The following is a 57,671-nucleotide window of genomic DNA, read 5'->3' as shown; positions in this document are numbered from 1 at the left end:
AGTCTTGATGTCCCGGTAATAACAATCGAAGGGAATGACCCGGGAAATATTGATGCCCGGACAAAAATCAGATTGGAATCATTTATAGAAATGCTCAGTGAGAAAAAGGTCTGAATTATTTAATTAAGTATATATTTTTTTGAGGTAAGAATGGTTGATGTAGGTATAGATTTAGGCAGTAGATTTGTTAAAGTTGGTTTGAAAAAAGGGGATTATTTAGAGTTTAAGCTTTTTGATACAGTTACGTTTTATAGGGATTTTGTAAAAAGGGAAGGGGAAAATATAAAGATAAATCTTGATTTTTTGGATGATAAACCGGGGCGTGTGGTTGCTACCGGCTATGGAAGAAATATTTTATCCTTTGCCAATGCTGAAATTATTTCTGAAATTAAGGCTCATTTTAAAGGTGCAAAAGTGCAGACCGGCTGTGATAATTTTACTTTAATCGACTTAGGCGGGCAAGATAGTAAGGTCATTAAGGTCGTTGACGGGTTTATAGAAGATTTTATAATGAATGATAAATGTGCCGCAAGCACCGGAAGATTTTTGGAAAATGCAGCAAATATCTTAAAAATGGATTTATCTGACATTGCAAATAGTGTGGAAAATCCTGTAAAATTAAATTCTACCTGTGCAATATTCAGTGAGAGCGAGATAATCGGCAAAATTGCTGAAGGTGTCGATTTTAAAGAGATAGCTGCAGGTGTGTGTGAGTCAGTTGCAAAAAGGATAACCCCACTTGTAAAAAGGTTAAAATCTGATAGATATTTTATTTCAGGCGGAGTAGGCAGTATTTATTCAATAAGATATTTTTTAGAAAAAGAGATAGGTCAACCTATTGAGCCTCTTGAAAATTGTCAGTTTAACGGATGCATAGGCTGTCTTAATTATTAAAAAAGCCGGGTAACCCCGGCTTATATATTAGAATTTTACTTCTACTTCACTTTCCCAAAGACCATGAATGTTGCAGTAACTAACAGCAACAAGTTTACCCGGCTCATCTAACTTTACTTTAAAGCAAGCTACAGGGTTAGTGTATGCAGGCCCTTGATTTGCACCTTTAGCAGATTCGCCGTGAGCAAGAAATTCAGCTCTACCAAGATTATAAACATTACCTTCGGCAGGTTTGAAATATAGAGCAATCCAATTAATAAAATGCTCTGTAGTGTTTGGGTGAGGAATATCCTTACCGACAGTCACAACTACATCACAAAATTCACCTTTTTTAAGTCCACTTGGACACTCAATAACTGGTACATGTTTTTCATTTTTAAAATCAGCACTTTTTACAAATTCACTAATTGCCATAGCAACCTCCTAATTGATAGTATATTTTATTATAACATACTTTTTATTTTTTTGCCGATTTTTAATTTAGAATGGTTATAAGTAAAAGTCAATATTTTTATGGGATATTTATTATTTGTTAGTAATGATTGACTTGATATTTTTAAACATTTTTGAAAATATGTCTTTTGTGGTTTTAAAAATTGCTGTAAGCTGAATAAAATTTTATGAGGTTTGCCATGTATAAATTTTACTCTTCTAACGATATGCTGTCCTTAATTGATTATAAGGAACTTATTGGTGAGATGAAAAAAGCTATGTCTAATTTGGCATTAAATGAGATAATTGTCCCTTTGAGAGAGCATATTGAGTCAGGTGAATCCGTATTTTTATTTATGCCGGTATTAAGTGAAAAACTGAAGAAGGTAGCTTTTAAATATGTAGGTGTTTGCCCTGAAAATTTGAAGATTAACCTGCCAAGTATAAATGGATTTGTAATGATTGCAGATTCTAATACAGGGATGCCTCAGGCATTTTTTGACGGGGCTACACTTACTGCTATGAGGACAGGGGCAATAGGTGGAGCAGCCGTCGATATGCTTTCTTCAAAAAAAGCGGAAACTATGACTGTTTTTGGGACGGGTGCTCAGGCTGAAACTCAAATTTTAGCGGCACAATCTGTAAGAGATATAAAAAAAATATATATTTGTGGCAGAAATAAACCAAAAACAGAAAATTTCATAGAAAAAATTAAAAAGTTTACAGACGCAGATATTAGCCTGTATAAGTCAGAGGAAAATCTTTACGAAAGTGATATAATCATTGCTGCTACTAATAGTCACAAACCTTTATTTTTAGCCGATTTAAATAAATTTAAAAATGATGTTCATATAAACGCTATAGGCTCATTCAGGCCGTATATGCAGGAAATTGATGAAATTATTTATGCAAATTTTAATGTATTTATCGACAGTAAGTCTGCACTTATTGAAAGCGGTGATTTAACTATTCCTATTAAAAGAGGCAAAGTTAAAAAAGAAAATATCCGAGAATTAGGTAAAATTATTAGTGAAACAGGGGTTAAATTTAATAATACAAAAACTATATTCAAGTCTGTAGGTAGTGCTGCTTTTGATTTGTATACAGCTAACTATTTTATAAATAAGCCTTAAATAAACTGTATAATTCTATATTTTAACTTGAATAATTTTTTAATTATGCTATATTCTTCGCTCTTTTAAAAGACAAAGAGGTGAAAGATGGAGCAGTTGCATAATATTATTTTGACTCTTGATGGATATGTTTGGGGGCCTGTAATGCTTGTCCTTCTTCTTGGCACAGGTGTTTGGCTTTCAATATCACTTGGTTTTATTCAAATTTTTAAATTACCTAAGGCATTGTCACTAATCCTTAAATCTAACAAAAGTACAGGGGAAAAAGGGGAAATCACGCCTTTTCAGGCACTTACTACCGCATTGTCAGCAACTGTGGGGACAGGAAATATTGCAGGTGTTGCAACAGCTATTGCATCAGGTGGCCCCGGCGCTGTATTTTGGATGTGGGTTACGGCATTTTTTGGTATGGCTACAAAGTATGCTGAGGCTGTTCTTTCTGTACATTTTAGAAAGCAGTTAAGTGACGGGTCAACGATAGGCGGCCCAATGTATTACATTTCTGAAGGATTAAAACAAAAATGGCTTGGTGTGCTGTTTGCAATTTTTGGTATTTTTGCTTCTTTTGGGATAGGTAGTATGGCTCAGAGTCACTCCGTTGCTCAGGCCGTTAATAATGCTTTTGGTCTTCCTAAAATGGTTGTAGGGATATTTTTGGTAGTTATTACTGCACTTGTAATTATCGGCGGTATCAAAAGGATTGGAAAGGTTACAGAAAAGCTTGTACCTTTTATGGCAGTTTTTTATGTCACAATTTCACTTATTTTAATTATTGCTAATTTTGCAGAAGTGGTTATGGCATTTAAATTAATTATAAGTCTTGCATTTTCTCCTGCTGCTGCTACCGGTGGCTTTGCCGGCTCAATGGTAAGAGATGCTATCAGGTTTGGTGTGGCAAGAGGCGTATTTTCAAATGAAGCCGGTCTTGGTAGTGCTCCTATTGCACATGCTGCAGCTAAGACTGACAGTGCCGTAAAGCAAGGGCTTATCGCTATGACAGGTGTCTTTTTTGATACAATTATTATTTGCTCTATGACAGCACTTGTAATCGTTTCTACCGGTGCGTGGGAATCGGGCAAAAGTAGTACAGAGCTGACTGCGCTTGCCTTTAGTAGTATGTATGGTAGTATGGGTGATTGGTTTTTAGCGATTTCATTGATATTTTTTGCATACTCTACAATACTTGGTTGGTCTTATTACGGTGAGCAGTGTATGAAATATTTAACCGGCGGTAAATTTGCACTTGTTTATAAATTAATTTTCTTATTTACTGTATTTTTTGGCTCATTTAGAAAAACAGCTTTTGTTTGGGATATTTCAGACCTATTTAATGGGATGATGGCAATTCCAAACCTTATAGGCCTTTTGGGTTTATCCCTTTTACTTAGAAAATTGACTAAAGAGAATATAAATAACATAAAATAGGGCGATTTTTTCGCCCTATTTTTACATTTAAGATAAGGGGTTTGTTGTGAAGCTTAGGTTTAGTTTAGCATTTACTTTTTTGCTGTTATCATCACTTTTGACTGCTGCACATTTTCTTAGAGGTGGTGAATATATTTTCGTAACAATTTTTGTCATTTTGCCTTTTTTATACTTTTTCAAACATAATATAACATACTATATAATTCAGTTTTTTTTACTATTTGCCACAGTTGAGTGGGTAAAGACTGCTTATTTGGTAATTAAATATAGAATAGCGTATTCAATCCCGTATTTCAGGTTTTCAGTGATTCTTTTTGCTGTAATATGCTTAGTCGTTTACTCTATGTTTTTGATAAGGAGAAGTAAAAGGGTAAATAACAAGTAGGTGTGATGTCTTTACTTTTTAGATTTTAACTGACTTAACATCTGTTTTAAATTTTCCATCGAGAAGGGTTTTGGAAGATAGAAATCAAAGCCAAATTCCTTGTAATTTGTTATTATTTCACTGTCTGAATATCCTGAAGATACTACAAATACAGAATCAATTCCTTTGTCTCTAAGCGCTTTAATGGTATCTTCTCCGCTAAGCCCACCTTTTATGGTTAAATCAAGGACAATTATATCAAAATTTTTATTTTCAACCTCTTTTAACGTCTCTTCTCCATTTTTTGTAACTGTAACCTTGCAGTCAAATAGCTCAAGCATTGTTTTAAATGAGTCGCGCAAATCATCTTCATCATCCATGTATAAAATATTAATCTTCTCGGGCTGTAATACGTTGTCAGGTTTGACAATATTGTTTACAGTGCATTCAGTCTTAGGCAGATAGATTTCAAAGACACACCCTTTGTCAAGATTTTTAAAAGTGATATGTCCATTGTGCTGCTTTATAATTGAATATGCTGTAGCAAGCCCTAAACCGTTACCTGTCGTTTTGGTAGTAAAAAAAGGCTCAAAAACTTCTTTTGCTATACTGTCAGGTATCCCCGGCCCAAAATCTCTGATAGATATTTTTACATAATCTCCTTCGGGTAAATTAAACTTGTTATCTTTTTCAAAATTAGCTGTATCTATTGAGATATCAATTTCTCCATTATCATTCATTGCTTGTTTGGCATTGATAACAATATTTGTTATTACCTGAGTGATAAAATTGTCATCTACTTCAGCGCAAAATTCTAACTCTTCACTACCTTTACTATTAAAATTTAAAGTTATACTACTCCCTTTAAGTGCAAACTCTGCAGCATCCTTTACAATTTTGCAAATATCAACATTTTTAATTTCAAGGCTACTCCCCTTTGCAAATGTGAGGAGTTGCTTTGTCAAATGTCTGCTTTTTTGGATAAGATTTTCGATTTTAGGTAATTCTTCTTTAAAGTTGTCTTTAGCCTTTATAGCCAAGACATAATTTGATATTGCTCCGAGGTAATTGTTAAAATCGTGAGCAATACCTGCAGCAATCTTGCCTACTGTTTCAAGCTTGTCTATTTTTGATTGAATTTGAATATTCTTCATAGTTGACGTAATATCATTAATCATTATTACGTAATCAAAATCGTTATTATCTTCATTTTGAATTTTTGTTATAGAAATTTCAGCTATTATTTCACCTCTAAGTGTGTTTTTAATGAAGTAATAATCTGCAAGCTTTTCTAAATGTAACAAATCTTCAAAATTTATACTTTTTTTATTGTTATCTTGCATAGGGTATGTCCAGTCATAAATTGTTTTACCAAAATCTAAATTATCAAAAGTATTTTTTGCAGCTTTATTAAAAAATTCTACCTGAAAATTGTTGTTAAACATCATTATAGGCTCATTTAAGTTGTTTAATATTTTTATTAGCTTTTTCCGTTCATTTTTTAGCTGTGCTGTTGCCTTGGCAAGTTTGTAGTTGAAAATAAAGATTATTAATGATGCTATAACAACAAATGAAAGGAATAAGATAATAATCTTTATATAATTTCTTACTAAAAAGGTAATGATTGGATTGTGAAGAAAATACCCTTCTGAAAAATATTTTAATCTTTTATAATAGTAAGAGTTTTCATCAGAAAGAAGATTATTAAGCTCATTATCTATTTTTTCTGTGACTGCCTTATTTAACCCTTTTCTGTAAGCAAAGTGAGTATTTATAGGTTTTACTATTATATTAGTTAAATATAATTCAGTGTTAAGTAATGAGAAAGTATAGCTTCTTGCTATGAGTGCCAAGTCAACACCTTTATTTAAGACGGCATCTATTGATTCATTATAATTATCTACAAAATAGTATTTAGGAGTTATGTTAAGTCCTTCAAGAATTGAGGCAAGACCGTCGTTAGCTACCAAAAATATATCATTAAATTGGACAGCTATGGTTTTGCCTTCAAGGTCATAAAGTGAGCTAATTTTAATGTCTTTTCGAGCAACAACTTGCCCCCAATTTTCAAAAACTGGAAATTTTGAAAAGTCCATGTATTGAAGTCTATATTCAGCGTAACCAATAGGAAAAAATATATCTATTTTCCCCTTTGAAATATCCGAATAAAGCTCACTCCAACTGCCATAGACAAATTCATAATCGATATTATTTTTTTCTGCTATATATTTAAAAATGTCTACTTGAAAACCTTTATATTCACTATTTTCAAAATATGACAAAGGGTTATTATCCCAAAAGCCTACCTTTAACTTTTCGGCAAATGAGTTGATTGAAATAATAAAAAAGATTAATGAAAATATTATTAGCTTATTTTTCATTTTTTATCTAACATATTCCGTATTGTTTTTAGCATTTGAGTTGGCCTATAAGGTTTGTCCATAAATTCTATTTCACATAATGACTGCAGACGCTTAAATTCATCTTTTATCTTATACCCCGTAGTGATGATACATTTTAAGTTTTTATTTATTTTAAGTGCCTCTAAAATCATTTTGTCTCCGTTTAATTCGGGCATATCGTAGTCGGTAATGACAGCATCGATTTTGTTATTTTTTATGATTTCAAGCCCCTCTTTTCCATTAGTAGCTTTAAATACTTTATAACCGTTACTCTCAAAAAAGTTTACAAGTAGAGTAAGAAGCCCTTCTTCATCTTCTGCAATAAGTATACTTTCACTGCCTGCTAAATCGTGCATTGATGGGCTTTTTGTTGTTTCAATCTGTTTTTTGGCTTTATCTTCATTTTTGGCACAGGGCCAAAGTATATCTATTCTCGTGTATTCCCCTTCTACGCTGTCGGCAAAAATGTAACCGCCATTTTGCTTGACTATCCCGTAAACACTTGCAAGCCCCAAACCAGTCCCTTTTCCCACATCCTTTGTGGTAAAAAAAGGCTCAAATACTTTGAGAAGATGTTCTTTTTTTATTCCTATGCCGTTATCCTCAACCGATAACTTCATATAATTGCCATCCTTTACATAACTTAGGTGAGAATATGTTGCCCCATCAACATTATCAAGCGTAATTTTTATTGTTTTGTTTTCCTTCTCAACTACCTCAAGGGCATCCCTTGAGTTTATTATAAGATTCATAATTATCTGATTAAATTGTGTTTTATCTATGTTTATCATACATTCGTCATGTGAAAGTATTTCGAAAGTCAGATTGATATTTTCAGGGATAACCCTTCTAATCATCTTTAAGTTATCATTTATTAGAGAGCTAAATCTTTGAATCTCAGGGATTATAATTTGCTGTCTGCTGTAGCCCAGCAGGTGAGATACAAGTGTGGCAGCTTTATCGGATAACTCTTTTAATTTGTCCAATATATGTGAGCTATTTTCATTTTGTATTTGGTATTGTAATACTTCAAGATAAGCATTAAACCCTGTCAAAATATTATTGAAGTCGTGGGCTACCCCTGCGGCAAGCTGTCCTACAGTTTCAAGTTTTTGCATTTTAAAGAGTGTTTCTTCAAGCTGTTTTTCTTTCGTAATATCTATTTTAATTGCTGCATATTTGATAGTTTGATTATTATCATCTTTTAAAGGGAATATTATCCCATCTTCATAATAAATCTCTCCATTCTTTTTTTTGTTTATTAACGTATCAGCAAATGTATTTCCGGAAGTAATTGTGTCCCTCAGCTTTTTGTAAAATTCTCTGTTTAGCTTACCACTTTTTAATATTCGTGGATTTTGACCGAGTAATTCAGACTTTTCATAGCCTGTTATTTCACAATATCCATCATTGATATACTCAATATTACCGTCTAAGTCGGTTATTACAAAGCCTGTTTTTGACTGCTCAATCATTTTCACGATAAAGGGGAAGTTTAATATTGCAAGATTGCTGTCTGTAATTTCCTCAAATACAAGCATTGTCCAGTATTTTGAGTCATTGTTTATTTTAAAAGGATAAACCTGAATTTGAGCTAATATGGTATTGCCATCTTTTTTTAGATATTTTGTGCATAGGTTTCTATAGATTTTACCATCTATTTGAGATTTACATACAATACATTCATCTTCAGTTTCCAAGCTTTTATGTACAAGAAAATGAAAGTCTTTCCCCAAAAGCTCAGATTTATCATTATAGCCTAAGATGTCTAATGCAGGATCATTTGCCAAAATAACATTTTTATACGTGTCAAGTATACAAATCCCTTTTTGACTTGAATTAAGCACTATTTCGAGAATTTTATTTTCAATTATTTCATCCATCTGTTATCTACCTTAAGATTTTTATTGATTTCTGCCACTAAATCATCTGTTGAGAAAGGTTTTTTTAGAAATGTATAATTGCTTTTTATACTCATAATTTCATCATCATCTTCATAACCTGAGATAAAAATTACAGGTAAGTGCCCATATTTTTCCTTTATAGTTTCATAAAGCTTTCCCCCTGTCATACCGGGCATCCTGATATCTATTACTGCTATATCGATTAACGGGAAATACTCTTTTAATTTTTCAAGGGCATCTTGCGGATTGTTTGACTGAATTAGATTAAATCCTCTTTTTTCAAGATTAGCTGCAAATGCTTCTCTTATTATGTCATCATCATCCACAAAAAAAACGGTTTTGTTACTATCTAACTCATCAAAAAGCTCCAATTCGTCAAAATGTTCGTTTTCTTCTTCGTTATTTAAAACGGGCAGAAGTATTGTCACGGTAGTACCCACTCCGTAAATACTTTCAATCTTTATGTCCCCGTTTAACGCATTTATGATAGAAAGGATAACAGGCAGACTAAGGCCTTTCCCCTTGCCGGCTTTTGCGGTATATTCTACGGAAAATATATTTTGTAAATTATCCTCCTTAATACCTATTCCGTTGTCTTTGATAATTATTTCTATATATTTGCCGTCAGATAAATATGTGTGACCTTTGATATCTTTTTCATTCAATATAATTTCTATCTTCCCTTTCTCTTCACCTTTGGCCATTATCGCTTCGGCACTGTTTTGCAATATACTTGTAAATATTTGAAGTATTTGAGTATAGTCACTCATTATTGTTGCATTTTCAGTATTTAATACTAAGGTAATGTTGAGGCTTTCAGAGAAAATCTCTTTGAAAAGTTTTTTGTGCTCAAGAAGAAAATTTGCAAGGTCTATCTTCTCCCTTGTAATATTATCGTCAGGAAAAAGATTTTCATATTTGCCTATCAATTTTGACATATTTTCAAGCAATGATTCGCTTTTGATGAGATATGCATTGCCATTATGAGTCATTTGCAACAAGTCATTTATCACCAAAAGCTCAGTCAGTTTATCTTTCATGTCAGAGATTAGATTTCTTATTAGTTGAGCATTGTATTTCATAAGCTCAAGGTTTTTTAGTTTGTTGGTAAGCCCTATTAAATCGGTAATATTGACTAACGTGCCTTGGTGCAATATTTCACTGTCTTCATCATCCCACATTTCGACATTTGCAAGGACATCGATAATCTTATTTTTTGCCGTCTTAAATTTAATATGGTAATTTTTGAGCTTTTTATTTTTTTGAAGGGCTTCAAGAAATACTTTTCTATCATCTATATTGAAATAAAAGTCCTCGATTTTTTTGCCGATTAGATTATTAAGGTCAGTTTCAAAAAGCTCGGCTGCAGCCTTGTTAGCTTCTAATATCTTACCATCTTTTGAGATAGTGTAGATTGGTATTCCGGCATTTTCAAAAATTATTTTGTATTTTTTCTCTATATTTTTGTTACACATAGGCTAACCTCTTTTTAAGTGTTGATTTTTAAATTATAATTTATATATAATTAAACTTCAATGAGAAATTACTTGTTATTGTGCTATAATTTATTATTAAATGCATTCGGGAGTGCTTAATTGGGAGAGCTTACAAAGACCAGAATATATGCTAAAAGCATAAATGAAGGGTTTGAAAAGGCTAAAAAATATTTTAATAAGGATTTTTCTGAGCTTGAATATAAGCTTATTTCATCAGACGGTGAGGGGGATAAAAAATATCTCCTTGAATTTTCTCTAAAATCTTCAAATATCGGAAAGTCAGGAAAACTTTTTGAAGAAGTTTTTTTAGATGATTTTGAGGTAATGATTACAAAAAACAAGATGAAGGCTTATATTTTAGTCCCTCCAAAGCCCAAAAAAATTGACAGAGATTATATTTTAGAGCTTTTAAATGAAAATGGTGTAAAAAAAGGGATTATGGAGGATAAGATTGACCTCCTTGTGCACCTTGTCAATTCAGAGAGTAAAAAAATTGAATCTACATTTTTGGTGGCTGAAGGTAAGCCTGCTGTTAACGGTTATAATGCGGAAGTGCTGCTTAAATCGGATGAGCAGCAGGAAGATTTTTTCGTCGAAGAGTCGCTTGATAGGATAGATTATAAAAATATTAAGAAAAATAAGCTTGGAATTGTGAAGAAGGACTCGCCTGTCGCATATTATAACCCACCTACAAAGGGGAAGTCAGGCTTTTTAGTCACCGGAGAGATATTAGAGGCAAAAGACGGCGAGGATATTATAGTAAAGCTCAATGAAAATGTACTAAAAAAAAATAATATATTTTACAGCACTATTGACGGCCTTTTGGGGTATAAGTTTATTGGGAATGTGGTAGAGCTTGAAGTATCAAACGTATATTTTGTAAGAGGGAATGTTGATTACAAAACGGGTAATATTGAGTTCCCCGGCTCTGTTATTATTACAGGGGAGCTTCAGGCAGGTTTTACCGTAAAGTCGGGTGAAAATATTATTGCCAATACGATATCAGGTGAAGCGCATGCAAAAGGGAATATTATTGTCAAGGAAGGGATTATAGGGAGTAGCCACGCTAAAAGGTGCAAGGTAAGAGCCGGTAAGTCTGTTGAGGCTACATTTATACAGTTTGCGGATGTAGTGGCAAATGAAGATATTGCTGTTAAAAATCTTATTAGAGATTCCATGGTGGTCACAGACGGTAAGATAACCTGCCTTGGTAAGCCTGGTAACATATACGGCGGTGTATTCTATGCCACAAAAGGTTTGGAAGCAAATATCCTTGGTTCACCGTCATTTACAAAGACAAAAATAGTAGTAGGTGCTTCCGCAAAATACGTATCAAGGCTTTCAAAGCTTACCGAGGAAAAGAATAATTTGGAAAAATCGTTGCAACAAATATTAAATTTTTTGGGTAGCATTGAGCAGAGGATGGACTCACTGGATGAAGAAAAGAGGAAAGTTGTTAATAGGCTAATAGAGGAAAAGAAAAAAGTTAGAAGAAACCTTTACCACATTTATCAAAGTATGGATGAAATAAAATCAAGGCTGAAAGAGGGGGTTGACAGTGAGATAATTTTTCATAAAGAGGCAATGCCAGGCGTGATAGCTGCAATTGGAGAATATTATTTAGAATTAAATAAGCTAGTGAGGGCGGGTAAATTTATTTTTAATCCGGAGAAAAAGGAAGTGGAAGTAGTAAGTTTAAAATAGTTGGTAAAATGTAATTAGTAAACAGTAAGAAAAGTAGTAAATAATGATAAAGGCTTAATATTCAAATATTTAAACTTTAACATGTTGTCGCGAATTGTCTATTAAGTTCAAATTATTTAATCTTTAACGCAAACAGCCTCAACCTCGATATCAACATCTTTGGGGAGTCTTGCTACTTCCACAACTGCGCGGGCAGGTTTATGGCTGCCAAAAAATTCTTCATAGATAGCATTTATTTTGGCAAAGTTATTCATATCTTTAATAAAGACAGTTACCTTTGCAACTTCGTTTAAGCTGAATCCTGCATGCTCAATAATATTTTTTAGATTGTTAAGCACAAGTTTTGTTTCATCTTCTATGTTTGTTAAGACAAGCTCACCTGTTTGAGGATTTATAGGTATTTGACCTGAAACAAAAAGCATATTGTTTACCTTAACAGCTTGAGAATATGGACCTATTGCAGCAGGTGCATTTTTTGTGTTTATAAATTCCATATTTTCCCTCCGTTTTAAATTTTTAAGGCTCTGATTACCCGCCAAGATAATGTGTATTTTTTATTTGCGGTCTCTATCGGTTTAAAAAATGATTCAAAAAATTCGTTATCCTTGAAAAGGGGGTTAAAGTAATTGTCATTTCCAAAAATCGCCTTTATCTCCTCAAGAGAAGTTTCCTGCATTATAGTTTCCTCTTTGACATCTACAAATATATTGCTCAATGAATTTTTTAATGTCACAAACCAGCGGTTTAACTTTTCTTTTACTGCATTTTGGGATATCTGACTCAGACCGTTTAAGATATCTTTGCCATATTCGTCATAAATATCGGGATAAACTACAAGTATTAGTCTGCCGGCGAGGTTTAGACATCTATGAAGCGAATGTATTACATCGTATAAAGGCTGAAATTTGTATGTTCCGCCCATAGATATCAATAAGTCGCATTTCAACCTATTTATGGTAAAAGCAAGATTCCCTTGCACAGGGACAGATATTATTCCGTCAATAGTTTTTATATTGGAAAAAGCCACATTATAGATTCTACCGAAAACCTTTTTTTCTTTAAGATAACCAGCTGTCAAATAATCGTTAAATGATATATCACAAACAGTGAGATTTTTATTCCCCTGAATATTAAGTCCGTCAAAAATCTTGAGATAAGTTAAAAATTTTTCTTCAGCTTTCGTAAAATTCATAAACATCCTTTACTAAAAAAAAATCTTAATGTATATTCGCCTAAAAATTATAGGCAGTTTTATATATTTATCAATACCCAAAATTTAAATTTACAAGAGGTGTGAGAATATAATGGATATTAATTATGTTTATCAGATGATTATGCCTGAAATGGAAAGTGTTGAAAAGGAGCTTATTAGAAACCTTGATTCTGATGTTGAGATGGTTAATGAAGTGGCCTCTTATGTATTTGAAAGTGGCGGCAAGAGGTTAAGGCCTGTGTTTATGGTGTTAGCTTCAAAGTTGTGTGGTTACTCCGGAGATAGAGCCACAGTTTTAAGTGGTGTGGTAGAGTATATTCATACTGCCACTTTGCTTCATGATGATGTTATTGACGGGGCAAAATACAGACGTGGCAGAAAAAGCGCAAATAATGTTTTTGGTAATGATATAACCGTGCTTTGCGGTGATTTTCTTTATTCAAGAGCCTTTATAAACCTTGTAAAGGATGGAGATGCAAGGGTGCAGATGATATTGGCAAATGCAGCTAAAACAATGAGTGAAGGGGAAGTATTTCAGCTGGTCAAAACTGCAGAGTTTAGCCTTAAAATAGAAGATTATTTAAAGATTATTTTTAGTAAGACAGCTGTCCTGTTTTCTGCTTGCTGTGAGATTGGTGGGATTTTAGGTGGCTTGGAAGATGAAAAAGTAAAAAATCTTGCTGAGTTTGGCAAAGTGGTTGGGCTTGCCTTTCAGATGAGTGACGATATTCTTGATTATCTTGGTGACCCTGAAAAAACAGGTAAAAAACCAGGTACTGATTTGAATGAAGGGAAGATGACTTTACCTCTTATTTTGTTAAGAGATATGGCTGACAAGAATGAAAAACAGAGATTAAGGGATATTATAGTCTCTGAAAATGCCAGCGAGGAAGATTTAACATATATTATCTCCTTGATGAAAAAATATGATATCAAAACCGCTTCGGAAAGGTATGTGGATGATTATGTAAATAAATCAAAAGAGCTTTTAAATATATTTCCTAAAAATGAATACAGGGACGCCCTTGAATTTTTGGCCGAATATGTCATAAAAAGAGACAGGTAAATGTTAAAACTGGCAAGTTATTTTGAATCACTTGCTGAAGATGGGGCTGTAAGATGTAATTTATGCCCCCATAGATGTAAAATCAAAAAGGGTGGGGCAGGGTTATGCCTGATAAGAAAAAATATAGATGGCAGACTTTATCAGACATCCTACGGTGAAGTTACATCCGTTAATATTGACCCGATTGAGAAAAAACCACTGTATCACTTTTATCCTACTTCTAAGATTTTATCCATTGGTACAAATGGTTGCAATCTGAAATGTGAATTTTGCCAAAATTATACAATCAGCACACAGGAAACTTTTAGAGAGGAAGTGTCAATTTCAGATTTGGTAAATTTGGCGAAAAAACATAACAGTATAGGGATTGCATACACTTATAACGAGCCTACAATATGGTTTGAATATGTGTTAGACTGTGGAAAAGCTTTTAGAGATAATGGCTTGAAAAATGTAGTTGTCAGTAATGGCAATATAAATAAAGAGCCACTGTTAGAGCTTATTAAGGTAATTGATGCTGCCAATATCGATTTGAAGGGGTTTACCGATGAGTTTTACAAATGGGTCAAAGGGGACCTTGAAACAGTCAAAAATACAATAAAAACTCTATTTGAAAATAATATCCATACGGAAGTTACTTTCCTTTTGATACCTAATAGAAATGATAATATAGATGATTTTAGGCGTATGTGTAAATTTTTAAAAGATATAAGTGTTGATATACCCCTTCATATTTCAAGGTATTTTCCTACTTATAAATGCACTGAGCTTCCCACAAGTATTGAAAAGATGATAGAATTTTATAAAGAAGCAAAAATATATTTAAATTATGTTTATTTGGGCAATGTCAATGCAGGTGATAATGGTAACAGCTATTGTCCTGATTGCGGCAATTTGCTTATCAAAAGGGATGGTTATTACACTGAAGTTATAAATAAAAGGGATTTTTGCGAAAAATGTTCAAAAAAATTGTATTTTCAACTTTAGCCCTATTGTTAATTACCGCCTGTAATCAAACATTTGTATCAAAGACCGGCTTTTGGATGGGCACTATCGTAGAGGTGACCTTTGATGCAGATAAAAGTAAAGAGGTGGATGAAGCATTAAGGTATCTTGAATCGCTCGAGAGCAAAATAAATAAATTTACCCTTAATTTAGATGAAAAAGGTGCAGCAGAATATGATGATGATATAAAATACCTTTTAAGTCGTAACGATTATTTTAAAACACTTTCAGGAGGAAGGTTTGATATTTCAGTAGGCACAATCGGTTATCTTTACGGGTTTCCTGAAGGGCCATATAAAGTGCCGAATGAAAGTACTTTAACTGAGTCACTTGAAAAAGTTCATAAAAATAGATTTTTAATCAAAGATGGCAAAATTATAAAAAGTGAAGATATTAGGATAGATATGGGTGCTTATGCCAAAGGCTATATTGTGGATAAGGCAAGCGGGTATCTTAAGCAGAAAGGTGTAAACAACTTTATTTTTAATGCAGGTGGTGACCTTTTTGCATCAGGAAACAAGAATGGGAAAAAATGGAAAATAGCAATCAAACACCCTGATGGTGAAGGCAAATTTTTAAGTGTAATCGGTTTGAGTGACAAGGCTGTAGCTACCAGTGGAAATTATGAGCGTTATTTTGAAAAGGATGGTAAGCGATATATCCACATATTTGATGCCTTAAGCGGTGAAAATGCAAACAATTATAAGAGTATAAGTGTTATCGCTGAAAATGTGGAAAAAGCTGATGGCCTTGCTACCGTATTTTTTCTTCTCTCAAAAAATGATATAAAAAGTATATGTGCCAAAGAAAACACTCCTGTAATGATTTATACACTTGATAATAAACTATTAAAATATTGCGGTTGGGAAAATTTTGAAATTAATTAAGCCGTTTGACATTGTTATTATCGCAGTATTGCTTTTGATTTCTTTGTCTATGATAATCTTAAATATCAAGAGTAGCGGAGAGAAACATTTTTTTCTTTATATAGATGACAAAAAGATTGAAATTAAAAATAGGGAAGGGCTTATCGATTTAAAAGATTACGGCAAAAATGTTATTGTTGAGATAACAGACGGAAAGGCAAGATTTGTTGAATCTGACTGTCGGGATAAAATTTGCATAAAGACAGAATTTATTGAGAGGTGTAAAGAGGTTGCCGTATGTCTGCCAAATAAGGTAGCTCTTGAAATAAAATGTATTGAGAATAAATTTGATGCAATTTCACAATAAAAGTGCCCTTGTCGGAATATTGACAGCTTTGTGTATAGTATTAGGATTTATGGAGATATTTATTCCAAGTCCCATCCCCTTTTTAAGACTTGGACTTGCAAATATTCCCATTATGATAGGGATATTCATCTTTGATGAAAAAAAATATGTTGTATACATAGCTTTATTAAAGTCATTTTTGCTACCTATTATTTCAGGTAACTTTTTTATAAAGATTATAGTTAGTATGCCATCTACAATTATTTCTACTGTAATAATGTTAATTATATATAAAATATTTTCAAAAAAGATTACTGCTGTTTCAATAGGTGCAGTAGGAGGATATTTTCATATTATTGTTCAACTTATTGTAATTAAAGTTTTTTTTATAAAATATCTTGATATTTATAAAATTATCCCTTATTTTTCACTACTTGGTCTTATAACCGGAATTTTAACGGGTATAATTGTTGAATATACAATAAAAAATATTATGAAGGTGAATGATGTTACAGAAAATTATTCTGGCTAGCGGCAGCCCGAGGAGGCGGGAGATTTTTACAAAGTTAGGTATAAATTTCCAATATGTTACTTCAGAGGTAGAAGAAAAGTTTGACGAGAATACTAATGTTGAAGAGCAGGTTATGAAAATTGCCGCTATGAAGGCGTATAGGGTTGCAAGTATCTATGATGAGGCTTTTATTGTGGGGGCTGATACAATTGTATATCTTGATAACCAGATAATTGGTAAGCCTAAAGATGCATACGATGCTCAACGTATATTAAAACTTTTAAGTGGAAAAATGCATGAAGTTATTACCGGTGTGGCTGTCGTAAATAAAAAACATAAAATATGTGAAATGTTTTATCAAAAGACGGAAGTATATTTTAAGAAGCTTAATGATGAAATAATCAATTGGTATATCGATTCTGAAGAGCCCCTTGATAAAGCAGGCGCTTACGGAATTCAAGGGAAGGGGAGTTTGCTCGTGGAAAAGATATATGGTGATTATGACAATGTAGTGGGGCTTCCTGCCGGTAAGCTACTTGAAACATTTGGAAAGCTTGGAATAAGACCTTATGGAGGATTTCATGAATTATAAAAGTATAGCGGATATGTTTTTGACTATTGCTAAGAAAAAGGGGTCAAAAAAATATATATTTTTTGAGGATAAGGTTTATAAATTTTCTCAAACAAGAGATTTGGTAATAAAATATGCTAACGCCTTGAAAGAGCAGGGTTTGAAAAAAGGTGATAGGGTAGGTGTGCTTCTTGAAAATTCCCCGGAGTTTATATTTTCAATTTTTGCTATATTTTTAAATGGTGCTGTTGCCGTGCCAATAAACACATTTTTGAAAGATGAAGAGATAAGCTATATATTAAATAACTGTGAAGCAAAATTTTTGATTACTTCAGACAATTTTTGGAGTGAAGTAAAAGAATTAAATGTGCCTTCACTTGTCAATAAATTTTCTTTTCAGGATGGCAATCTGACTAATCTTAGTAAAGTTGCCGAAGGCCAGACTCTTGATTTTGAAGTGCCTGAGATGGATTTAGAAGATATCGCTATTTTAATCTATACTTCAGGGACAACAGGTAATCCCAAAGGGGCTATGCTTACTCATATGAATCTATTGTCAAATGTAGATGCTTGCAACAAAGCTTTCAAAATTAAAAATAATGACAGATTTTTATTATTTTTACCTATGTTTCATTCATATGCATTTACTACTTGCATTATGCTTCCCACTTATGTTGGGTGTTCGATAATTATATTAAAGTCAGTAATGGAGCTTAAAAAGAAGAGCTTTAAAAATGTCCTTCTTTTCAAACGTCCTACCTTTTTTCTTGGTGTGCCGCAGGTATATACTGCTTTAAGTAAAGCAAAGCTTCCAGGCTGGTTTATAAAATTTTTATACCCTGTGAGGATACATGTAAGTGGTGGAGCACCGCTTCCTGAGGAAATATTGAAAGAATTTGAGGGTAAATTTAAAAGACCGATAATTGAAGGGTATGGGTTATCTGAAGCTTCCCCTGTAGTGGCAGTTAATCGCCTTGAGGAGCAGAGAGCTTATTCTGTTGGGCCAGCTTTGCCTGGGGTAGAAGTGAAAGTGGTAGATGATAACGAAGAAGAATTACCAGTAGGTGCAGTGGGGGAATTAATTGTGAAAGGTCCAAATGTTATGAAAGGTTATTGGGGCCTGCCTGAAGTAACAAAGATGACAATTAAAAATGGATGGCTTTTTACCGGGGATATGGCAAGGCTTGATGAAGATGGATTTATTTATATTGTTGATAGAAAGAAAGATTTGATAATTGTTAAAGGGATAAACCTTTATCCGAGAGAGATAGAAGAATTGTTATATACCGTTGACGGGGTTGAGGCTGCTGCTGTTATAGGTATTCCAGATAAGGCAAGCGGAGAAGTCCCGGTAGCTTATCTTTTACCAAAAGAGGGAGCAAAACTTGACCCTGCTGCAATTAAAGAGTTTCTAAAAGAGCATTTGGCAAATTTTAAGGTGCCAAGACATATCTATGTTGTTGATGAGTTACCTTTGACTGCTACGGGCAAAGTGTTAAAGAGAAAGCTAAAAGAGCAAGTGCTTTCAAAAGGTATGAATGTATAAAAATTATATGATATTACTAATTTAGCACCTAATATTGGGTGCTAAATCTTTTGTAGTCATGTCATATGCGATTAAAAAAAAGTTTGACATAAGTAAAAATTTTTTTTAAATAAGTCACATACCCAAAGTATTTATATTTATTAAAAAAAGATGTGTGGAGTGCTATGGATATTAATGAGTGCTATGATACTTTGGGTTTGACAAGGGATGCTTCGTTTGAGCAGGTCCATAAACGATTTATAGAGCTATCAAAAAGATTCCACCCGGACAGTAAATTTAACATAAGTGATACAGATAAAGTTTACTATCAGGAAAGGTTTAAAGAGATTAATGAAGCTTATCAGACTATAAAAAGTTCTTATGATGGTAAAACGATAGCTATTACAGAAAATAGAAACAGAAACTTGAGTAATTATGATATTGCTAAAGCTTACTATGCAAAGGGGGTGAATTTCCTTAAAGAGGGGGATATAAATAATGCCCTTGATTGCTTTTTAAATGCATACAGGAAAGACGAGACCAATCCGAGATATCTTCGCAATGTAGTAAAGTGCCTTATGGAAAAACCAAGAAGGCTTCATGAGTCAAAAGAATATTGTATGAAGCTGATTAAGCTTGAAGATTACAACGGTGAAAATTTCTTTTTGCTTGGCAAAATTTATTATAAAGCTGAGCTGAAAAGTGCAGCCTTAAATTATCTTAAAAAGGCTAAAATGTTAAATTATAAAAATAGTGAGCTTGATACTCTTCTTGAAGAGCTTGACGGAAAACCCGGATTTGCAAGGAAAGTGTTTTCAATTTTTGGAAAAAATAAAGATTAACTTTAGGGCAGGTAAACCCAGAAGATTTTGGCTACTTTATTGCTTATGTTTTTTACTTTGTGCTTTTTGGATGAGTTAAAATAAAAATACTCATCTTTTTCTAATTCATGAGTTATACCATCTAATGACAGCTGAATCTTCCCTTCAAGTATGTACCCTTGCTCTTCCCCCTCATGCTTTAATTCTTGCTCGTATCCACCATTTGGCATTAATTCTACGAGGTAGGTTTTCATTTTTAGTTTTGGGTTGTCAATGAGAAGATAAAGATTGTACTCCCCTTTTTTGGAGTAAATAAGCCTCGCATCATCAGCTAATTTAAAAACCTCTTTATTAATATGCAACCTATTATCTTCATCTTCAAAAAATTCAGCCAAAGTAAGGCCAAAAAAGGATGCAATCTGTTTTAGTGTTGATATGGAAGGGGTAGCTTTATTGTTTTCAATCATGGAAATATAGCTTTTAGTCTTCCCAATGGCATTGGCAAGCTGTAAAAGGCTTACCCCTTGAGATTTTCTTAGTGATTTGAGCTTTATGTGAAAATTTTTCTGAATCATATGGCAAAAAAAAGAGCCCGTATGGGCTCATCTTTTTATTAGTTTAAAGAGTCTTTAAAAAGTTTTCCTGGCAAAAACTTTGGAGATTTTTTAGCTGGAATTTCAATTGTTTCGCCAGTTTGAGGGTTTCTACCTTTTCTTGCTTTTCTCTCAGAAACGGAAAAAGTACCAAAGCCAACCAATGTAACCTTGTCTCCCCCTTTAAGAGCTTCAACCACTGACTCTTCGAAAGCTTTTAATACTCTTTCGATATCAGCCTTTTTTACAGTACCAGCTTTCTCTGCTACCTTTTCAATCAATTCTTTCTTATTCATCTATACCTCCTAGATTTAAAAATAACCGCCATTACTGTATAGCCTATGTTTACAAACATTTCAAACATTTTTTTTCCCTAAAATGAAAAAAAGCTCTCTTATAATTTTTGCTGCTACAATTGTTGATACGCCTGATTGATCATAGTGAGGTGAGAGCTCAACAACATCACAGCCTATTATATTCATATCATGCAGATTTCTTATTTTTTCCAGAAGTTGGATGTAAGTATAGCCTCCCGGTTCAGGAGTGCCTGTCCCAGGGAATATTGATGGATCAAGAACGTCAAGATCAACAGTTAAATAGACAGGTGCGTTACCAATAATTTTTTTGATATCATCAATCGGTCTGTTTAAAGTATTGTGTTTTTTTATAAGCTGATATTCTTCTTTTGTACCGCTTCTAATACCGTATTGGAATATTTTACCAAAACCTGTGATATCAGAAATTCTTCTTATAACCGTTGCATGAGATAAAGTGTCGCCTAAATAGTCGTCCCTTAAATCCGCATGTGCATCAAAATGGATTACATAAAGTTCAGGAAATTTGTCATACAATGCTTGAAATACCGGCAATGTAACAAGATGTTCTCCTCCAATGGCAAATACCTTTTTGTCTGATAAAGATTTTGTTTTTTCATAAATCATGGATAATGTTCTTTTAACATCGCCAAAAGGGAGCTCAATGTCACCTGTATCGCAAACCGATATATTTTCTTCTAAATCCGCATCAAATACAGGTGAGTACGTTTCTAACCCGTAAGATGCCTCTCTGATAGCATTTGGAGCAAATCTTGAGCCAGGCCTGTAACTACTAGTTCCATCGTAAGGCAGGCCGATTAAAGCAATCTCAGCTTCTTTTAACTCTTTGTTACAACCGATAAAACAGTTAGATATTGCCATATTTACCTCAATAAGTTTTATAGTTTTCCATTAGATAATTTGTAACATAGTCCTTTATAGATTCCTCTAATGTAGAAAAATCTTTTTCGTATCCCACACTCTTGAGCTTATCCATATCTGCTTCAGTAAAATATTGATATCTGTCTCTTAAATCTTCCGGCATATCAAAATATTCTATTTGACCATCTATGCCACTGTATTTAATAACACTTTCAGCCAAATCGTTAAAAGTCCTTGCAGTACCTGTTCCAAGGTTGTAAATATCTGATTTTGTTTGTTTTTCATAAAAAAATGTCAAGACTTTGCAAACATCAAGCACGTAAACAAAATCTCGTTTTTGCTCACCATCTTTATAACCGTCTTTGTGGGATTTAAAGAGACGTATCTTTTTTGTTTCTTTTAATTGGTTGTAAGCATGGAATATAACGCTTGCCATTCTTCCTTTATGATATTCATTTGGACCAAACACATTGAAAAACTTAAACCCTGCCCAGAAAGGTGGCTTGTCATTTTGCCTTAAAACCCACTCATCAAAAATCTGTTTGGAAAAACCGTAAGGGTTTAAAGGGCGAAGTTTGTTAATGAATTCGGTGTTGTCTGAATATCCGTATTCGCCTGCACCGTATGTTGCTGCACTGCTTGCATAAATAAATGGTATTTTTTTATCTTCGGCATATTTAAAAAGCTTTTTACTGTAGCCAAAATTTACGCTCATTAGATAATCAAGGTTTAATTCCGTAGTGTCTGCGCAAGCACCAATATGGAAAATAAATTTGATGTTATTAAAATTTCCAAGATTTTCAATAAAATAGTCCCTGTCAACAAAATCGATATATTTTTTCCCAAGTAAATTTTTCCATTTTTCTTTTGCTCCCAGCTTATCAACAGCCAAGATTCTATCTTCACCAAGCTTATTCAGATATCCCATCAGATAGCTGCCAATAAATCCTGCTGCTCCTGTAATAAGTATCATATAAAACCCCTTTAATTTTGATTTAGTAATGAAATAAACTTTAACACATTTAAAATCAAGATATTTGTTTTCAATATTGTTTGATTTTTTAAAAGGATTAAATATTTTATTTTGGAAAGTATGAATAAAAAAGGCATCCTTGCGGATGCCTTGAGTTATTTTATAAAGAGCTCAGCAATCTGAATAGCATTAAGTGCAGCACCCTTTCTTAATTGGTCACCAACAACCCAGAAACTCAAACTATTTTCAGCAGATATGTCTTTTCTTATTCTTCCCACATAGCAGTCATCTTTGCCTGCTACAAAAAGTGGCATAGGGTATTCATTTTTGTCTGGATTATCTATAATTTGTAAACCTTTAGCTGAAGCAAAAAGTTCTTTTGCCTTTTCAACAGATATCTCTTTCTCAGTTTCAACAGTGACAGCTTCTGAGTGTGCAGATAAAACAGGCACCCTGACACAAGTAGCACTTACCTTAATTGTATCGTCACCCATTATCTTTCTTGTTTCATTAAACATTTTCATCTCTTCTTTTGTGTAGCCGTTTTCAGTAAATTTATCGATATGTGGAATTACGTTAAATAGCAGTTGATGGGCAAAATTTTCTACTTTTAATTCCTTGCCTGCAGCCCAATCTCTTGTCTGTTTCATGAGCTCTTCCATTGCCTTAGCCCCTGCACCGGAGGCAGACTGATAAGAAGAAACTACAACCCTTTTAATCTTTGAATAGTCATGAAGTGGTTTGAGCGCAACTACCATAATGATTGTTGTGCAGTTAGGATTTGCAATAATTCCGTTGTGTTTGAAAGCATCTTGTGGGTTTACTTCAGGCACAACAAGAGGTACATCCCTATCCATCCTGAATGCAGAGCTGTTATCAATTACAAGTGCACCTGCTTTAGCTGCTGAAGGAGCAAATTCAAGACTTCTTGAACCGCCCGCAGAGAAAAGGGCAATATCTACATCCTTGAAAGAATCGTGAGTTAGTTCTTCTACTGTATATTCATTACCCTTAAACTTCAACTTTTTGCCAACAGATCTTGCAGAAGCAAGGAGTTTTAAGTTTTTGATAGGGAAATTTCTCTCTTCTAAAATTTGTAAGAAAGTTTCTCCGACTGCACCGGTGGCACCGGCAATTGCTACATTGTATGCACTCTTTTTAGTAAAATTAGTCATATTGCACCTCACCTTAGGTTTATAAATTTGAACTGTTATTACTATTAGACATAAATGTCAATAATTTTTAGAAGATAATTAAAAATAAAATTATTTTATTAGGATTTAATAGGTTATAAGATAATTTTTGTTTTGCAAACTGTATCAATTCAGTTGAAAAATATTTGTGCAGCTGTTACAAAGTCGCATGGAAAATAAAAGATTCACTTACACAATAAACAATAGAAAGTTTGTAATATCAAACGGTGCATTTGGCAGCGGTGAACACGAGACCACGAAAGGGTGTCTGAAATTAATTGGGGAGATGAATTTAAATGGTAAGTCTTTTTTAGATATTGGTTGTGGCACAGGGATATTGTCGATAGCAGCTTCCATGTGCGGTGCTGAAAATATTGTGGGTTTTGATATATCTTATAAGGCTTGTGTGACCAGTAAATTGAATATCATAGCCAATAATCTTGATAATATTTATATAGCTTGCGGAGATAACAACTGTATCAAATCAAAGTTTGATGTAATTGTGGCAAATATTTATGTAGATATAATTCTTAATCTACTCGAATATAATTTTCAAAGTTTAAAATCGGAAGGGGAGCTTGTTTTATCAGGCATCCCCATTGAGGATGCCTATTTTGTGAAATCTAAATATATAAACAGTGGATTTAAGTTTATAAGAGCCATTTATCACGAGGATTTTGTGACAATGCTTTATAAAAAGCTATGATAACCTGTTTTTGTAGTCAAAATAATCAAAATCCTTTTGATACGTTATAGTATAATCTTTGTCAAAGTAGATTATTGAGGGAAGTTCTATCCCATTAAATGTGGTATTTTTGACGAAAGAGTATAACGCCATATCAAGCAAAACCAATCTATCACCAACTTTCAGCGGGTTTTTGAACGTGTATGTACCTATAAAATCACCTGCCAGGCAAGATATCCCTCCAAGCCTGTAAGTGTATTTGTAAACACCTGGTTTGTCAGCTCCAATTATTTTTGGAGTATATGGCATTGCTAAAACATCAGGCATATGTGTTTCAGCGGAGCAGTCAAGAATAGCTATGTCAATTCCATTATAAATTATATCAAGCACTTCAGTGACAAATACACCAGCATTGAGCACCACTGCTTCACCCGGCTCGAGATATACATTGATGTTATTATGTTTTTTTCTAAATTTATTTATAGTTTCAATCAATAAATTGATATCGTAATCTTCACGAGTGATGTGATGACCTCCGCCAAAATTTACCCATTTTAACTTATCAATATATTTTCCAAATCTATTTTCAAAACTTTCAAGCACCCTTACAAGTACATCCGCATTTTGCTCACACATCGCATGAAAATGAAGGCCGTCTAACTGAGCAATATCAAAGTCAGTCAAATTTTCAGGGTTGACGCCAAACCTTGAGCCGACAGCACAAGGATCGTAAAGCTCAACTTCAACTTCAGAGTATCCGGGATTTACTCTCAAGCCCACTTCTTTCCCGTTCGATTTTGCCAAGTGTGCATATTTGTTAAACTGGTTGACAGAGTTGAATATTATGTGATCAGAATATTGTAAAACCTCATCAAATTGTTTTTTTGTAAAAGCGGGAGCAAAAGTATGTACCTCTTTTGAAAATTCTTCCCTTCCAAGTCTTGCCTCAACTGGACCGCTGGCACAGACTCCATGGAGATATTTTTTTATTATGTTAAATCCATAAGGTTGTGCAAATGCTTTTAAAGCAAGGAGTATTTTCGCTCCTGTCTCTTTTTGAACATAATCTAAAACTTGACAATTTTCCTCAATTTTCTTTTCACTGATAAGGTAGCAGGGTGTTTTAACCCTGCCGGTTATCTTTGTGGGAAAATATGTTTCTGCAATATCTACAAACTTTTTCATTCAGGTAATTTCCCGTCAAAATCGGTTACCTGCCATGGTAGACCGTATTTATTGAGCGCTTCCATAAATTTATCAGGGTCAAGTTGCTCTACATTAAATACCCCTTCACCTTTCCACTCACCGGTTAGAAACATCATAGCACCGATCATAGCAGGTACTCCGGTAGTGTAAGATACAGCTTGAGCTTGTACTTCTTTGTAGGCTTCTGCGTGGTCACATACATTATAGATGTATTTTTTAAATCTCTTGCCACCCTTTATACCGTCAAAAACGCAGCCGATTACAGTTTTCCCTTTATAGTTTTCCCCTAAGCTACCAGGGTCAGGCAACAGTGCTTTTAAAAATTTCAGTGGGACTACTTTACACCCTTCGTAATCTACTTCATCAATTCTTGTCATTCCAACATTTTGTAAAACTTTTAAATGAGTAAGGTAATTATCTGAAAAGGTCATCCAAAAGCGAATCCTTTTTAATCCTTTTATATTTTTTACAAGGGATTCCATCTCTTCGTGATATAAAAGATAGCTTTCTCTTGGTCCTGCTTCAGGATAATTAAATGTAAAATGAACGGAGCCATCTTCAATAATAGGTGGTGTTTCTACCCATTTACCTTCATTCCAATGTCTAACAACTTGGGTGACTTCCCGTATATTGATTTCAGGGTTAAAATTTGTCGCAAATGGATGCCCGTGGTCACCGGCATTGCAATCTAATATGTCAATATAATTAATTTCATCGTATAAGTGTTTTTGTGCATAAGCACAGAAAATATTTGTAACCCCCGGGTCAAAACCACAGCCTAAAATAGCCATTAACCCTTTTTCTTTAAATTTATCCTGATAAGCCCACTGCCAACTGTATTCAAAATGAGCTGTATCGATAGGCTCATAATTTGCAGTGTCAAGATAGTTTACTCCTGCTTCAAGGCAGGCATCCATAATTGTCAAGTCTTGATAAGGGAGTGCAACATTAATTACCAAATCAGGGTTATACTTTTTAAATAGTGCTACCAAATCCTTAACGTTATCAGCATCAACCTGCTCAACATTAATATCTACATTATAATTTTTCTTTACCTCTTTTGCTATTTGCTCACATTTAGATAATGTCCTGCTTGCCAGGCATATTTCTGTAAATACATTCGGCAAACTTGCACATTTTTTAGCAACAACGTTTCCAACGCCTCCAGCGCCAATAATAATTACTTTTCCCATAATTGCTCCTTTTTAGTCATTTTTACATCCTGCAATGGTTTTAAGATAACAGTTTTCACTCAGGAAAACATATAGTTTACCTAAAATATAGCTCCTCATATCATCATTTATCTTTTTTGATTCTTCTATTTTTTGTTTTAATCTTCTTTCAACATCTTTTATATCATAATCCATATCATCAAGTATATCCAAAATATTTTGGGCTTCAATGATATTTTTTATTTCGTAATTACCTTCTTCATCAAAATCCACAGTTAATTCAGTCGGATGGGTGAATAGGTTATGCTGCATCCCCATTGTTTCTTGATAAGCTCCTACAAGAAAGAAGCATAAAAAGTAATCTTCCTCAATGAGATTTACATCGTGTAAAAATAGAGGCTTTTGAGTATCAAAAGATATTTCCCCATCACTATCACAAGTTATATCCCATAAGCTTGCAGATCTTGTTGGTTTTTCATCTAATTTTTCAAGGGGCATAACTGGGAAATTTTGTCCGAGCCCCCAATAGTCGGGAAGGCTTTGGAATATTGAGAAATTTAAAAGGTATCTTTCTTGAATCATATTTTGAATATTTATTATGTCAGTTAGATCTTTATTCCTTAATAAATCCACAGCTTTTTTGATAATAAGGTGAACAAGTATCTCGGTATTACTCCTGTCTATCAAATCAATGTAACCAAGATCAAAAAGGGTTAAGAGGGATTCCATGTGATCCAAACTGTCATGTAAAAATTCTATGGCATTATTTTCATTCATTATCTTATACAGCTCGTATAATTCATCAATTAACGGTGGATTTTTTTCTTTAAGATTCAACTCTTTTTGATCGTATTCCTGAGAAAAAAGCTCAAGGACAGGTGCTACCACAATGGCATGACTTGCCGCTATAAATCTTCCTGCTTCTATGTATATATCAGGTTCTGGAACCTTTTTATTTTGTGCAATCATTTTCAAAAGATATACAACGTCACTTGTAAATTCTTCCAATGTATAGTTTTTTTCATATATTCCTTTGTGTTGGCTATATTCAACGGCAAGTCCGCCCCCAAGGTCAACAGAGTTTAAGTTTGTTGCCCCCATTTTGTAAAGTTCAGCATAAATGTTACCAGCTTCACGCAACGCCTTTTTCATTGGTGAAATTTCGCTAATTTGTGAGCCGATATGAAAATGTATCATTTTAAAATTTTCTAGCATATCGGCTTGTTTTAACATTGTCATAGCCTCTACAAGCTCCGCAGAAGTAAGTCCAAACTTTGAGTTTATGCCGCCACTTTTGGCCCAAATGCCGATACCTGAGCTGTGTAGTCTGATTCTTAGGCCAATATTGGGGTAAGGTGATCCCATCTCTTTTGCTACTTCCAGTATTGTTTCAAGCTCATTAATACCTTCTATTGTGATTGTGATATCGTGCCCCATTTGAGCAGCAATAAATCCAAGTGTTATCATTTCTTTATCTTTAAAACCATTAACAATTATGGGGCTGCCGAGATTTGTGTAGCTCATAGCAATGATAAGCTCAGGTTTACTGCCCGCTTCAAGCCCGTAGTTATAACCTTGGGAGATTTCGGTTAATGGTATTACAAAATTTGGGAATTGATTAACTTTAAGAGGGAATACACCGTTAAATTTCCCATTATATGAATATTCTTTCATCGATTTTTCAAAACTCTCAAAGAGTGTGTCTATCTGATTTTTAATGAGATGTGGAAATCTTATTAGCAAAGGACCTTTGTAGCCTTCGCTTCTGACATCTTTTACGATATCCACTATTGCAGGCTTTTTACCATGATTAATAATTACTTTACCGTCTTTAATTTTAAAATAATTCTTGGACCAAATTTTTATTCCATAATCCATATATTTACCTCAAAAAAGGATTGGTTTTCTTTTCAAAACCTATAGTTGTTTTATCCCCATGTCCTGGTATTACTACTGTCTCACTTGGCAACTTAAATAATTTATTTTTAATCCCGCTTACCAGCGCATCGAAATCTGAGTAAGGAAAATCAGTCCTCCCTATTGAGAGGTAAAAAAGGGAGTCCCCCGATATTAGAATATGTTGATTCTCAATTAGATAACACATACCCCCTGGAGTGTGCCCCGGGGTTGCAATAGCTCTAATTTTGACCCCCTCAATTTCAAAAATATCACCGTCCTTGACATCTTTGTCTATAATTGGAGCTTTTCTTGGGGGTAGGCCGAAAATAACAGCCTGTTTAGCAGAGTCTTCCATAATTTGCTCATCCTTTTTTGAGACGTAAAATGGAATATTATATTTTTCTTTTATTTCATTTACAGCGCCAATGTGGTCAAAATGACCGTGTGTGTTTAAGATAAATAACGGCGTCAGTTTATTCTTTGTGAGATACTCATCTATTTCTTTAAAATCATCACCCGGGTCAAATATTATACATTTGTCATTAACTGAAAAAATGGAGCAGTTTACATAAAGGGGGCCTACATTTAAAATCTGAAGTTTCATCTCTTCTCCCATGAAAACTTATTTTTCTTGTTTTTCTAAGATTATAGTTACAGGGCCGTTATTTACAAGGCCAATTTTCATTTTTGCTCCAAATACACCTGTTTTAACTTTACTCTCTCCAAGTATATTTTTGCATTTTTCTATAAATTTTTCATAATATCTTACAGCTTTTTCAGGATGCATTGCATTCATAAAATCAGGTCTCATCCCCTTTTTAACTTCACCTGCCAGAGTAAATTGACTTACTATCAATAGCTCTCCCTCAATATCCTGAACGGATAAGTCCATCTTCCCAGAATCATTTTCAAAGATACGAAGTCCGCAGACCTTTTTTGACATAAAATCGATATAAGATTCTTCATCATTATTAAAGAAGCCCACAAGGACCAAGAGACCTTTTTCTATTTGAGAATATATTTTTCCATCTATTTCAACGTAAGCGGAATCAGCCCTTTGGATGCAGCATTTCACTTGAGTACTCTCCTTATATTAACTTTTAGTACTGCTAAACAAAGAAAGTAAGTCATAGCAGAAATTAAAATTACAATCAATAGGTTTAAACTGTAATGTTTTAATATTGTTACAACTGTAGCCATTATTGCAGAAGCTGAAACTATTTTCAAAATAATTGCCAAGTTGTTTTTAAAATTAAAACTATAATCTCTGATATATGCATACAAAAGAAATGCATTGATTCCAGCGGCAAACGAGGATGCAAGTGCAATGCCTGCGTGAGAAAACCATTTTATAAACAATAGCATGAAAATTACATTACAAATAAATGAGATTGCTGCTATTTTTACGGGAGTTTTTGTATCTTTTCGCGAATGGAAAACTTTTGTAAAAAGGTTTACAAAAGAAAAGAATATTAATCCGGCTGAATACATAATGAGAGCTGAAGCAGTTTGCGCTGCATCAAGTGCTGTAAAGTGGTTTCTCTGATAAATAAAACGTGTAATTTCGTCAGATAGTAAGATAAGACCAATTGTTGCAGGGAGTATTATTAAAATGATGGCAATAAATGCTTTGTCAATAAGGTTGTGTTGTTTTGATTGTGTATCAATTATGTCAGTTTTGCTAAGTTCGGCAAGTGCTACCCCGCTTAGTGCAACAGAAAATACACCAAGTGGGAATTGAAAGAGGCGATTTGCATAATATAGATATGAAATGCTCCCCTCATTTAAAAAAGAGGCTATAATTCTACCAACGGTAAAGTTTAATTGGCTAATGCCAACTCCAAAAATAGACGGAATTATAAGTAAGAATGTTTTTTTTACATTATCTGACATTTTAAGGTTTGATTGTATTCTGTAGCCGTAAATGTAAGAGAATACAAATAATAATAGTAATTGTAAAATTCCGCCTACGAAAACACCGTAAGCCAAATAATAAATATTATTATCAAATATCCACCCAATATAAGCCCCTGCTATCATTGAAATGTTTAAAAGGGCTGTAGATGATTGGGGGATAAAAAAACTTCCAAGAAGATTTAAAAAGCCAGCAAATATTGAAGATATGCTTATAAATAGAAGATACGGCATAACAATCTTCAAAATGTTTGAAGCAAAAATGACCATCTCTTTATCGGTTGCATACCCAGGCAGAAATAATAAAATAAAGTATTTGGAAAAGATTATTATAATAAAGGTTAATAATCCTACAATTAAGAACAAATATGTAATTATTTTTGTCATATATGTGTTGGAATATTTGACCCCTTTATTTCTATTTTCCGCTAAAATGGGGATAAATGCAGAAGAAAGTGCCCCTTCTGCAAATAAGGCTCTGAATAAGTTTGGAATGGCAAATGCAACAAAAAAAGCATCGGTATATTTGGAAGCACCGAAAAGAGCGGCAATAACTAAGTCCCTGATAAGTCCAAATATTCTACTGGTAAATACTCCGAAGCTTGAGTGTAATATTTTTGCAAATAAAGAACGTTTTTTTTCTTTAAATTTCATTATAGTTAAACTTCAATAACCTCTTTTTGAATATTTTAGCTACAGTTTTTCTAAAATTTACTTTACACATAACATTATACAAGTTATAATACGATATAGTTAAAAATGGAAGTAATTTTATCTTTTAAAGGAGGCTGTCGGTTATGACTAAATCAGAATTAATTGAAAAGCTATCAGAAGAATACCCTGATATGACTAAGAAGCAGATTGAGTTTATTGTAAATGGTGTGTTTTCATCTATTAAAGATACTCTTAAAAGTGGTGGTAAGGTAGAGATTAGGGGATTTGGAAGTTTTAAAGTCAGAGAAAAATCTGCAAAAACCGGAAGAAACCCTAAAACTGGGGAAAAGGTTGAAGTTCCTGCCAAAAAAGTTCCTTATTTTAAACCTGGGAAAGAGATTAAGGAGCAGTTAATAAACCTTTAATAAAAATTATACTGTTTTAAATGTTTTTTAAAATAAAAAAGGCACCGTTTTAGGTGCCTTTTATTTAATTGCCGAACCTCGGCAATTAGTTTCTAAGCTCAGCTAAAGCCCGAGTGTCCACAAGAGGATGTTGAGCCCGCATTTCCCACAGAAGAAACTTTACTCATCTTCTTTTCTACATTTTGAGATTTGCAAGAAGGGCATTCAACCTTTGCGTCTTGTTTTATTACAAGCTTTGAAAAAATATTTTTGCAATCTTTGCATTCATATTCGTAAATCGGCATTTATAACCTCTTGAATGTGCCCTAAAGGTGTTTGTTCAATGCGTCGACATAGACGCCTTTAGGTTGAACGCCTATAAACTGCTCAACAACCTTTCCACCTTTAAAGATAATAACGGTAGGAATGCTCATGATGCCAAACTGAGCAGCCAATTGCTGATTGTCGTCAACGTTTACTTTCCCTACCTTTGCTTTACCTTCAAATTCCTTAGCTATTTGGTCGATAGTAGGGGTAAGCATCTTACAGGGACCGCACCATACAGCCCAAAAGTCCACAAGTACCGGAACATCGCTATCTAACACTTCACTCTTAAAATTTTCGGTCGTAAATACAGTTGCCATCCATTACCTCCTAAATTGATTGATTTCACAATATATATTTTATACAAAAATTGTCAACAAAAACGAAAAAGTATTACTCTTTAAAAGTAAATTATGTTAGGATGAGTTTAGGTTTAATAATAGGTTATATCGGAGGCGGATGTGACAGAAAATATCGTTAAATATTTTAAAGAAATTTCCGGAGTCCCAAGGTGTTCAAAAAATGAAGGTAAAATTATTCAATATTTAAAAGGTTGGGCGGAAAAAAATAATTTCCCTTTTACTGAAGATAGGGGGAACAATCTTTTCGTTTATGTTGGTGACAATGCGGAAAAAGTAGCATTACAAAGTCATCTGGATATGGTGTGTGAAAAATCTCCTGAAGTTAATCATGATTTTACTAAAGACCCCATAAATATTATAATTGATGGTGATATTATTAAAGCTAATGGGACTACACTCGGAGCTGACAATGGTATTGGTGTTGCAATGATGATGACTTTGGCTGAAGATAAAGATATTTTAAAAAATAAAGGCCTTGAATTGCTTTTTACAGTGGATGAAGAGACGGGCCTAAACGGTGCAAATAACTTGGAAAGCGGACTTTTGAGCTCCAAATATATGATTAATCTTGATTCGGAAGATGATGATGAAATAATTATCGGTTGTGCAGGTGGAAGGGACTTGTATGGGGATAAAAAATATAATTTTTTGAAAAGTCAGGTTGCATATTCATACCAAATTGAAATAACCGGACTTTTTGGCGGGCATTCGGGTGTAGATATAGATAAAAATAGACTTAATGCTATAAAATTGATGGGGGAGATTCTTAATTTTATTGGGGATATAGAGATTTCCCTTATTAATGGAGGGACAAGGCATAATGTTATACCAACCGGTGCTATTTCAGTTTTTAACTCTAATCTGTCTTATGATGAAATAGAAAAAATATGCAAAGAGTTTGAAGAAAAATATAAAAATATAGAGAGTAAACTAAATGTAGCTCTTTCAAAAAATGAAAATTTGGTTAATTCACTAAATAAATATGATAGTAAAGAGTTAATCTCTCTTATACAGGAGCTTCCATATGGCGTTATGGAGAGGCAGGAAAACCATGTAGTATTATCATCGAATCTTGCTAAAGTTACTACTGATGGTGGTATAATTAAATTTTTGCTTAGTATAAGAAGCTCTGATAAAGAATTAAAAGAAAAACTAAATGAAAAAATATCCTCTATTTTTAAAAAATTTAATTATAGCTTTTTTAGTGATAATGACTATCCGGCTTGGCAGCCTGACTTCAATTCAAAGCTTTTAGGTATTGCCAAACAAATTTACGACAACAATTATTCTGATTTAAAAGTTAAGATTATTCACGCTGGGCTTGAGTGTGGAATTATAAAAGAAAAGTATCCTGAGATTGATGTGATTTCCATCGGCCCTAATATAAAATTTCCACACAGTGTAAATGAAAATGTCAGTATTTCATCTATAAATAAAGTTTATCGTTGGTGCAAAGAGATAATATTATCACTTTCGTAATATTGTCCCGGGCTGAAAATCTTTGGGGAGGTTTGGAGTAGGGTAGGTTTTAAAACCTGCTTCTTCAAACTCCCTCCGTATTTTTTTGCTGCATGCGTAAGTTACTACCACTCCATCATCAGACAAGAGCGTATAGAGTCTTTTGTATATATTAATATTCCACATTTCCGGATTTTTTGATTTACTAAATGGGTCAAAGAAAATAATATCGAAATTATTTTTCAGACTGAATAAGGTTTTTGAGGCATCACCATATACAATATTAAGTCGAAAATTGTTTTTTATCCCTGATGTTATCAAATCTTTTAAAAGGGAATAACCTTTATAAGGGAAGAATATAAGGCTATTTTTTACCAATTCTACGACTTCCTTGTCGATTTCCAGGGAGGTTATATCAAGTATATTTGTGGCATCAGTTTTAAGAGCTTCATTTAGCGTAATTGCAAGATTGTAGCCAAGCCCAAAACATATGTCGAGCAGCCTAACACTTGAAATTTTTAATTTTTCTACGATTTCTGAAGCCAAAACAAATTTATAGAGGCTTTCACTATATGCTCCGACTGATTTAGCTCTGTAGGCCTCGTTAAATGTAAGGTTAAAGAATGAAAAAGAGCCATCAGTTGTGGCAAAAATTTTTTTATCTTTACCGTATAGTGGGACTAAATTGGGCATTCTCAAATACTATATGTCTTGAATCATTAACTTTTTCCGGGTAATCGTCCCTAAAATGTCCGCCACGACTCCCTTTTCTTGCAAGAGCAGCTTCAGCCATCAATTTTCCTACTACAAACATGTTTCTGACTTCTCCTGAATATCTGTCAAAAGGGGTAGCGTTTAAAAACTGATTAAGATATTTATCGATAAAATTTATAGCAGTATTTAGCGACTTTTCGTTTCTTATTACGCTTACATTCTCCCACATTACCCTTTGAAGCTCGGTTTTTAAAGCTTTATAGTCAATTGATTGATCCATTTTTTCTGTTGTAGGTGCAACGGGCTTTAGAGGCTCATCATATTTTGTATCTATTATAGCAGCTTTAGCCGACCTTGCGCCAAAGACTACACCTTCAAGTAGTGAGTTACTTGCGAGTCTGTTAGCGCCATGGACTCCCGTGCAGGCTGTTTCCCCACATGCATAAAGTCCGTAGATATTTGTTCTGCCCCATATATCTGTTTCTATTCCACCCATGTAGTAATGAGCTGCCGGGCTTACAGGAATTAAGTCTTTTGTGATATCTATGCCGTAATTCAAGCACGTAGAATATATCTTAGGGAATCTATTTTTTAAGTAATTACTATCAATGTGAGTAAGGTCCATATAAACAAATTTTGAGTTTGTTTTTTGCATTTCAAAAAATATTGCCCTGCTTACAATATCCCTTGGAGCAAGCTCCCCTTGTTCGTGGTAGTTATGGCAAAATCTTTCCTTATGAATATTTCTTAAAACGGCACCTTCCCCACGCATCGATTCACTTAAAAGGAATGCAGGTGCACCTTCGATGTGAAGCCCGGTAGGGTGAAATTGAAAAAATTCCATATCCTTAAGTGTTGCATTTGCTCTAAATGCTATGGCCATACCGTCTCCGGTGGCAACTTCAGGGTTTGTAGTCCTTTCAAAAAGTCTCCCGGCACCACCGGTGGCAAGAATAACAGCCTTTGAATAAAAGTAGTGAAATGAGTTTTCATTTTCGTTGATTGCAACTACACCACAGATTTTGTTACCACATTTTATCAAATCAACAATAAAGTAATTCTCAACTTTATCAATATTTTCAATTTTTGATACATATTCCTTTAATGCCCTTACTATCTCATGCCCGGTTGCGTCCCCTTTGGCATGTATTATCCTATTAACGCTGTGTGCGGCTTCCCTTGTAAAAGATAGATGGTCACCATGCATATCAAACATGGCTCCCATCTGTATAAGCTCCTTGATATATTTTGGTCCTTCTTCAACAAGGGTCATAACAGCATCTTTATCGCAAAGTCCATCTCCGGCTTTTATGGTATCTTCATAGTGCAGATAAATATCGTCATCGTCAGACAATACTACAGCTACACCACCTTGAGCGTATTCCGTATTACTTTCTCCTAAGAAAGATTTGGTAATTATTCCTACGCTACCTTGCTTAGAAAGTTCAACGGCAGCTCTAAGCCCGGCTACTCCGCTTCCTAAAACTATATAGTCATAATATGTAAATCCCATTAGAATCTAAGCCCCAATTTTAATCCATACTGCTTTACTTCACCAATACTTGCTTCTACGGTAATGTTAAGAAGTGGTAGTGGTGATACCTGCAAACCGATAAGACCGCGGTATATTGTTTCGTGAACATCATCAAGGCTCACTAAATCACTGTTTTCGCTTGCATTTACTCTCAGCATTGTAACGCCGGCATAAGGTGTAAGGAAGAGGAAACCTTTACTTATAAGCAAATCTCCTGAATATGTGTTAATATCAAGCTCATCAACACCTTCAAGTTTTGAAAAAGCACCTCTAATGCTTATGGCAGGCATTGTAATACCACCTTCAAGAATTGCATATTTCAGCTCTACACCCCAAAGCCTTATGTCAGTAGAAGGGACTGAAGAGTACATTGCACCTATATCCAGATTAAACGGTAATCCTTTTTGCAAGTGAATCCTTGCTGTAGGTATCATCGGTATTGTATCTTCATTTTTAAATGTAAATTTCCAGTAATCTCTGTTATCGTTAATATCAGTAACAATTACTTCGGCAGCAGCATCAAAGCCGGTAATGCCGAGTGGTTCAGCAGGTGACATTGGATTGAATGCCAAGGCAACGCCAAGCTCTTTTGAAACAGATTTAAATAGGTCTTGACTAAGTTGAGAATCTAATTTGATTTCTTTGGCAAACGAAGCTGAAGCTATCAACAATAAAAGTAAGATAGCAAGTGTCAGAGTTTTTTTCATTTTTTCCTCCTTTTTAGGTCTGGCAGACCGGTATCTTTATGAAGATATTTTCTACTTCTTGTAAATGCCCCAAACTTAACTGACTTGCACTTTTTCTTAATTTCTTTAAGCATATTCTTAATACCCAATATCTCTTCTTCTAATATTTTATCACTTTTAAAAAAAATGTCACCATCAATTGCCATATTTGAAAGCTTTAGGAAATTTAAGTTATATGTGGTTAAAAAGTCAATAAGACTTTGAACATTTGGTTTAATGTCGGTAAATCCGGGTAGCACACTTAGGTTTAAAATAATTTCAAAGCCATATATTTTAGATGTATCAATAAGTTTCTGTGCATACTTAAAGTAAGTTTCATACTCTTGGTGAAAACCGAGCATACTGTGGGCAAAGGAGTTGTTCAAAGATGAAATGTTTAATGTCATTATGTCAATATCACTGTTAAGTATAGATTTCATTGCTTCTATATTTATCTGATATGGCTCAATATTAATCGTAAGGTTGTCATTTTTTTTGATCTTTTTCAAACAGTCACAGATTTTTGATATAACCTTTTCCTGGGTGAGGTTAGAAAAGGTAATTACAACATCTTTTTGATTGTCATTTAAAAAATTTATCAAATCGGTCAATTCATTCACAGAATTATTTTCAAGGTAAAAAGTGTCAAGAATCAGTTCGTTACCGAAAGGTGTGAGGTTTTCAATATCTCTATATATCGCTTTTGACATTTTGGCAAAGTGAGAGATTAGAGCATTGTTGCCATTATAACTCATAAAAATATCTTTGAAGCTTTTAGTTTGTGTAATATCTGAAGTTTGTATATCTATCTTAATGGCAGAAAAGTAAAATTTTTCATCCATAAACCCAACAGGGGTATGTGCCTCATTAGTCAATATTGTTTGGCCTGTTTTTTTTAATGCAGGTAGACTTACCCTCAAGTATCCTTTTGGCGGAGTGGTATAAATAGGGAAACCGCCGTCAAATTCTATTATTTTTGCAGTTTCCTGGTCATAACCTAACGGCTTTGCCCCTTCGATAAATTTTATTTTAGAATATTTGGGGAGCTCTTCAAGTTCTGACTCATAAGGGACTATATCAAAATTATTTGTTCTACAACACATTTTTAACGCGGGATGATCATATATATTTCCGTTTTTATCTGCAAAAAGTAAATTTGGAATATTATACATCTGTCACCTTTGTGTTTGTATTTCTATTAAATAAGCTCCAAATAGTATTGTTTTTTTGAATATTTTGCAATATATATCTAATGGTTTAAAAATAATTTTGAGGTGAGTTATGACAGATATTATTGATGTATATGCAAGGGAGATTTTAGATTCAAGGGGAAATCCGACTGTTGAAGTTGAAGTGGTTACAAGTGATGGAACGGTAGGAGTTGCGGCAGTTCCGTCAGGAGCATCCACAGGTGAATTTGAAGCGGTAGAGTTAAGAGATGGGGACAAAGATAGATTTGCAGGAAAAGGGGTGCTTAAAGCTGTCCAAAATGTAAACGAAGTAATTGCCCCTGAAATAGAAGGGATAGATGTATTGGAACAAAAATTAATAGATGAAATTTTGCTTGATATCGACGGGACTAAGAATAAAGAGAAATTAGGTGCTAATGCAATTTTAGGTGTTTCTCTTGCCTGCGCAAAAGCCGCTGCAAATGCTCTTGGGCTTCCTCTTTACAGATATATAGGTGGTACATTTGCTCATCAGCTTCCTGCTCCTATGATGAATATCTTAAATGGCGGAAAACATGCTGACAACAATGTTGATATACAAGAATTTATGATTATGCCTCTCGGTGCTTCTTCCTTTAAAGAAGCTTTAAGAATGGGGACTGAAACTTTCCATAGTCTAAAAAAAGTGTTGGGTGAGAAAGGGTATAGTACTTCAGTCGGTGATGAGGGTGGATTTGCACCAAATTTGAAATCAAATGAAGAGGCATTGGAAGTTATTTTGATGGCAATTGAAAAGGCCGGTTATAAGGCTGGTGAGGATATATATTTGGCCCTTGATGTAGCATCAAGTGAAATTTATAGAGATGGTAAGTATATAATGGCTGCGGAGAAAAATCCTGAGAAGAGTGTTGATGATATGATTGAGTACTATAGATATTTAATTGCAAAATATCCAATAATTTCAATTGAAGATGGTTTGGCTGAAGATGACTGGGATGGTTGGAAAAAGCTTACAGATGCAATTGGAGATAAAGTGCAGCTTGTGGGGGATGACCTTTTTGTTACAAATACAGAAAGGCTTAAGAAAGGTATAGATAACAAAATAGCAAACTCTATATTAATTAAATTAAATCAAATTGGTACACTAACTGAAACTTTGGCTGCCATTGAAATGGCTAAAAGAGCAGGTTATACATGTGTAATTTCCCACCGCTCTGGAGAGACTGAAGATACTACTATAGCTGATTTAGCAGTTGCAGTTAATGCAGGGCAGATTAAAACAGGCTCTGCTTGCAGGACTGATAGAGTTTGTAAATATAATCAACTTATTAGGATAGAAGAAGAATTGCTTGATCAAAGTTTTTATCCGGGACTTCAAGCTTTTTATAATTTAAAGTAGGTGTGCTTAATGTTTTATGAAGAAAAATTAGCAAGGCTTATTTGTGAATACAGTCTTGATATAAAAGAAAATCAAATAGTCGAAATCAGAGGTGAGGTTTGTGCCGAGCCTCTGATTAAGGCACTTTATAAAAAAATATTGCAAATGGGGGCTTACCCTATTGTTAAAATGAGCTTTACCGAGCAATTGTCTTATTTTTATAAATATGCGAATGAAAATCAACTAAAGCTGATTCCCGAAAGCATGATGGTTGGCGCGAAAACTCATCATGCCTTGATTCATATCGATTCTGAGTCAAACACAAAACAGTTATCGGTTGTGGATAAACAGAAAGTAGCTTTAAATAGAAATGCTACAAAGATTTTGAAGGATATAATGTTTGAAAGGGAAGCAAAGGGTGATTTTAAATGGACAATTGCTCCTTATCCCACATCAAGTATGGCTCAAGATGCCGAAATGGATATAGAGTCGTATTCTCAGTTTGTATTTGATGCGTGCAAGCTTAATGAAGATGACCCTGTTGCTGCTTGGAATAATGTAAAAGATTATCAAGAAGGGATTGTCAAGCGGTTAACCGGCACAAAGATTGTTAGAATAGTTGGAGATAAGACAGATTTGACTCTCAATGTGGAAGGTAGAAAGTGGATAAATTGCTGCGGCAAACATAATATGCCTGACGGGGAAGTTTTTACAAGCCCTGTTGAAAATAGTGCAACAGGGACAATGTTTTTTGATATGCCTACATCATTTTTAGGAGTGGAAGTTCAAGGTGTATTGTTAAAGTTTGAAAATGGAAAAGTGATTGATGCTAAGGCCGAAAAAAATGAAGATTTCCTGATAAAGATGCTTGAGACTGACGAAGGGGCTAAGTTTGTCGGCGAAATAGCCTTTGGACTTAATGACAATATAAAATTTCCATCTAAAAATATTCTTTTTGATGAAAAAATAGGTGAGACCATGCATTTAGCTGTCGGCTCATCATATCCTGAGGCAGGTGGTAAAAATAAATCAGGGCTTCACTGGGATTTGATAAAATCAATGAAAAACGGCGAAGTTTTCTGCGACGGAAAGCTTATTTATAAAAATGGAAGGTTTATTGATGGATAAGTTTTACTTTTATGGCCCGGTAAAAACCTTTTTCAAGTATGAAAAGGATGAAATATTTACCGAGCTTCTAAATGATTTTAATAAAGTAGGCGTTGTTTCTGGCAAGATTTCCATTTATAAGACCGGATTTAAAGATTTTTTGGTTGATACATTTAAAGGGAAAGAGTTTTTATTCTTCGATGAAGTAGAGGAAAACCCTTCGATAAATACCATTATTAAGGGTGGAAAATTTTTAAGAAAAAATAGATGTGAGATTGTTATCGGTTTTGGGGGTGGTAGTAGCCTTGACGCAGCTAAGGCAATGGCGTGTTTTGCTAATAATGATTTTGGTTTTTATGAGCTTTTGAAGAAAGAAAAGGTCGCTCCGTCACTGCCGTTGATTTTGGTGCCCACTACATGCGGTACGGGTAGTGAGGTAAATAATTATAGCATAATTACGGATAAAGAGGCAGTTGATAAGATAAATTTTTCAAAAGAGTCTACCTTTGCTGATTATGCGGTCCTTTTGCCTGAATACTTAAAATTTTTAAATGAAGAAATTTTGATATCCACTGTATTTGATGCCTTTACACATGCTTTTGAAGGTTATATTTCGCTAAGGGCAACACCTTTCAGCGATTTTATTGCAGAAGAGGCAATGGTAAATATTTTGCAGTTGCTTAAAGATTTTTATGAAAATAATAATTTTAATTATGAGCTTGCCTTATATTCTTCTACACTTGCAGGATTTGTAATACTTCATACGGGGACGACATTGCTGCATGCTTTCGGCTATTATCTTACAAACCACAAACAGATACATCACGGCAAGGCTAACGCAATTTTATTGCCTAAATACTTTCAGATTCTTAAAGATGGAAAGGTTGATAAGATTGACAATGTCTTGAGACTAATTGAAAAGGCTGAATTTGATATGTTTGGCTTTATAGATAAATTTTATATGGGCTCAGATATTAAAAATATTTTACAAGGCAGTGAGATAGAAAAGTTTGTAACTTATTCTATTGGTAAGAAAAATGCTGCATTTACCCCGATAAATACCGACTTTGATAATATTTTGAAATATTTTGTTTGATTTGTGCTATTAATTTTGTTCGTTTTTCGTAGGATAGATTTCAAGTATTTTTTTAATATAAGTCTTTGTTTCAATAAAGTCGGGGACTGACATTTTTTTTAATACATTTTGCGGACCCGCATTGTAAGCGGAAAGTGCAAGTTGTAAATCGTTAAATCTTTTAAGTTGTATTGACAGATACTTTGTTCCTGCTTCAATATTTTCCATATAATTAAAAGGCCTTGTAAAACCCATTTCAAAAAATGTGGCAGGCATTACCTGCATTAGGCCTATTGCACCTGTCCTTGATATAGCAAATTCATTGTATTTAGACTCCACTTCTATTACTGCTTTAACAAGTTCCGGGTCTACGCCATATTTTATTGCAGTTTTATCTATAATTTTATCAATCTCATCTTTTGACGTTTTTCGAATAATGATACCGATATCCGTTAAAATATATTTTACCAAAAGAAATACGCTCGTTGTCCTTGTTTTTACGTAAAATGGGTTGAGCAGAGCTTTGGGATTTAAAGTAGTTACAAAACAGATAGTATTTACGGATAAAATATAAATCAGAAATGATATGAATATCAGTTTATATATTCTTGATAACATATCTTAATATTTCATAAAAAGTGCTTGCGGTCAATTGTTTTAATATGTTATTTTTCCTTAAAAAGTAAACAAGAGGTTATGATGAAGATATCCGATATACTGAAAAGTAAAGATTTTTTAATATCTTTTGAATTTTTCCCACCTAAAAAAGAGGAGAATGAGCATATACTCTTTGAAACTATTTCCAAATTAAAACCATATAATCCTGACTTTGTATCAATTACTTATGGTGCGGGAGGAAGTACGAGGGAAAAAACTGCTTACTGGACAAAACATATAAAAGAGGATTTTGGACTGAATGTAATGATGCATCTTACTTGTGTTGCTGCGACTGCCGAGGAGATTAGTGAAAATTTAAAAATGCTTGAGGAAAATGGCATAAAAAATATTCTTGCTTTAAGAGGTGACCCGCCTAAGGATTTTCCGGAAGATAAGATAAAAAAAGATTTTAAATATGCTTATGAGTTGGTTAGGTTTATTAAAAGTAAAAACGATTTTTCAATAGGTGTTGCCGGCTATCCTGAAGGCCATTTGGAGTCTCCTAATTTAAATAAAGATATTGAGTATTTGAAAATGAAAGTAGATAGTGGTGCGGATTTTGTTGTTACTCAGCTATTTTTCGATAACAGATATTTTTATGATTTTATCGACAGAGCAATAAAGCACAACATAAATGTTCCGATTTTGCCGGGTATTATGCCTATAACTAATATTAATCAAGTTATAAGATTTACTCAGATGTGCGGAGCTACCGTACCTGAAAGTTTGGTGCAAAGTATGGCGGACAAGAGTGAAGAATATATGTTTGAAGTCGGTGTGGAATATTGTATAAAGCAATGTGCCGATTTGAAAAAGCATGGTTGTAAGGGGCTACATTTTTACACATTGAATAAATCCGAAGCTACAAAAATGGTTTTAGAGGGGTTAAAGTGATTTTTGATTACTCTCCTGAATATACCTATCCGCTTTATCGCCCGCCGAGTGAGGCTTATTCTCTCATTTTTCAGATAACGGAAGGTTGTTCTTACAATAAATGCACTTTTTGCGGAATGTATGTTGATAAGCATTTCTCCTTGAAAAGCTTTGATAAATTTAAGCTTGAAGTGGATAGAATGCCTATAAATTACAGGCACGCCGTTAAAAGAATATTTTTGGCTGACGGTGATGCCGTAGCTTATCCTACTGAAGGGCTTATAAGAATACTCGATTATTTGAACGAAAATTTTCCAAATATTGAAAGGATAAGTTCTTATGCCGGAGCACATGCGCTCATGAAAAAGAAAATAGACGAGTGGGAAGAGCTTAGAAAAAGGAAACTGACACTTTTATATTTTGGCTTGGAAAGCGGTAATGATGAAGTCTTGACCCTTATGAATAAGGGGATGAAAAGTCAGAAGGTTAAGAAAAAAATATTGGAGCTGCAAGGTATTGGTTATGACTTTTCAGTAATGGTAATTCTTGGTGCAGGCGGCAAACTTTTATCTGATGTTCATGCTAAAGATACTGCCTTATGGATAAATGATGTAAATCCCAAATATCTTGGTATGCTTACACTTTTTATAAGAAGGAAAAAGGATTATTTTGAAAAAATCATGACTCCTACTATTGGAGATTTGATTGAAGAGTCTAAAAGAATACTGGATGGGATTGAAACGAAAGGAGTTATTTTTAGAAGCAATCATATTTCAAATTTTGTAACTCTAAAAGGGGTTTTAAGCGAAGATAAAGGAAAATTGCTTAATCAAATCGATCAAACTCTTGACTATCTTAAATCAAAAGGTTTGTTCAACAAATACCCTGATTATTATCGTGAAGAGTTTTAATTTTTATGAAAAATATAATCTTTGTCCCTTCCCTAAAAGAAGCTCGCTCTCTTTTTAATATTGATTTTAACATAACCGACAAAGGGTTTTATGAAGGGTATTTGCAAAATTATAAAATAATTGTTTCCGGAGTAAGTAAAACAAATATTTCTATTGCAGCAACTTATACCTTTACAAATGAAGTCCCCGATGTCGCATATCTTGTTGGGATTGCAGGTTGTTACAGACAATCTGATTTAAATATTGGTGATGTCGTATGTGTTTGTGAGGATTTTTTTGTAGATGAGGGTGCTTTAGTAGAAAACAATCTACTGATGTTGCATGAGCTTGGTTTTGGTGTATGTGAATTTAATAAAGTAAAATTTAATCTTCTCAATAATCTTCCTTCTGTTAAATCAAATACAGTTTCTTTTTTAAGCTCAAAAGATTTTTTAGCCGATATCTACCGCAACAAAACTTTAGCCGATATAGAAAACATGGAAGGAGCAAGTTTTGGTTTGGTATGTAGTAAGTTTAAAGTAACACCTTTTCAAATAAGAGCAATTTCAAATTATTGCGGTGACAGAAATAGTCAAGAATGGAATGCAAAGATAGCTCTTGATAATCTTAAGAAATATCTATACGGAAATATTATAAAGATATAATTTCAGTTATTATAAAATGTTATTTTGAAAATACTGTATTTTCATATGCTAATTAACTATTTATCGTATAAATCTTTTTAACTTCTTTTTTTGTGTATTAACATTATACATCTGATTAAATTAATTTATTGACTTTAAAAATAAATTGTGTTTTATTATCACGGTAAAAACTACAAGGGGGATTTTATATGGAAGAAAAAATCAAACAGTTAATGGAGCTTAATGAGAAAGCTGAGCTCGGTGGTGGTGTTGAAAGAATCAAAAAGATGCACAGCCAGGGTAAACTAACCGCAAGGGAGAGAATTGATAAGTTATTGGATAAAGGCACATTTGTTGAGCTTGATAAATTTGTGGTTCATAGGTGTAACTATTTTGGAATGGAAAAAAATAAAATATTAGGTGATGGTGTAGTTACCGGATACGGTAAGATAAATGGTAGAACAGTATTTGTTTTTGCGCAGGATTTTACAGTGTTTGGTGGTTCACTTTCTGAGATGTTTGCCAAAAAGATTTGTAAGATTATGGATCTTGCTATGGAAGTTGGTGCGCCGGTTATTGGTCTTAACGACTCCGGTGGAGCAAGGATTCAGGAAGGGGTTTTATCATTGGCAGGTTATGCTGATATCTTCTTGAGAAACAGCCTTGCAAGTGGTGTTGTACCTCAGATTTCTGCAATTATGGGACCGTGTGCAGGTGGTGCTGTTTATTCTCCTGCTTTGACTGACTTTATTTTTATGGTTAAAGAAACAAGTTATATGTTTATTACAGGCCCTGAAGTTGTAAAAACAGTTACAAGTGAAGTGGTTACAAAAGAGGAGCTTGGCGGGGCAATGACTCACAATACTAAGAGTGGTGTTGCTCACTTTGCAGCTGAAAATGATGAAGATTGTCTTCTTAAGATTAGAGAGCTTATGAGTTACCTTCCAAATAACAATATGGAAGATGCACCGGTTGTACCTACGAAAGATGACCCAAACAGGGTCGAAATGTCTTTAAGGGAAATGGTACCTGTTGATCCTAACAAGCCTTATGATATGAAAGAAATTATTCAGAAAGTTGTAGATGATGGTAATTTCTTTGAGGTTCAGGAGTTTTTTGCAAAAAATATCATTGTTGGTTTTGGAAGACTTAATGGTAAAACTATCGGTATAGTTGCAAATCAGCCTTCAGTTTTAGCAGGTGCTCTTGATATCGACTCATCTGTAAAAGGTGCAAGATTTGTTAGATTCTGTGATGCCTTCAATATCCCTCTCCTTACATTTGTTGATGTTCCAGGATTTATGCCTGGTGTATCACAAGAGTATGGCGGAATAATTAAGCATGGTGCAAAACTTCTTTATGCTTACTGTGAGGCAACTGTTCCTAAAGTTACCCTTATTACAAGAAAGGCATATGGTGGAGCTTATGACGTTTTGAGCTCAAAGCATGTAAGAGGCGATATCAATTATGCTTATCCTACTGCTGAAATTGCAGTTATGGGGCCTGATGGAGCTGTTCAAATTCTATTTAGTAAAGAGGTAGCAAACGCAGAAGACCCTGTAGCCAAGAAAAAAGAGTTGACTGATAACTATAGAGAAACTTTTGCAAATCCATATAGAGCAGCAGAATTGGGGTTTGTTGATGAGGTTATTTTGCCTGAATATACTCGACCAAGATTGATTCAAGCATTTGAACTGTTGGCAAATAAGCGTCAGTCTGTACCACCTAAAAAACATGACAATTTGCCATTATAAAACGAGTATTGGAGGAAAATATGCCTGAGATTAAAAAAGTATTGGTTGCAAATAGAGGAGAAATTGCCATAAGGGTTTTTAGAACTTGCAGAAAGATGGGTATTGCCACAGTTGCTATTTATACACATGCCGACAGAAAGGCTCCACATGTAAGATATGCAGATGAAGCATATTGCATTACTGACAGCCCTGCAGATACAAGTTATCTAAAGCAGGATAGGATTATCGATATTGCAAAGAAAACTGGAGCAGCTATTCACCCCGGATATGGTTTTTATGCTGAAAATGCAGGTTTTAGAAGAGCTTGTGATGATGCGGGTGTGATTTTTATAGGACCTTCTGCAGAGCATATAGAGATGATGGGTAGTAAGACAGGTGCAAGAGCGGCTATGGCTGAAGCTGGTGTGCCTACAGTTCCCGGCACAAAAAATCCTATCAGGGATGTTGAGGAAGCTAAAAAAGTAGCAAGGGAAATAGGTTATCCTATAATGTTAAAAGCCGTTTATGGCGGCGGCGGGAAAGGGATGAGGCTTGTTGAAAAAGAGGAAGATTTTGAATCATCCTTCAGAACGGCGAGCAGTGAGGCCCTTAATGCTTTTGGAAATGGCGATGTATATATGGAAAAATTTATTATTCAGCCGCACCACGTTGAAGTCCAAGTATTAGGCGATATGCATGGCAATGGGATTCACCTTTTTGATAGAGAGTGTTCAATTCAGAGAAGACATCAGAAGGTTATAGAAGAAGCTCCATCCCCTTTTATTTCTGAAGAAACAAGACAAAAAATGTGTGCCGTAGCGGCTGAGGCTGTTAAAAAGATTGGATACTTTAGTGCAGGTACACTTGAATTTATTGTTGGTGCTGACCAAAACTTCTACTTTCTTGAGATGAATACAAGGCTTCAGGTTGAGCACCCTGTAACAGAGCTTATTACAGGAATAGATATAGTTAGACAGATGATTTTTGTAGCAGAAGGAAAGCCTTTAAGTTATAAACAGGAAGATATTACAAGAAGTGGGCATGCAATTGAATGTAGAATTTATGCTGAAGACCCTGCAAATAACTTTGCTCCTTCGCCAGGACTATTAACTGTGTATCAGACACCTGAGGGACCGAATGTAAGGGTTGAGAGTGGTGCTTATCAAGGTTATGAAATTCCCCTTTATTATGACCCTATGATTGCAAAAGTTTGTTCTGTCAGTAAAACAAGACAAGGTGCTATTAGTAATATGAAAAGAATTTTATCAGAATACATGATAGCAGGAATAAAAACTTCTATCCCTTTCCATTTAAGTGTTTTGAAAAATGAAACTTTTTTAAGCGGTGTTTATGATACGGGGTTTATTGACAATAAATTTGATATGGAAGAGATGAAAAGAAGAGCAAATGAGGATGTGGATGTTCCTGTAATTGCGGCAGCTATAAAGCAGCTTCTTTCAGAAAAGATTTCTGCCTCTCGTGCTGTTACAAGACCTGAAGTAGGTGACTCAAACTGGAAACGTTTTGGTAGAAGTGTTAATTTTGCAAAAACATTAGGATAAGAGGTGATATATGGCTGTGAAAAGAAAATATTTTGCTACTGTTGAAGGGCACGAAGAAGAGTTGTTGGTGGATCTTACTGAGGAGGCACCTTCTAATTATACAGTTGTAATTAATGATAAAGAGTACAAGGTCGATTTTGAACAAATCAATGAAACTATTTATTCAGTCATTATAAATGGTAGATCTTATGCTATCGATATGAGTGAGAAAGGTGATAAGTACGAGGTAATAGTTGATGGAGATAACTTTAATGTAGAGATTCTTGATGAGATGAAAAAGTTGATGAGGATGAGAACTTCTTCATCAGTTGAAGGCAGACAGGTTATTGAAGCACCGATGCCAGGATATATTTGGAAAATGCTCAAAGAACCCGGAGACGAAGTTAAGGCTGGTGAACCAATAATGATTTTGGTTGCAATGAAAATGGAGAACGAAATAAAATCTCCAAAAGATGGCGTAGTAACTGAAATATTTGTCAAAGCAAGTGAAGATCCAAATGAAAGTACTGTTGCAATGGGAGATAAATTAGCAATTGTTGAGTAATATTAAAAGAGCCTGTTTATAATGCAGGCTCTTTTTTCTTTTTTTGTTTAATAATAAATAAATATTTAAAGTAACATTTGAAAGGGGATTTTATGAAAAAATACACTATTAAAGATTGGGAAAATCTGGCAAAGAAAGAGATAAAAAGTGATGATTTATCACAGCTTATTTGGAATACTCCTGAAGGATTTCCCGTAAAACCTCTTTATACCTTGGAAGATATAGAAAATTTAGAGACAATAAATACACTTCCAGGCCTTGAGCCTTTTATAAGGGGACCAAGGGCGACAATGTATGCTGTGAAACCCTGGACAATCAGACAGTATGCCGGTTTTTCTACAGCTGAGGAGTCCAATGCCTTTTATAAAAAAAATCTTGCTGCAGGTCAGCAGGGGTTGTCAGTTGCTTTTGACCTTCCAACTCATAGGGGTTATGATTCCGATCATCCAAGAGTTGTTGGGGATGTGGGTAAAGCAGGTGTGGCTATTGACTCCGTAGAAGATATGAAGATACTTTTTGACGGTATCCCTCTTGATAAAGTTTCTGTATCAATGACTATGAATGGTGCCGTTATACCTATTATGGCAAATTTTATTGTAGCAGCTGAAGAGCAGGGAGTATCACAGGAAAAGCTCGCAGGTACTATTCAAAATGATATTTTGAAAGAGTTTATGGTAAGAAATACATATATTTATCCACCAGAGCCGTCAATGAGGATTATTGCAGATATTATTGAGTATACCAGCAAATATATGCCAAAGTTTAACTCAATTAGCATCAGCGGTTATCATATTCAAGAAGCCGGAGCAAATTGTGCTTTAGAGCTTGCTTTTACATTGGCTGACGGTCTTGAGTATATAAGAGCTGCACTTTCAAAAGGTTTGCATATAGATAAATTTGCTCCAAGACTCTCCTTCTTTTTTGGAATAGGGATGAACTTTTTTATGGAAATTGCAAAATTAAGAGCTGCAAGGCTCCTTTGGTCAAAAATTGTAAAAGAGTTTAACCCTTCTGATCCAAGGTCTATGGCACTTAGGACTCATTGTCAGACTTCCGGTTGGAGCTTGACCGAGCAAGACCCTTACAATAATGTTATAAGGACTACTATTGAAGCTATGGCTGCAGTCCTTGGTGGCACGCAGTCTCTTCATACAAATGCCCTTGATGAGGCAATAGCACTTCCGACTGAATTTTCTGCAAGGATAGCAAGAAACACTCAGATTATTATTCAGGAGGAAACAAATATTTGTAATGTAATTGACCCTCTTGGAGGCTCATATTACATAGAAAGCCTTACAAATACTTTGGCGGAAAAGGCTTGGGAGATTATTGAAGAGGTTGAAGAGCTTGGAGGTATGACCAAAGCAATCGAATCAGGTATGCCAAAGCTAAGAATTGAAGAGTCTGCAGCAAGAAAACAGGCAAGAATTGATTCAGGGCTTGATACAATTGTAGGTGTAAATAAATATAAACTTGAAAATGAAGTCCCTGTTGAGATTTTGGAAATAGATAATACGGCTGTAAGGGAAGCACAGATTAAAAGGCTCAATAAGATTAGGGCAGAAAGGGATAACGAATCAGTAAAAAATGCCCTTGAAAAGTTGACAAAAGCTTGCGAAAATAAAGAGCAAAACCTTCTTGAGGTTGCTGTAGAAGCAGCAAGGCTTAGGGCAACAGTTGGTGAAATTTCAGATGCTATGGAAAAGGTCTTTGGTAGACATAAAGCTGAGATAAGGCTTCAATCAGGGGTATATATGAGTGAAGTGCAGGACAAGCAGGATTTTATGCAGGTTAAAGAGCTGGTTGATAGTTTTGCACAAGAGCTTGGCAGAAGGCCAAGGATTTTAATAGCGAAAATGGGGCAGGACGGCCATGATAGAGGTGCGAAAGTCGTAGCTACCGGATATGCTGATTTGGGATTTGATGTGGATGTTGGACCATTATTTCAGACTCCGGATGAGACCGCCAAAATGGCTGTAGAAAATGATGTGCATGTTATAGGGGTTTCAAGTCTTGCCGCCGGGCATAAAACGTTAATTCCTCAATTAATTGAAGAGCTTGAAAAGTTAGGGGCGGACGATATTATTGTTACCGCCGGTGGTGTTATCCCGAGACAGGATTACGACTTTTTATATAAAAGTGGTGTTGCGTGTATATTTGGCCCGGGGACGCCGATTCATGTGGCTGCTAAAGAAGTGGTAGAAGCCATAAAAGCTAAAAAGTATCCAAAAACAGTAAGAAATGAACATAGATGAAATGTTTGAAGGGGTGCTGTCTGGCAACAGGCGGCACCTTGCCAAAGCTATAACACTTATCGAAAGTAAAAGGGAAGAGGACTTTAAAGACTCTCTCAAACTTCTTGATAAACTTGTCCCCTACTCAGGCAATTCTATCAGAATAGGGATTACAGGGACTCCGGGTGTTGGTAAAAGCACTTTTATTGAATCTTTTGGGCTTTACCTTATAAGTAAGGGGTATAAAGTTGCAGTTTTGGCAGTTGACCCATCCTCACAAAAGACAGGTGGCAGCATTCTTGGTGATAAGACGAGAATGGAAGAATTAAGTAGGAGTGATAAAGCATTTATCAGGCCTTCACCATCGGGTGATACATTAGGGGGGGTTGCCAGAAAGACAAGAGAGGCTATGATTGCATGTGAAGCAGCAGGTTATGATGCAATATTGGTTGAGACTGTTGGGGTAGGGCAGTCTGAAGTTGCTGTTGCTGATATGGTAGATATATTTACACTTCTTCTACTACCAAACTCAGGCGATGAATTGCAGGGGATAAAAAGAGGTGTAATGGAGCTGTCTGATGTTATTCTTGTCAATAAGGCTGAAGATGACAATTTAGAAAAAGCAAAGCTTGCGAAATCTCAAATTGAAAATGCCTTAATGATGTTTTCTCACAGAGAAGACGGATGGAATATACCTGTAATTTTGACAAGTGGATTAAAAGGTTTTGGTTTTGAAGACTATTTTAATGCTTTAATGAATTATTTTGATTTAATGAAAAAAACAGGTTTGCTTGTTACAAGAAGGGACTCTCAATATATCTCATGGATGTGGTCAATGGTGGACGATTATATAAAAAGTAAAATTCATAACAATAAAGATATGAAAAACTTGATATCTGAATGTCAAAAAAATATCATTTCAAAGAAATCTTCACCGTTTTCTGTGGCGGAAATTTTAATTGATAACTTGAAAAATATCTTTAATTAATTAGATTTAGCAATTATTACTATAGAAATATTAAATTATTTTTTTAAAAACTGTTGACAAAAATCATAGTACATTTATATTCTAAGTAAGGTATTTGATAGAAATACCAAATACCCTCCTCCCCCCTCCTTAAAATATATGGAGATTGCCGGCTTCAACGAGGCCGGCTTTTTTAATAAGTTCTAACTACGATATAACCTTAATGGTTGTGCATATGTGAAAAAATGGGTCTTTTTCTCTAAAGTATGAATTAATTGCTTGAGCTATTATTGTTTTAAACAATGTAACTATAAAATATCGTTTTTAAGTTTATTTATTTCATTTTGAAAATAATCTCTGATTTCTTTTTTTGAGATTATTATTTTCGGGCATAAATGTTCTATAGTGTCATCAATGATATCGTCTACATAAAGTAATGCAGCAAAAAATAACTTCATGGTAATTCCGCTTAAAATATTTTTACTTAATTCAAATATTTTTTTAAGACCTATATTTGCGTACTTTGTTATAAAATACAGGTCATAGTAATCTCTATAAGTTGCTCTAACAAAGAGTGTATTTACTTTCATAGCAGTCAATTGTTCAATGGTAGCCAAGTTAAATTGCAAAATATTTTTAGGTTTTAAAAAGCTCCATGAAGAATTAAAAAAAGTGATTTTTACTCCATCAGCAAACAAGTCAATTTGTTTGTCTGTCTCATTTAAAATGCTAAAGTTTTTAAAATATTTTGATATATCAATTAATTCTGCTTTGTTGAAATAATTTTCATATGTAAAAAAAACAAGGTCTTCACTTTTTCTGTGATTTAAATGCAAAGCTAAAGCACTTCCACCAACAAAGACATATTTATTTAAAAAATCGCAATTCTTAATTAATTTTAATAATACTTCCCTTGTTTCAGGAAGCAAACTGTTTAATTTTATCAAGTCGTTCATAATTTTTACTTTCAATATTATCAATTTTCATGTTTAAGATGACTCTGGCTATTAACACATTTACTTTTTTAAACCTCTCATCATTTTTCATTTTATCTCGCCAGACATTTTTTACAATTTTAATACCGTATAGTCGTGTTAGTTTTACAATATCTTCAAAGTCACCATATTTTAAAGTATGTTCAATAATTATATCATCACTAAATTTGATGTAGGGGACATTTTTATCATAACTCCAAAAAATCCCATCATTTTTCATTTTATTAAATAAGGCTTCTTTTTTCTTTTCTTTTGACAATATTTGTTTGATATATGACTCTGATAAACCAAAATATTTTGAGATTTTGCTTATTTTATCCCCTTTTAAATAATTTTCAAAAATTTGTTTATTACGTATAAGTTTGCTCATAGTATAGTTTAACATAATTATGTAAAAATTGAATAGTAAAATTTGTTAGTTTTTGCTAAATTAATTATTTATATAAGGAACTAGCACTGTAACCCTTTTATGCTTTTTGCCATATTCAATGATAAAACTTCCTACTTCTTTTCAACTAATTCTAAGATTGAAGAAAATTCAGCTTTTAATTTTCCAACTTTTATGGTTTTCATAATTGTTAATGTCAATAAAATTTAACGTTATTTGATAAGTTATCAGGTAATAAATTTATTTTGGAATATCTTAAACTACCAATATAATTAAGACAAATTGATTAATCTGTTGCAAAAATGAAGATAAAATATTAATTTTAATTTGCAACTTTATTGGTGAGGGTAAGTGATGAAATTTTCTATTTTTACTATAAAAACGATTCTTAAAGACAGATTATTTTTAATGATTTTGTCTTTTATTTTGGTCTATGCGTTTATCCCTGTTTTCAGCTATTTTTCTATGCGTCAGTTACAGGAAATTTCTATTACTATGTCAATCTCTCTTAACTCTTTTATACTTCTTATTTTATCACTTTTTGGAAGTATTTATACTATTTGGCGGGATATTGAGAGAAAATATACATTCACAATGCTCAGTTATCCTATAAAAAGAGTAAGTTATATTATCGGCCGATATGTGGGGTTTGTCATAATATTATTGATAATTACTTTAATAAATTTGGGGTTAGGTGCTATTGCCATAAAAATTTCTGCAGGTTTTTATAAATCTCAGCTTCCTATTATTTGGAGTAATATAGTCATTGCATATCTGTTTTCATTTATGAAATATTCTATAGTGCTTGCTTTGGGATTTTTGTTTGCTTCATTTTCCACATCATTTTTTACACCTGTTTTTTCTACAATAGCTATCTTTTTAGCGGGAAACTCTATTCAAGGGATTTATGACTACCTTATGAAAGAATCAGACAAAATGGCCTCATATCTTAAAAGTATAGTTTCTTTCTTTTACTATATTTTGCCTAATTTATCAGCTTTTGATATGACGTCTTACGCAGCATACTCTTTGAAAATTAACATTAATTCTATTCTGTTTTCTATAGGTTATTTTATATTGTATATTTCTGTGGTGATGTGTATTGCAGTTTTGATATTTAATAAGCGAGATTTAAAGTGATAAAAGATAGAGCAACATTAAAAATTACAATTGTTTTAATTGTTACAATAATTATTATGACTGTCTTTTTCCCTGCATTTAAAGCAGATATGGGGAAAAGACCGCTTTTTGAAAAGCTTGGTTACACACCTCAAGGTAAAATATACAAAGTAGCATTGGGGGAATTTAGATGGTTTGTGGGGTCTTATCTTTCATTTAAATCAATAATTTACTACGGGGGTAATATAGACAAAATCAGCAAAAGAAGATTCAAGGAAGTAGAATATTACAATCTGTACAGGACACTCGAGACCTCTATTTTACTTAACCCCTATAACGAAGATGCCTATTATTTTGCTCAGGGAGCTTTTACATGGGATATCGGCCGTGTAAAAGAAGTTAATTCATTACTGGAATATGTATTTAAATATCGTACCTGGGATTTTAAAATTCCTTATTTTCTTGGATTTAATTATGCTTATTTTTTGAAAGATTATAATAGTGCAGCTAAATACTATCAAAAAGCTTCTGAGCTTTCAGGCTCGCCACTTTTTACCAATCTTGCAGCGAGATATTTTTATGAAGGCGGGCAAACTGAGCTTGGTATAGCACACTTGAAAGCAATGATAAAGATGACCCGAAAAGAAAATATCAAAAAAGTGTATGAAAAAAGGCTTAAATCACTGGAAGCAATCAATGAAATAGAAAAGGCTATTGAAGCTTATAAAGGTAAATATGGCAAACTGCCTGAAGATATTAACGATTTGGTTAAAAGTGGTTTTATTGACAATATTCCAGATGACCCATATGGAGGTAAGTTTTACCTTGACAAAGATGCAAAAGTAAGGACTACCAGTAAATTAACAGAAGAAAAAGAGGTAAAGAAAGATGGGAATACTGAAAATAAATAATTTACATAAGACATTTAAGACAAAAGGCAAATTTGTCAAAGCCCTTGACGGGATAAATTTTAGTGTTGAGAAAGGGGAAATTCTCGGGTTTTTAGGGCCAAATGGGGCAGGGAAAAGCACCACAATTAAAACAATAATGGATTTAATAAGACCTGACAGTGGCAATGTGGAGATTGATGGTGTGGACTCAAGAATGCCTAAGGCAAGAATAAAAATCGGCTTTATGCCAGAAAATCCACAGTATTATGATACTTTGACGGGTTATTCGCTTTTGATGTTTACAGCATCAGTTTTTGGTATGGATAAAAACATTGCAATAAAAAAAGCCTGGGAGCTTTTGGATGAATTTGATTTAAAAGAAGCTGCAAAAAGGCCTATAAGAAATTACAGTAAAGGGATGATTCAAAGAATAGGATTTGCTTCTGCTATTATTCACAACCCCGAAATCCTTATTCTGGATGAGCCGATGAGCGGGCTCGACCCAATGGGAAGAGTTTTATTCAAGAAAAAACTTAAGGAGTTAAATGAAAATGGTGCCACAATCTTTTTTAGCTCTCATATTATCCCTGATATAGAAGATATTTGCAGTCGAGTTTTGATAGTGAATAAGGGGAGGGTGGTAGCTGATTTATCAAGGGAGGAGATAAAATACAGCACAACTTCAGGATTTAATATTATTACAAAAAGTGCTCTTGATATCCAAGGTGTAAATTTTGAAAAAATATCAAATGACCTTTATAAATCTTATTGTAAAAAAGAGCAGCTAATAGAACTTTTGGAAAAAATTAAAGAGACTAAAATTCAAATAGTCGATATCGAGCCTGTAAAAAAGGATTTGGAAGATATTTTTGTGGAGATAGCGGGCAAAAAATAGTTTGGGAGGCTTTATGAAAAGAAGAGTATTTATCAAATCAGGTAGTGGTGAATTTGTACAGATGCTTCCAGGGGTAAAAAGAAAAACACTTACTTTTGCAGAAAAAACACTTTCTATTGAAATCTTTCTCGATAAAGGCTCAAAAGTCCCACCCCACAGTCATATTTATGAACAAACAGGATATATGATATACGGCAAAGCAGTGCTTAATATTGGTGGCGAAATTTACAATGTTGAGCCAGGAGATGCCTGGACAATCCCATCTGATGTGGAGCATTCTTTGGAAGTTATCGAGGATTCCAAAATAATTGAAATCTTTTCTCCTATGAGAGAAGAGTATATCTGAATAGATTTTTTTGAAGTAAATATATTAATGTAGGAGTTATAAGATTTTAAAAATAGCTAACAAAACTTTTCCCATTTGTAATTTTCAATATTTCGCTTATGGCTGTCAAAATTTATCCCCAGCAGATATATAGATTTTTTGTCATTCAGATATTTTTCATAATATTTTCGATGTTTTATTTGATTTATAGGTTCCTCTTTAGAGTCCACTTTAAATTCTATTATCAATATCTTATCGTCGGCCTTTAAAGTTAAATCTATTCTGCCTTTATTTGTTATATCCTCAGGTATAACGTCATAGCCTAATGCAGTAAGATATACGAATATCACACTGCTGTAATATCCTTCATATTTTGAAATGATGTTGTTTGCATAATTAGCATATGGAATAGTGGCAAATATTGCCTTAAATATATCAACAAAACCATCAATATCAGCCTTGTTCAGGCAGTCAAACATATTAAGCCTGTATTTAGCCTTATATTCCCTTTGATTTGTAAGGTAGTCTGTAAAAAGTTGATTCAGTGAAATACGTATTTCGGTATTTGGAACCTTTAACTTATAGGTATACCCACCGAGATTGTCCATAATTTTTTTATCAAATGTCAAATATCCTGTTTGCCACAAAAGAGCTCTCAAGTCTATGTAGTCCACATCAAAAGCATTAAGCCCTTCTTCTGTAATTTCAGCATGCTCAAGCTCAGGGATGTAATGATTTTGTTTTTTCAATATCTCTATCAGAAAAGAAGGGTTACCCGTTTGCCACCAATAGTTACGAAATTCACATCCGGCAGAAAAAAATAGTAGTATGTCAAAAGGGTTGTAAAGAGGTTTGCCAAAATAATTGTAGCCGTTATACCACATTTTTACCATTTCGAGGTTTACATCCTTTACACGGTCGGCAAAAACCGTCAAAAGATCGTCATGAGCATAACCGCAGATTTCTGCAAATTCTTTGTTTAATGTGATATCTTCAAGATTGTTAAGCCCACTAAAAAGGGTTAGTTTGGAAAATTTAGTTACCCCCGTAATAAAAACAAGTCTTATATATCTATCGTTGTCTTTTATCACTGAATAAAAATTTTTTAATATATCTCTTGCAATCTTTGCCTTATCAATGCTTGTAATATTATCAAGAATAGGCTTGTCATATTCATCTATTAAAATTACTACCTTTTCGCCATATTTTTCATAGGTTTTTAAGATTAATTCTTCAAAGCAACTTTTGTAGTCACCTGGGTTACCGCAATTTAAGTCTAACCTTTTTATATTTCTTTTAAGTATCCTTTCAATTTCGCTAAAAATCTGCTCTTTGGATTCTGAGTAATCTCCACTTCCAAAAGATATTCTGATAACGGGGTGGGACTTAAAATCGTATTTATCGTAAACATAAAGGCCTTTGAAAAGTTTTTTATTACCATTAAAGATTTCATTTAAAGTATCAATAAAAAGTGACTTACCGAACCTTCTTGGGCGGGACAGAAAATAATACTTCCCTTTACTTAAAAGTTTGAATGCAAAT

General features: G+C 33.9%; 59 protein-coding genes (1 of these 59 running past the window's edge). 32 read left to right on the top strand and 27 right to left on the bottom strand.

From position 1 onward, the window contains the following. Positions 1-114, top strand: the 3' portion of a protein-coding gene (locus LF845_RS08250) for a 2-hydroxyacyl-CoA dehydratase family protein (protein WP_242820538.1). The gene continues 876 nt to the left of window position 1, outside the view; the window shows 114 of its 990 coding nt (coding positions 877-990); its start codon lies off the left edge, out of view; its stop codon occupies positions 112-114. 36 nt (positions 115-150) lie between these two features. Beyond that, positions 151-894, top strand: a complete 744-nt coding sequence (locus LF845_RS08245; protein ID WP_242820537.1) for an acyl-CoA dehydratase activase — start codon at positions 151-153, stop codon at positions 892-894. 27 nt (positions 895-921) lie between these two features. On the opposite strand, the gene LF845_RS08240 is transcribed toward LF845_RS08245, so the two are convergent. Beyond that, positions 922-1,308, bottom strand: a complete 387-nt coding sequence (locus LF845_RS08240; RefSeq protein ID WP_242820536.1) for a class II SORL domain-containing protein — start codon at positions 1,306-1,308, stop codon at positions 922-924. A 218-nt stretch (positions 1,309-1,526) separates the two neighbouring features. Here LF845_RS08240 and LF845_RS08235 point away from each other — a divergent pair, with 218 nt between their 5' ends. From LF845_RS08235 to LF845_RS08225, 3 genes are all read left to right on the top strand, one after another. Then, positions 1,527-2,459: an ornithine cyclodeaminase family protein gene (locus LF845_RS08235; RefSeq protein WP_242820535.1), complete on the top strand. Its 933-nt coding sequence runs from the start codon at positions 1,527-1,529 to the stop codon at positions 2,457-2,459. Positions 2,460-2,546: 87 nt separating this feature from the next. After that, a complete protein-coding gene (locus tag LF845_RS08230) occupies positions 2,547-3,884 on the top strand; it encodes an alanine/glycine:cation symporter family protein (RefSeq protein ID WP_242820534.1) in 1,338 nt (445 codons plus the stop codon). A 46-nt stretch (positions 3,885-3,930) separates the two neighbouring features. Beyond that, positions 3,931-4,269 carry a hypothetical protein gene (locus tag LF845_RS08225; protein ID WP_242820533.1) on the top strand — a complete coding sequence of 113 codons (339 nt, stop codon included), beginning with the start codon at positions 3,931-3,933 and terminating at the stop codon, positions 4,267-4,269. Between the two features lie 11 nt (positions 4,270-4,280). Here the strand turns inward: LF845_RS08225 and LF845_RS08220 are convergent, their stop codons facing one another. From LF845_RS08220 to LF845_RS08210, 3 genes are read right to left on the bottom strand one after another with little or no spacing between them, the layout of a single operon-like run. Continuing rightward, on the bottom strand, positions 4,281-6,629 hold the full coding sequence (locus tag LF845_RS08220; RefSeq protein ID WP_242820532.1) for an ATP-binding protein: 2,349 nt from the start codon (positions 6,627-6,629) through the stop codon (positions 4,281-4,283). Next, positions 6,626-8,533 carry a hybrid sensor histidine kinase/response regulator gene (locus LF845_RS08215; protein ID WP_242820531.1) on the bottom strand — a complete coding sequence of 636 codons (1,908 nt, stop codon included), beginning with the start codon at positions 8,531-8,533 and terminating at the stop codon, positions 6,626-6,628. The genes LF845_RS08220 and LF845_RS08215 overlap by 4 nt, the downstream gene beginning before the upstream one ends. After that, positions 8,521-10,029, bottom strand: a complete 1,509-nt coding sequence (locus tag LF845_RS08210; RefSeq protein WP_242820530.1) for a response regulator — start codon at positions 10,027-10,029, stop codon at positions 8,521-8,523. The genes LF845_RS08215 and LF845_RS08210 overlap by 13 nt, the downstream gene beginning before the upstream one ends. Before the next feature lie 120 nt (positions 10,030-10,149). Between LF845_RS08210 and LF845_RS08205 the strand changes: the two genes are divergently transcribed. After that, positions 10,150-11,754: a FapA family protein gene (locus tag LF845_RS08205; RefSeq protein ID WP_242820529.1), complete on the top strand. Its 1,605-nt coding sequence runs from the start codon at positions 10,150-10,152 to the stop codon at positions 11,752-11,754. A 116-nt stretch (positions 11,755-11,870) separates the two neighbouring features. Here the strand turns inward: LF845_RS08205 and LF845_RS08200 are convergent, their stop codons facing one another. Together LF845_RS08200 and LF845_RS08195 are read right to left on the bottom strand one after the other, a co-directional pair. Continuing rightward, complete coding sequence (locus LF845_RS08200; protein ID WP_242820528.1) at positions 11,871-12,248, bottom strand: RidA family protein; 378 nt, start codon at positions 12,246-12,248, stop codon at positions 11,871-11,873. Positions 12,249-12,262: 14 nt separating this feature from the next. Then, positions 12,263-12,946, bottom strand: coding sequence for a hypothetical protein (locus LF845_RS08195; protein ID WP_242820527.1), 684 nt, complete (start codon positions 12,944-12,946; stop codon positions 12,263-12,265). 112 nt (positions 12,947-13,058) lie between these two features. Between LF845_RS08195 and LF845_RS08190 the strand changes: the two genes are divergently transcribed. The 8 genes from LF845_RS08190 to LF845_RS08155 all read left to right on the top strand — a co-directional run bounded on the left by LF845_RS08190 (position 13,059) and on the right by LF845_RS08155 (position 19,699). Then, positions 13,059-14,033, top strand: a complete 975-nt coding sequence (locus LF845_RS08190; protein ID WP_242820526.1) for a polyprenyl synthetase family protein — start codon at positions 13,059-13,061, stop codon at positions 14,031-14,033. Beyond that, the gene (gene amrS, locus LF845_RS08185) at positions 14,034-15,020 is read left to right on the top strand and encodes an AmmeMemoRadiSam system radical SAM enzyme (protein WP_242820525.1); all 987 of its coding nucleotides are present in this window, start codon (positions 14,034-14,036) and stop codon (positions 15,018-15,020) included. Next, a complete protein-coding gene (locus tag LF845_RS08180) occupies positions 14,990-15,925 on the top strand; it encodes an FAD:protein FMN transferase (protein ID WP_242820524.1) in 936 nt (311 codons plus the stop codon). The genes amrS and LF845_RS08180 overlap by 31 nt, the downstream gene beginning before the upstream one ends. Then, entirely contained in the window at positions 15,912-16,271 is a 360-nt protein-coding gene (locus tag LF845_RS08175) for a NusG domain II-containing protein (protein ID WP_242820523.1), read from the top strand. Before LF845_RS08180 ends, LF845_RS08175 begins: the two co-directional genes overlap by 14 nt. Beyond that, positions 16,255-16,782, top strand: coding sequence for a Gx transporter family protein (locus LF845_RS08170; protein WP_242820522.1), 528 nt, complete (start codon positions 16,255-16,257; stop codon positions 16,780-16,782). Before LF845_RS08175 ends, LF845_RS08170 begins: the two co-directional genes overlap by 17 nt. Further along, positions 16,757-17,353, top strand: coding sequence for a Maf family protein (locus LF845_RS08165; RefSeq protein ID WP_242820521.1), 597 nt, complete (start codon positions 16,757-16,759; stop codon positions 17,351-17,353). Before LF845_RS08170 ends, LF845_RS08165 begins: the two co-directional genes overlap by 26 nt. Next, on the top strand, positions 17,343-18,878 hold the full coding sequence (locus tag LF845_RS08160) for a long-chain-fatty-acid--CoA ligase (RefSeq protein WP_242820520.1): 1,536 nt from the start codon (positions 17,343-17,345) through the stop codon (positions 18,876-18,878). Before LF845_RS08165 ends, LF845_RS08160 begins: the two co-directional genes overlap by 11 nt. Before the next feature lie 164 nt (positions 18,879-19,042). After that, positions 19,043-19,699 carry a J domain-containing protein gene (locus LF845_RS08155; RefSeq protein WP_242820519.1) on the top strand — a complete coding sequence of 219 codons (657 nt, stop codon included), beginning with the start codon at positions 19,043-19,045 and terminating at the stop codon, positions 19,697-19,699. 2 nt (positions 19,700-19,701) lie between these two features. Here the strand turns inward: LF845_RS08155 and LF845_RS08150 are convergent, their stop codons facing one another. The 5 genes from LF845_RS08150 to LF845_RS08130 form a co-directional block, all read right to left on the bottom strand. Continuing rightward, positions 19,702-20,253: a helix-turn-helix domain-containing protein gene (locus LF845_RS08150; protein ID WP_242820518.1), complete on the bottom strand. Its 552-nt coding sequence runs from the start codon at positions 20,251-20,253 to the stop codon at positions 19,702-19,704. A 38-nt stretch (positions 20,254-20,291) separates the two neighbouring features. Then, positions 20,292-20,567, bottom strand: a complete 276-nt coding sequence (locus tag LF845_RS08145) for an HU family DNA-binding protein (protein WP_242820517.1) — start codon at positions 20,565-20,567, stop codon at positions 20,292-20,294. Positions 20,568-20,627: 60 nt separating this feature from the next. Further along, a complete protein-coding gene (gene speB, locus LF845_RS08140; protein WP_242820516.1) occupies positions 20,628-21,467 on the bottom strand; it encodes an agmatinase in 840 nt (279 codons plus the stop codon). A gap of 7 nt (positions 21,468-21,474) precedes the next feature. Continuing rightward, complete coding sequence (gene rfaD / locus LF845_RS08135) at positions 21,475-22,440, bottom strand: ADP-glyceromanno-heptose 6-epimerase (protein WP_242820515.1); 966 nt, start codon at positions 22,438-22,440, stop codon at positions 21,475-21,477. Between the two features lie 155 nt (positions 22,441-22,595). Then, positions 22,596-23,615: an aspartate-semialdehyde dehydrogenase gene (locus tag LF845_RS08130; RefSeq protein ID WP_242820514.1), complete on the bottom strand. Its 1,020-nt coding sequence runs from the start codon at positions 23,613-23,615 to the stop codon at positions 22,596-22,598. A 187-nt stretch (positions 23,616-23,802) separates the two neighbouring features. Here LF845_RS08130 and LF845_RS08125 point away from each other — a divergent pair, with 187 nt between their 5' ends. Continuing rightward, positions 23,803-24,339, top strand: a complete 537-nt coding sequence (locus tag LF845_RS08125) for a 50S ribosomal protein L11 methyltransferase (protein WP_242820513.1) — start codon at positions 23,803-23,805, stop codon at positions 24,337-24,339. Here LF845_RS08125 and nspC read toward each other — a convergent pair. From nspC to murJ, 6 genes are read right to left on the bottom strand one after another with little or no spacing between them, the layout of a single operon-like run. Further along, the gene (nspC, locus tag LF845_RS08120) at positions 24,334-25,503 is read right to left on the bottom strand and encodes a carboxynorspermidine decarboxylase (RefSeq protein WP_242820512.1); all 1,170 of its coding nucleotides are present in this window, start codon (positions 25,501-25,503) and stop codon (positions 24,334-24,336) included. The genes LF845_RS08125 and nspC overlap by 6 nt on opposite strands. Then, the gene (locus LF845_RS08115) at positions 25,500-26,717 is read right to left on the bottom strand and encodes a saccharopine dehydrogenase family protein (RefSeq protein ID WP_242820511.1); all 1,218 of its coding nucleotides are present in this window, start codon (positions 26,715-26,717) and stop codon (positions 25,500-25,502) included. The genes nspC and LF845_RS08115 overlap by 4 nt, the downstream gene beginning before the upstream one ends. 12 nt (positions 26,718-26,729) lie before the next feature. Beyond that, complete coding sequence (gene speA / locus LF845_RS08110) at positions 26,730-28,574, bottom strand: biosynthetic arginine decarboxylase (RefSeq protein WP_242820510.1); 1,845 nt, start codon at positions 28,572-28,574, stop codon at positions 26,730-26,732. A 4-nt stretch (positions 28,575-28,578) separates the two neighbouring features. Then, positions 28,579-29,199: an MBL fold metallo-hydrolase gene (locus LF845_RS08105; protein ID WP_242820509.1), complete on the bottom strand. Its 621-nt coding sequence runs from the start codon at positions 29,197-29,199 to the stop codon at positions 28,579-28,581. 18 nt (positions 29,200-29,217) lie between these two features. Continuing rightward, positions 29,218-29,670 (bottom strand): D-aminoacyl-tRNA deacylase, encoded by a 453-nt coding sequence (gene dtd, locus LF845_RS08100; RefSeq protein ID WP_242820508.1) that lies wholly within the window; start codon positions 29,668-29,670, stop codon positions 29,218-29,220. Continuing rightward, a complete protein-coding gene (gene murJ / locus LF845_RS08095; RefSeq protein ID WP_242820507.1) occupies positions 29,667-31,163 on the bottom strand; it encodes a murein biosynthesis integral membrane protein MurJ in 1,497 nt (498 codons plus the stop codon). The genes dtd and murJ overlap by 4 nt, the downstream gene beginning before the upstream one ends. Before the next feature lie 143 nt (positions 31,164-31,306). Here murJ and LF845_RS08090 point away from each other — a divergent pair, with 143 nt between their 5' ends. After that, positions 31,307-31,588, top strand: a complete 282-nt coding sequence (locus tag LF845_RS08090; RefSeq protein ID WP_242820506.1) for an integration host factor subunit beta — start codon at positions 31,307-31,309, stop codon at positions 31,586-31,588. 98 nt (positions 31,589-31,686) lie between these two features. Here the strand turns inward: LF845_RS08090 and LF845_RS08085 are convergent, their stop codons facing one another. Both LF845_RS08085 and trxA read right to left on the bottom strand, forming a co-directional pair. Further along, on the bottom strand, positions 31,687-31,872 hold the full coding sequence (locus tag LF845_RS08085) for an FmdB family zinc ribbon protein (protein ID WP_242820505.1): 186 nt from the start codon (positions 31,870-31,872) through the stop codon (positions 31,687-31,689). Between the two features lie 21 nt (positions 31,873-31,893). Beyond that, complete coding sequence (gene trxA / locus LF845_RS08080) at positions 31,894-32,211, bottom strand: thioredoxin (protein ID WP_242820504.1); 318 nt, start codon at positions 32,209-32,211, stop codon at positions 31,894-31,896. A 141-nt stretch (positions 32,212-32,352) separates the two neighbouring features. On the opposite strand from trxA, the gene pepD reads away from it, so the two are divergent. Next, entirely contained in the window at positions 32,353-33,732 is a 1,380-nt protein-coding gene (gene pepD / locus LF845_RS08075) for a beta-Ala-His dipeptidase (protein ID WP_242820503.1), read from the top strand. Here the strand turns inward: pepD and LF845_RS08070 are convergent. Genes LF845_RS08070 through LF845_RS08055 form a run of 4 tightly spaced genes read right to left on the bottom strand, consistent with a single transcriptional unit; the run spans position 33,721 to position 37,856 of the window. After that, a complete protein-coding gene (locus LF845_RS08070) occupies positions 33,721-34,404 on the bottom strand; it encodes a tRNA (5-methylaminomethyl-2-thiouridine)(34)-methyltransferase MnmD (RefSeq protein WP_242820502.1) in 684 nt (227 codons plus the stop codon). The two genes, pepD and LF845_RS08070, sit on opposite strands and share 12 nt — an antisense overlap. Next, complete coding sequence (nadB, locus tag LF845_RS08065) at positions 34,376-35,938, bottom strand: L-aspartate oxidase (RefSeq protein ID WP_242820501.1); 1,563 nt, start codon at positions 35,936-35,938, stop codon at positions 34,376-34,378. The genes LF845_RS08070 and nadB overlap by 29 nt, the downstream gene beginning before the upstream one ends. After that, the gene (locus LF845_RS08060) at positions 35,938-36,666 is read right to left on the bottom strand and encodes a hypothetical protein (protein WP_242820500.1); all 729 of its coding nucleotides are present in this window, start codon (positions 36,664-36,666) and stop codon (positions 35,938-35,940) included. The genes nadB and LF845_RS08060 overlap by 1 nt, the downstream gene beginning before the upstream one ends. Beyond that, a complete protein-coding gene (locus LF845_RS08055; protein WP_242820499.1) occupies positions 36,663-37,856 on the bottom strand; it encodes a hypothetical protein in 1,194 nt (397 codons plus the stop codon). Before LF845_RS08055 ends, LF845_RS08060 begins: the two co-directional genes overlap by 4 nt. A gap of 109 nt (positions 37,857-37,965) precedes the next feature. Here LF845_RS08055 and eno point away from each other — a divergent pair, with 109 nt between their 5' ends. The 3 genes from eno to LF845_RS08040 are packed head-to-tail and all read left to right on the top strand — an operon-like array spanning position 37,966 to position 41,434. Continuing rightward, a complete protein-coding gene (eno, locus tag LF845_RS08050; protein WP_242820498.1) occupies positions 37,966-39,252 on the top strand; it encodes a phosphopyruvate hydratase in 1,287 nt (428 codons plus the stop codon). A 9-nt stretch (positions 39,253-39,261) separates the two neighbouring features. Beyond that, on the top strand, positions 39,262-40,359 hold the full coding sequence (locus LF845_RS08045; protein ID WP_242820497.1) for an aminopeptidase: 1,098 nt from the start codon (positions 39,262-39,264) through the stop codon (positions 40,357-40,359). Then, complete coding sequence (locus LF845_RS08040) at positions 40,352-41,434, top strand: iron-containing alcohol dehydrogenase (RefSeq protein WP_242820496.1); 1,083 nt, start codon at positions 40,352-40,354, stop codon at positions 41,432-41,434. Before LF845_RS08045 ends, LF845_RS08040 begins: the two co-directional genes overlap by 8 nt. A 9-nt stretch (positions 41,435-41,443) precedes the next feature. Here the strand turns inward: LF845_RS08040 and LF845_RS08035 are convergent, their stop codons facing one another. Continuing rightward, complete coding sequence (locus LF845_RS08035; protein ID WP_242820495.1) at positions 41,444-42,031, bottom strand: lytic transglycosylase domain-containing protein; 588 nt, start codon at positions 42,029-42,031, stop codon at positions 41,444-41,446. Between the two features lie 81 nt (positions 42,032-42,112). Between LF845_RS08035 and metF the strand changes: the two genes are divergently transcribed. The 8 genes from metF (at position 42,113) to meaB (ending at position 51,538) form a co-directional block, all read left to right on the top strand. Beyond that, positions 42,113-42,964, top strand: a complete 852-nt coding sequence (gene metF, locus LF845_RS08030) for a methylenetetrahydrofolate reductase [NAD(P)H] (protein ID WP_242820494.1) — start codon at positions 42,113-42,115, stop codon at positions 42,962-42,964. Continuing rightward, positions 42,961-43,854: a radical SAM protein gene (locus tag LF845_RS08025; protein WP_242820493.1), complete on the top strand. Its 894-nt coding sequence runs from the start codon at positions 42,961-42,963 to the stop codon at positions 43,852-43,854. Before metF ends, LF845_RS08025 begins: the two co-directional genes overlap by 4 nt. A gap of 5 nt (positions 43,855-43,859) precedes the next feature. Then, entirely contained in the window at positions 43,860-44,498 is a 639-nt protein-coding gene (locus LF845_RS08020; RefSeq protein WP_242820492.1) for a phosphorylase family protein, read from the top strand. 188 nt (positions 44,499-44,686) lie between these two features. Next, positions 44,687-46,231 carry an acyl-CoA carboxylase subunit beta gene (locus tag LF845_RS08015; RefSeq protein WP_242820491.1) on the top strand — a complete coding sequence of 515 codons (1,545 nt, stop codon included), beginning with the start codon at positions 44,687-44,689 and terminating at the stop codon, positions 46,229-46,231. A 20-nt stretch (positions 46,232-46,251) separates the two neighbouring features. Further along, complete coding sequence (locus LF845_RS08010) at positions 46,252-47,772, top strand: acetyl-CoA carboxylase biotin carboxylase subunit (protein WP_242820490.1); 1,521 nt, start codon at positions 46,252-46,254, stop codon at positions 47,770-47,772. Positions 47,773-47,782: 10 nt separating this feature from the next. Continuing rightward, positions 47,783-48,316, top strand: a complete 534-nt coding sequence (locus LF845_RS08005) for an acyl-CoA carboxylase biotin carboxyl carrier protein subunit (protein ID WP_242820489.1) — start codon at positions 47,783-47,785, stop codon at positions 48,314-48,316. A gap of 92 nt (positions 48,317-48,408) precedes the next feature. After that, positions 48,409-50,571, top strand: a complete 2,163-nt coding sequence (gene scpA / locus LF845_RS08000; RefSeq protein ID WP_242820488.1) for a methylmalonyl-CoA mutase — start codon at positions 48,409-48,411, stop codon at positions 50,569-50,571. Continuing rightward, positions 50,558-51,538, top strand: a complete 981-nt coding sequence (gene meaB / locus LF845_RS07995; RefSeq protein ID WP_242820487.1) for a methylmalonyl Co-A mutase-associated GTPase MeaB — start codon at positions 50,558-50,560, stop codon at positions 51,536-51,538. Before scpA ends, meaB begins: the two co-directional genes overlap by 14 nt. Before the next feature lie 287 nt (positions 51,539-51,825). On the opposite strand, the gene LF845_RS07990 is transcribed toward meaB, so the two are convergent. Further along, positions 51,826-52,473, bottom strand: a complete 648-nt coding sequence (locus LF845_RS07990; RefSeq protein ID WP_242820486.1) for a hypothetical protein — start codon at positions 52,471-52,473, stop codon at positions 51,826-51,828. After that, positions 52,436-52,882 (bottom strand): hypothetical protein, encoded by a 447-nt coding sequence (locus tag LF845_RS07985; RefSeq protein ID WP_242820485.1) that lies wholly within the window; start codon positions 52,880-52,882, stop codon positions 52,436-52,438. The genes LF845_RS07990 and LF845_RS07985 overlap by 38 nt, the downstream gene beginning before the upstream one ends. 372 nt (positions 52,883-53,254) lie before the next feature. Here LF845_RS07985 and LF845_RS07980 point away from each other — a divergent pair, with 372 nt between their 5' ends. From LF845_RS07980 to LF845_RS07965, 4 genes are read left to right on the top strand one after another with little or no spacing between them, the layout of a single operon-like run. Beyond that, positions 53,255-54,040, top strand: coding sequence for an ABC transporter permease (locus LF845_RS07980; RefSeq protein WP_242820484.1), 786 nt, complete (start codon positions 53,255-53,257; stop codon positions 54,038-54,040). Continuing rightward, positions 54,037-54,930, top strand: a complete 894-nt coding sequence (locus LF845_RS07975; protein ID WP_242820483.1) for a tetratricopeptide repeat protein — start codon at positions 54,037-54,039, stop codon at positions 54,928-54,930. Before LF845_RS07980 ends, LF845_RS07975 begins: the two co-directional genes overlap by 4 nt. After that, positions 54,908-55,804 (top strand): ABC transporter ATP-binding protein, encoded by an 897-nt coding sequence (locus LF845_RS07970; RefSeq protein ID WP_242820482.1) that lies wholly within the window; start codon positions 54,908-54,910, stop codon positions 55,802-55,804. The genes LF845_RS07975 and LF845_RS07970 overlap by 23 nt, the downstream gene beginning before the upstream one ends. 13 nt (positions 55,805-55,817) lie before the next feature. Further along, positions 55,818-56,150 (top strand): cupin domain-containing protein, encoded by a 333-nt coding sequence (locus LF845_RS07965; RefSeq protein ID WP_242820481.1) that lies wholly within the window; start codon positions 55,818-55,820, stop codon positions 56,148-56,150. A 56-nt stretch (positions 56,151-56,206) separates the two neighbouring features. Here the strand turns inward: LF845_RS07965 and LF845_RS07960 are convergent. Beyond that, on the bottom strand, positions 56,207-57,671 hold a 1,465-nt coding region (locus tag LF845_RS07960; protein ID WP_242820480.1), incomplete at its 5' end, for an ATP-binding protein.

Source organism: Deferrivibrio essentukiensis, assembly GCF_020480685.1.
Classification (GTDB): domain Bacteria; phylum Chrysiogenota; class Deferribacteres; order Deferribacterales; family Deferrivibrionaceae; genus Deferrivibrio; species Deferrivibrio essentukiensis.
This window is presented reverse-complemented; position numbering and strand designations above follow the sequence as displayed.

Coding starts and splice junctions, on each gene's coding strand:
- speA (WP_242820510.1), bottom strand. CDS start 28,574: ATGGATTATGGAATAAAAATTTGGTCCAAGAATTATTTTAAAATTAAA.
- LF845_RS08230 (WP_242820534.1), top strand. CDS start 2,547: ATGGAGCAGTTGCATAATATTATTTTGACTCTTGATGGATATGTTTGG.
- LF845_RS08150 (WP_242820518.1), bottom strand. CDS start 20,253: ATGATTCAGAAAAATTTTCACATAAAGCTCAAATCACTAAGAAAATCT.
- LF845_RS07970 (WP_242820482.1), top strand. CDS start 54,908: ATGGGAATACTGAAAATAAATAATTTACATAAGACATTTAAGACAAAA.
- LF845_RS08215 (WP_242820531.1), bottom strand. CDS start 8,533: ATGGATGAAATAATTGAAAATAAAATTCTCGAAATAGTGCTTAATTCA.
- speB (WP_242820516.1), bottom strand. CDS start 21,467: ATGGCAATATCTAACTGTTTTATCGGTTGTAACAAAGAGTTAAAAGAA.
- LF845_RS08165 (WP_242820521.1), top strand. CDS start 16,757: ATGTTACAGAAAATTATTCTGGCTAGCGGCAGCCCGAGGAGGCGGGAG.
- nadB (WP_242820501.1), bottom strand. CDS start 35,938: ATGGGATTTACATATTATGACTATATAGTTTTAGGAAGCGGAGTAGCC.
- LF845_RS08085 (WP_242820505.1), bottom strand. CDS start 31,872: ATGCCGATTTACGAATATGAATGCAAAGATTGCAAAAATATTTTTTCA.
- LF845_RS07980 (WP_242820484.1), top strand. CDS start 53,255: ATGAAATTTTCTATTTTTACTATAAAAACGATTCTTAAAGACAGATTA.
- LF845_RS08115 (WP_242820511.1), bottom strand. CDS start 26,717: ATGGGAAAAGTAATTATTATTGGCGCTGGAGGCGTTGGAAACGTTGTT.
- LF845_RS08055 (WP_242820499.1), bottom strand. CDS start 37,856: ATGTATAATATTCCAAATTTACTTTTTGCAGATAAAAACGGAAATATA.
- LF845_RS08195 (WP_242820527.1), bottom strand. CDS start 12,946: ATGAATTTTACGAAAGCTGAAGAAAAATTTTTAACTTATCTCAAGATT.
- LF845_RS07985 (WP_242820485.1), bottom strand. CDS start 52,882: ATGAGCAAACTTATACGTAATAAACAAATTTTTGAAAATTATTTAAAA.
- LF845_RS08160 (WP_242820520.1), top strand. CDS start 17,343: ATGAATTATAAAAGTATAGCGGATATGTTTTTGACTATTGCTAAGAAA.
- LF845_RS08245 (WP_242820537.1), top strand. CDS start 151: ATGGTTGATGTAGGTATAGATTTAGGCAGTAGATTTGTTAAAGTTGGT.
- LF845_RS08125 (WP_242820513.1), top strand. CDS start 23,803: ATGGAAAATAAAAGATTCACTTACACAATAAACAATAGAAAGTTTGTA.
- meaB (WP_242820487.1), top strand. CDS start 50,558: ATGAACATAGATGAAATGTTTGAAGGGGTGCTGTCTGGCAACAGGCGG.
- LF845_RS08235 (WP_242820535.1), top strand. CDS start 1,527: ATGTATAAATTTTACTCTTCTAACGATATGCTGTCCTTAATTGATTAT.
- eno (WP_242820498.1), top strand. CDS start 37,966: ATGACAGATATTATTGATGTATATGCAAGGGAGATTTTAGATTCAAGG.
- LF845_RS08010 (WP_242820490.1), top strand. CDS start 46,252: ATGCCTGAGATTAAAAAAGTATTGGTTGCAAATAGAGGAGAAATTGCC.
- LF845_RS08130 (WP_242820514.1), bottom strand. CDS start 23,615: ATGACTAATTTTACTAAAAAGAGTGCATACAATGTAGCAATTGCCGGT.
- LF845_RS08170 (WP_242820522.1), top strand. CDS start 16,255: ATGCAATTTCACAATAAAAGTGCCCTTGTCGGAATATTGACAGCTTTG.
- LF845_RS08180 (WP_242820524.1), top strand. CDS start 14,990: ATGTTCAAAAAAATTGTATTTTCAACTTTAGCCCTATTGTTAATTACC.
- LF845_RS08240 (WP_242820536.1), bottom strand. CDS start 1,308: ATGGCAATTAGTGAATTTGTAAAAAGTGCTGATTTTAAAAATGAAAAA.
- scpA (WP_242820488.1), top strand. CDS start 48,409: ATGAAAAAATACACTATTAAAGATTGGGAAAATCTGGCAAAGAAAGAG.
- LF845_RS07990 (WP_242820486.1), bottom strand. CDS start 52,473: ATGAACGACTTGATAAAATTAAACAGTTTGCTTCCTGAAACAAGGGAA.
- LF845_RS08070 (WP_242820502.1), bottom strand. CDS start 34,404: ATGCCCAATTTAGTCCCACTATACGGTAAAGATAAAAAAATTTTTGCC.
- LF845_RS08105 (WP_242820509.1), bottom strand. CDS start 29,199: ATGAAACTTCAGATTTTAAATGTAGGCCCCCTTTATGTAAACTGCTCC.
- amrS (WP_242820525.1), top strand. CDS start 14,034: ATGTTAAAACTGGCAAGTTATTTTGAATCACTTGCTGAAGATGGGGCT.
- LF845_RS08155 (WP_242820519.1), top strand. CDS start 19,043: ATGGATATTAATGAGTGCTATGATACTTTGGGTTTGACAAGGGATGCT.
- LF845_RS08035 (WP_242820495.1), bottom strand. CDS start 42,031: ATGTTATCAAGAATATATAAACTGATATTCATATCATTTCTGATTTAT.
- LF845_RS08090 (WP_242820506.1), top strand. CDS start 31,307: ATGACTAAATCAGAATTAATTGAAAAGCTATCAGAAGAATACCCTGAT.
- LF845_RS08005 (WP_242820489.1), top strand. CDS start 47,783: ATGGCTGTGAAAAGAAAATATTTTGCTACTGTTGAAGGGCACGAAGAA.
- LF845_RS08200 (WP_242820528.1), bottom strand. CDS start 12,248: ATGGAATTTATAAACACAAAAAATGCACCTGCTGCAATAGGTCCATAT.
- LF845_RS08015 (WP_242820491.1), top strand. CDS start 44,687: ATGGAAGAAAAAATCAAACAGTTAATGGAGCTTAATGAGAAAGCTGAG.
- trxA (WP_242820504.1), bottom strand. CDS start 32,211: ATGGCAACTGTATTTACGACCGAAAATTTTAAGAGTGAAGTGTTAGAT.
- LF845_RS08210 (WP_242820530.1), bottom strand. CDS start 10,029: ATGTGTAACAAAAATATAGAGAAAAAATACAAAATAATTTTTGAAAAT.
- LF845_RS08045 (WP_242820497.1), top strand. CDS start 39,262: ATGTTTTATGAAGAAAAATTAGCAAGGCTTATTTGTGAATACAGTCTT.
- LF845_RS08020 (WP_242820492.1), top strand. CDS start 43,860: ATGAAAAATATAATCTTTGTCCCTTCCCTAAAAGAAGCTCGCTCTCTT.
- metF (WP_242820494.1), top strand. CDS start 42,113: ATGAAGATATCCGATATACTGAAAAGTAAAGATTTTTTAATATCTTTT.
- LF845_RS07965 (WP_242820481.1), top strand. CDS start 55,818: ATGAAAAGAAGAGTATTTATCAAATCAGGTAGTGGTGAATTTGTACAG.
- LF845_RS08220 (WP_242820532.1), bottom strand. CDS start 6,629: ATGAAAAATAAGCTAATAATATTTTCATTAATCTTTTTTATTATTTCA.
- LF845_RS08060 (WP_242820500.1), bottom strand. CDS start 36,666: ATGAAAAAAACTCTGACACTTGCTATCTTACTTTTATTGTTGATAGCT.
- nspC (WP_242820512.1), bottom strand. CDS start 25,503: ATGAAAAAGTTTGTAGATATTGCAGAAACATATTTTCCCACAAAGATA.
- LF845_RS08190 (WP_242820526.1), top strand. CDS start 13,059: ATGGATATTAATTATGTTTATCAGATGATTATGCCTGAAATGGAAAGT.
- LF845_RS08040 (WP_242820496.1), top strand. CDS start 40,352: ATGGATAAGTTTTACTTTTATGGCCCGGTAAAAACCTTTTTCAAGTAT.
- rfaD (WP_242820515.1), bottom strand. CDS start 22,440: ATGATACTTATTACAGGAGCAGCAGGATTTATTGGCAGCTATCTGATG.
- LF845_RS08145 (WP_242820517.1), bottom strand. CDS start 20,567: ATGAATAAGAAAGAATTGATTGAAAAGGTAGCAGAGAAAGCTGGTACT.
- murJ (WP_242820507.1), bottom strand. CDS start 31,163: ATGAAATTTAAAGAAAAAAAACGTTCTTTATTTGCAAAAATATTACAC.